The 55,449-nt window shown below is 35.1% G+C and carries 77 protein-coding genes and 1 pseudogene (1 of these 78 only partly in view); 16 read left to right on the top strand and 62 right to left on the bottom strand.

Features of this window, described 5'->3' with window-relative positions; all coding sequences use genetic code 11:
• The 8 genes from COO03_RS01500 to COO03_RS01465 all read right to left on the bottom strand — a co-directional run.
• Positions 1–485: the 5' portion of a glycosyltransferase family 32 protein gene (locus COO03_RS01500; RefSeq protein ID WP_373605231.1), read on the bottom strand. It extends 247 nt beyond the left edge of the window; only the first 485 of its 732 coding nucleotides appear in the window; it begins with the start codon at positions 483–485; its stop codon lies off the left edge, out of view.
• A gap of 152 nt (positions 486–637) precedes the next feature.
• Positions 638–1,699, bottom strand: coding sequence for an EpsG family protein (locus COO03_RS01495; protein ID WP_097894712.1), 1,062 nt, complete (start codon positions 1,697–1,699; stop codon positions 638–640).
• Between the two features lie 32 nt (positions 1,700–1,731).
• On the bottom strand, positions 1,732–2,625 hold the full coding sequence (locus COO03_RS01490; RefSeq protein WP_097894711.1) for a glycosyltransferase family 2 protein: 894 nt from the start codon (positions 2,623–2,625) through the stop codon (positions 1,732–1,734).
• A gap of 5 nt (positions 2,626–2,630) precedes the next feature.
• Positions 2,631–3,740, bottom strand: a complete 1,110-nt coding sequence (locus COO03_RS01485) for a glycosyltransferase family 1 protein (protein ID WP_097894710.1) — start codon at positions 3,738–3,740, stop codon at positions 2,631–2,633.
• Between the two features lie 221 nt (positions 3,741–3,961).
• Complete coding sequence (locus COO03_RS01480; protein ID WP_097894709.1) at positions 3,962–5,788, bottom strand: polysaccharide biosynthesis protein; 1,827 nt, start codon at positions 5,786–5,788, stop codon at positions 3,962–3,964.
• Positions 5,789–6,086: 298 nt separating this feature from the next.
• Positions 6,087–6,746 (bottom strand): CpsD/CapB family tyrosine-protein kinase, encoded by a 660-nt coding sequence (locus COO03_RS01475; protein ID WP_097894708.1) that lies wholly within the window; start codon positions 6,744–6,746, stop codon positions 6,087–6,089.
• Positions 6,695–7,435: a YveK family protein gene (locus COO03_RS01470; protein WP_097894707.1), complete on the bottom strand. Its 741-nt coding sequence runs from the start codon at positions 7,433–7,435 to the stop codon at positions 6,695–6,697. The genes COO03_RS01475 and COO03_RS01470 overlap by 52 nt, the downstream gene beginning before the upstream one ends.
• Positions 7,436–8,222: 787 nt before the next feature.
• Positions 8,223–9,290 carry a pyruvate kinase gene (locus COO03_RS01465; RefSeq protein ID WP_097894706.1) on the bottom strand — a complete coding sequence of 356 codons (1,068 nt, stop codon included), beginning with the start codon at positions 9,288–9,290 and terminating at the stop codon, positions 8,223–8,225.
• A gap of 713 nt (positions 9,291–10,003) precedes the next feature.
• Between COO03_RS01465 and COO03_RS01460 the strand changes: the two genes are divergently transcribed.
• The 3 genes from COO03_RS01460 (at position 10,004) to COO03_RS01450 (ending at position 12,010) form a co-directional block, all read left to right on the top strand.
• Positions 10,004–10,834, top strand: a complete 831-nt coding sequence (locus COO03_RS01460; RefSeq protein ID WP_097894705.1) for a cytosolic protein — start codon at positions 10,004–10,006, stop codon at positions 10,832–10,834.
• 241 nt (positions 10,835–11,075) lie between these two features.
• On the top strand, positions 11,076–11,552 hold the full coding sequence (locus tag COO03_RS01455) for a hypothetical protein (protein ID WP_097894704.1): 477 nt from the start codon (positions 11,076–11,078) through the stop codon (positions 11,550–11,552).
• Between the two features lie 2 nt (positions 11,553–11,554).
• Entirely contained in the window at positions 11,555–12,010 is a 456-nt protein-coding gene (locus COO03_RS01450) for a hypothetical protein (protein ID WP_097894703.1), read from the top strand.
• A gap of 74 nt (positions 12,011–12,084) precedes the next feature.
• On the opposite strand, the gene COO03_RS01445 is transcribed toward COO03_RS01450, so the two are convergent.
• Positions 12,085–12,447 (bottom strand): hypothetical protein, encoded by a 363-nt coding sequence (locus COO03_RS01445; protein ID WP_097894702.1) that lies wholly within the window; start codon positions 12,445–12,447, stop codon positions 12,085–12,087.
• A 173-nt stretch (positions 12,448–12,620) separates the two neighbouring features.
• Here COO03_RS01445 and COO03_RS01440 point away from each other — a divergent pair, with 173 nt between their 5' ends.
• The 3 genes from COO03_RS01440 to COO03_RS01430 all read left to right on the top strand — a co-directional run bounded on the left by COO03_RS01440 (position 12,621) and on the right by COO03_RS01430 (position 13,856).
• A complete protein-coding gene (locus tag COO03_RS01440; protein WP_097894701.1) occupies positions 12,621–12,845 on the top strand; it encodes a LexA family protein in 225 nt (74 codons plus the stop codon).
• Entirely contained in the window at positions 12,842–13,087 is a 246-nt protein-coding gene (locus tag COO03_RS01435; protein WP_097894700.1) for a hypothetical protein, read from the top strand. The genes COO03_RS01440 and COO03_RS01435 overlap by 4 nt, the downstream gene beginning before the upstream one ends.
• A gap of 112 nt (positions 13,088–13,199) precedes the next feature.
• Positions 13,200–13,856 carry an Ltp family lipoprotein gene (locus tag COO03_RS01430; RefSeq protein WP_097894699.1) on the top strand — a complete coding sequence of 219 codons (657 nt, stop codon included), beginning with the start codon at positions 13,200–13,202 and terminating at the stop codon, positions 13,854–13,856.
• 315 nt (positions 13,857–14,171) lie between these two features.
• Here COO03_RS01430 and COO03_RS01425 read toward each other — a convergent pair.
• The 29 genes and pseudogenes from COO03_RS01425 to COO03_RS26780 all read right to left on the bottom strand — a co-directional run.
• A pseudogene (locus COO03_RS01425) lies at positions 14,172–14,708 on the bottom strand (N-acetylmuramoyl-L-alanine amidase); the annotation flags it as partial.
• A complete protein-coding gene (locus COO03_RS01420; RefSeq protein WP_097894697.1) occupies positions 14,708–15,130 on the bottom strand; it encodes a phage holin family protein in 423 nt (140 codons plus the stop codon). The pseudogene COO03_RS01425 and the gene COO03_RS01420, both read right to left, overlap by 1 nt.
• Before the next feature lie 34 nt (positions 15,131–15,164).
• Positions 15,165–15,338, bottom strand: a complete 174-nt coding sequence (locus tag COO03_RS01415) for an XkdX family protein (RefSeq protein ID WP_097894696.1) — start codon at positions 15,336–15,338, stop codon at positions 15,165–15,167.
• The gene (locus COO03_RS01410) at positions 15,338–15,697 is read right to left on the bottom strand and encodes a hypothetical protein (protein WP_097894695.1); all 360 of its coding nucleotides are present in this window, start codon (positions 15,695–15,697) and stop codon (positions 15,338–15,340) included. Before COO03_RS01410 ends, COO03_RS01415 begins: the two co-directional genes overlap by 1 nt.
• The gene (locus COO03_RS01405; RefSeq protein WP_097894694.1) at positions 15,694–16,662 is read right to left on the bottom strand and encodes a hypothetical protein; all 969 of its coding nucleotides are present in this window, start codon (positions 16,660–16,662) and stop codon (positions 15,694–15,696) included. The genes COO03_RS01410 and COO03_RS01405 overlap by 4 nt, the downstream gene beginning before the upstream one ends.
• Positions 16,646–17,008 (bottom strand): hypothetical protein, encoded by a 363-nt coding sequence (locus COO03_RS01400; protein ID WP_097894693.1) that lies wholly within the window; start codon positions 17,006–17,008, stop codon positions 16,646–16,648. The genes COO03_RS01405 and COO03_RS01400 overlap by 17 nt, the downstream gene beginning before the upstream one ends.
• Entirely contained in the window at positions 17,005–17,823 is an 819-nt protein-coding gene (locus tag COO03_RS01395) for a putative phage tail protein (RefSeq protein WP_097894692.1), read from the bottom strand. The genes COO03_RS01400 and COO03_RS01395 overlap by 4 nt, the downstream gene beginning before the upstream one ends.
• Before the next feature lie 9 nt (positions 17,824–17,832).
• A complete protein-coding gene (locus tag COO03_RS01390; RefSeq protein ID WP_097894691.1) occupies positions 17,833–18,180 on the bottom strand; it encodes a phage tail fiber protein in 348 nt (115 codons plus the stop codon).
• A complete protein-coding gene (locus COO03_RS01385) occupies positions 18,177–19,217 on the bottom strand; it encodes a baseplate J/gp47 family protein (RefSeq protein WP_097894690.1) in 1,041 nt (346 codons plus the stop codon). The genes COO03_RS01390 and COO03_RS01385 overlap by 4 nt, the downstream gene beginning before the upstream one ends.
• Positions 19,218–19,661 carry a DUF2634 domain-containing protein gene (locus COO03_RS01380; protein WP_097894689.1) on the bottom strand — a complete coding sequence of 148 codons (444 nt, stop codon included), beginning with the start codon at positions 19,659–19,661 and terminating at the stop codon, positions 19,218–19,220.
• Positions 19,645–19,986 carry a DUF2577 family protein gene (locus COO03_RS01375; RefSeq protein WP_097894688.1) on the bottom strand — a complete coding sequence of 114 codons (342 nt, stop codon included), beginning with the start codon at positions 19,984–19,986 and terminating at the stop codon, positions 19,645–19,647. Before COO03_RS01375 ends, COO03_RS01380 begins: the two co-directional genes overlap by 17 nt.
• Positions 19,986–20,921: an XkdQ/YqbQ family protein gene (locus COO03_RS01370; RefSeq protein WP_097894687.1), complete on the bottom strand. Its 936-nt coding sequence runs from the start codon at positions 20,919–20,921 to the stop codon at positions 19,986–19,988. Before COO03_RS01370 ends, COO03_RS01375 begins: the two co-directional genes overlap by 1 nt.
• Positions 20,921–21,334 (bottom strand): phage portal protein, encoded by a 414-nt coding sequence (locus tag COO03_RS01365; protein ID WP_097894686.1) that lies wholly within the window; start codon positions 21,332–21,334, stop codon positions 20,921–20,923. Before COO03_RS01365 ends, COO03_RS01370 begins: the two co-directional genes overlap by 1 nt.
• Before the next feature lie 13 nt (positions 21,335–21,347).
• Complete coding sequence (locus COO03_RS01360; protein ID WP_097894685.1) at positions 21,348–23,417, bottom strand: hypothetical protein; 2,070 nt, start codon at positions 23,415–23,417, stop codon at positions 21,348–21,350.
• Positions 23,418–23,609: 192 nt separating this feature from the next.
• Entirely contained in the window at positions 23,610–24,002 is a 393-nt protein-coding gene (locus COO03_RS01355) for a phage tail assembly chaperone (protein WP_097894684.1), read from the bottom strand.
• A gap of 12 nt (positions 24,003–24,014) precedes the next feature.
• Positions 24,015–24,449: a phage tail tube protein gene (locus COO03_RS01350; protein ID WP_097894683.1), complete on the bottom strand. Its 435-nt coding sequence runs from the start codon at positions 24,447–24,449 to the stop codon at positions 24,015–24,017.
• A gap of 13 nt (positions 24,450–24,462) precedes the next feature.
• The gene (locus tag COO03_RS01345) at positions 24,463–25,521 is read right to left on the bottom strand and encodes a phage tail sheath C-terminal domain-containing protein (RefSeq protein WP_097894682.1); all 1,059 of its coding nucleotides are present in this window, start codon (positions 25,519–25,521) and stop codon (positions 24,463–24,465) included.
• Positions 25,522–25,525: 4 nt separating this feature from the next.
• A complete protein-coding gene (locus tag COO03_RS01340) occupies positions 25,526–25,975 on the bottom strand; it encodes a phage tail terminator family protein (protein ID WP_097894681.1) in 450 nt (149 codons plus the stop codon).
• Positions 25,972–26,391 carry an HK97 gp10 family phage protein gene (locus COO03_RS01335; RefSeq protein ID WP_097894680.1) on the bottom strand — a complete coding sequence of 140 codons (420 nt, stop codon included), beginning with the start codon at positions 26,389–26,391 and terminating at the stop codon, positions 25,972–25,974. Before COO03_RS01335 ends, COO03_RS01340 begins: the two co-directional genes overlap by 4 nt.
• Positions 26,391–26,717: a phage head closure protein gene (locus COO03_RS01330; RefSeq protein WP_097894679.1), complete on the bottom strand. Its 327-nt coding sequence runs from the start codon at positions 26,715–26,717 to the stop codon at positions 26,391–26,393. Before COO03_RS01330 ends, COO03_RS01335 begins: the two co-directional genes overlap by 1 nt.
• Positions 26,714–27,013, bottom strand: a complete 300-nt coding sequence (locus tag COO03_RS01325; RefSeq protein WP_218923010.1) for a head-tail connector protein — start codon at positions 27,011–27,013, stop codon at positions 26,714–26,716. The genes COO03_RS01330 and COO03_RS01325 overlap by 4 nt, the downstream gene beginning before the upstream one ends.
• Position 27,014: 1 nt before the next feature.
• Positions 27,015–27,278 carry a hypothetical protein gene (locus tag COO03_RS26260; RefSeq protein WP_142316229.1) on the bottom strand — a complete coding sequence of 88 codons (264 nt, stop codon included), beginning with the start codon at positions 27,276–27,278 and terminating at the stop codon, positions 27,015–27,017.
• Positions 27,279–27,293: 15 nt separating this feature from the next.
• Complete coding sequence (locus COO03_RS01315; protein WP_097894678.1) at positions 27,294–28,478, bottom strand: phage major capsid protein; 1,185 nt, start codon at positions 28,476–28,478, stop codon at positions 27,294–27,296.
• Positions 28,479–28,493: 15 nt separating this feature from the next.
• Positions 28,494–29,078 carry an HK97 family phage prohead protease gene (locus tag COO03_RS01310; protein WP_142316227.1) on the bottom strand — a complete coding sequence of 195 codons (585 nt, stop codon included), beginning with the start codon at positions 29,076–29,078 and terminating at the stop codon, positions 28,494–28,496.
• Positions 29,035–30,258, bottom strand: a complete 1,224-nt coding sequence (locus COO03_RS01305) for a phage portal protein (protein ID WP_097894676.1) — start codon at positions 30,256–30,258, stop codon at positions 29,035–29,037. Before COO03_RS01305 ends, COO03_RS01310 begins: the two co-directional genes overlap by 44 nt.
• Before the next feature lie 13 nt (positions 30,259–30,271).
• Entirely contained in the window at positions 30,272–31,972 is a 1,701-nt protein-coding gene (locus COO03_RS01300) for a terminase large subunit (RefSeq protein WP_097894675.1), read from the bottom strand.
• Positions 31,969–32,331: a hypothetical protein gene (locus COO03_RS01295; RefSeq protein WP_097894674.1), complete on the bottom strand. Its 363-nt coding sequence runs from the start codon at positions 32,329–32,331 to the stop codon at positions 31,969–31,971. Before COO03_RS01295 ends, COO03_RS01300 begins: the two co-directional genes overlap by 4 nt.
• 120 nt (positions 32,332–32,451) lie before the next feature.
• Entirely contained in the window at positions 32,452–32,784 is a 333-nt protein-coding gene (locus COO03_RS01290) for an HNH endonuclease (RefSeq protein ID WP_097894673.1), read from the bottom strand.
• A gap of 81 nt (positions 32,785–32,865) precedes the next feature.
• Entirely contained in the window at positions 32,866–33,012 is a 147-nt protein-coding gene (locus COO03_RS26780; RefSeq protein WP_179862999.1) for a hypothetical protein, read from the bottom strand.
• A 204-nt stretch (positions 33,013–33,216) separates the two neighbouring features.
• On the opposite strand from COO03_RS26780, the gene COO03_RS01285 reads away from it, so the two are divergent.
• The gene (locus COO03_RS01285; RefSeq protein ID WP_142316225.1) at positions 33,217–33,420 is read left to right on the top strand and encodes a type II toxin-antitoxin system HicA family toxin; all 204 of its coding nucleotides are present in this window, start codon (positions 33,217–33,219) and stop codon (positions 33,418–33,420) included.
• An 84-nt stretch (positions 33,421–33,504) separates the two neighbouring features.
• On the top strand, positions 33,505–34,035 hold the full coding sequence (locus COO03_RS01280; protein ID WP_097894672.1) for a type II toxin-antitoxin system HicB family antitoxin: 531 nt from the start codon (positions 33,505–33,507) through the stop codon (positions 34,033–34,035).
• A gap of 29 nt (positions 34,036–34,064) precedes the next feature.
• Here COO03_RS01280 and COO03_RS01275 read toward each other — a convergent pair whose 3' ends face one another.
• The 5 genes from COO03_RS01275 to COO03_RS26775 form a co-directional block, all read right to left on the bottom strand.
• Positions 34,065–34,538, bottom strand: a complete 474-nt coding sequence (locus COO03_RS01275) for a hypothetical protein (RefSeq protein WP_097894671.1) — start codon at positions 34,536–34,538, stop codon at positions 34,065–34,067.
• Positions 34,539–34,960: 422 nt separating this feature from the next.
• Positions 34,961–35,461, bottom strand: a complete 501-nt coding sequence (locus COO03_RS01270; RefSeq protein WP_097894670.1) for a sigma-70 family RNA polymerase sigma factor — start codon at positions 35,459–35,461, stop codon at positions 34,961–34,963.
• Between the two features lie 142 nt (positions 35,462–35,603).
• Complete coding sequence (locus COO03_RS01265; RefSeq protein WP_230322499.1) at positions 35,604–35,927, bottom strand: zinc-finger domain-containing protein; 324 nt, start codon at positions 35,925–35,927, stop codon at positions 35,604–35,606.
• A 14-nt stretch (positions 35,928–35,941) separates the two neighbouring features.
• Positions 35,942–36,472, bottom strand: a complete 531-nt coding sequence (locus COO03_RS01260; protein WP_097894668.1) for a Holliday junction resolvase RecU — start codon at positions 36,470–36,472, stop codon at positions 35,942–35,944.
• Positions 36,473–36,503: 31 nt separating this feature from the next.
• Complete coding sequence (locus COO03_RS26775; protein WP_154724637.1) at positions 36,504–36,671, bottom strand: hypothetical protein; 168 nt, start codon at positions 36,669–36,671, stop codon at positions 36,504–36,506.
• Between the two features lie 168 nt (positions 36,672–36,839).
• Between COO03_RS26775 and COO03_RS01255 the strand changes: the two genes are divergently transcribed.
• The gene (locus tag COO03_RS01255) at positions 36,840–37,514 is read left to right on the top strand and encodes a hypothetical protein (RefSeq protein ID WP_097894667.1); all 675 of its coding nucleotides are present in this window, start codon (positions 36,840–36,842) and stop codon (positions 37,512–37,514) included.
• A gap of 403 nt (positions 37,515–37,917) precedes the next feature.
• Here COO03_RS01255 and COO03_RS26770 read toward each other — a convergent pair whose 3' ends face one another.
• From COO03_RS26770 to COO03_RS01190, 14 genes are all read right to left on the bottom strand, one after another.
• Positions 37,918–38,067 carry a hypothetical protein gene (locus COO03_RS26770; protein ID WP_179862998.1) on the bottom strand — a complete coding sequence of 50 codons (150 nt, stop codon included), beginning with the start codon at positions 38,065–38,067 and terminating at the stop codon, positions 37,918–37,920.
• 1 nt (position 38,068) lies between these two features.
• The gene (locus tag COO03_RS01250) at positions 38,069–38,773 is read right to left on the bottom strand and encodes a dUTP diphosphatase (RefSeq protein ID WP_097894666.1); all 705 of its coding nucleotides are present in this window, start codon (positions 38,771–38,773) and stop codon (positions 38,069–38,071) included.
• Between the two features lie 107 nt (positions 38,774–38,880).
• Entirely contained in the window at positions 38,881–39,315 is a 435-nt protein-coding gene (locus COO03_RS01245) for a hypothetical protein (RefSeq protein WP_097894665.1), read from the bottom strand.
• A 13-nt stretch (positions 39,316–39,328) separates the two neighbouring features.
• On the bottom strand, positions 39,329–39,556 hold the full coding sequence (locus COO03_RS01240) for a hypothetical protein (protein ID WP_097894664.1): 228 nt from the start codon (positions 39,554–39,556) through the stop codon (positions 39,329–39,331).
• Positions 39,549–40,019, bottom strand: coding sequence for a hypothetical protein (locus tag COO03_RS01235; protein ID WP_097894663.1), 471 nt, complete (start codon positions 40,017–40,019; stop codon positions 39,549–39,551). The genes COO03_RS01240 and COO03_RS01235 overlap by 8 nt, the downstream gene beginning before the upstream one ends.
• A gap of 11 nt (positions 40,020–40,030) precedes the next feature.
• Positions 40,031–40,933, bottom strand: a complete 903-nt coding sequence (locus COO03_RS01230) for a DnaD domain-containing protein (protein WP_097894662.1) — start codon at positions 40,931–40,933, stop codon at positions 40,031–40,033.
• A 93-nt stretch (positions 40,934–41,026) separates the two neighbouring features.
• Positions 41,027–41,365 (bottom strand): hypothetical protein, encoded by a 339-nt coding sequence (locus COO03_RS01225; RefSeq protein WP_097894661.1) that lies wholly within the window; start codon positions 41,363–41,365, stop codon positions 41,027–41,029.
• Positions 41,298–41,513, bottom strand: a complete 216-nt coding sequence (locus COO03_RS01220) for a hypothetical protein (protein WP_097894660.1) — start codon at positions 41,511–41,513, stop codon at positions 41,298–41,300. The genes COO03_RS01225 and COO03_RS01220 overlap by 68 nt, the downstream gene beginning before the upstream one ends.
• On the bottom strand, positions 41,513–42,226 hold the full coding sequence (locus COO03_RS01215) for a hypothetical protein (protein WP_097894659.1): 714 nt from the start codon (positions 42,224–42,226) through the stop codon (positions 41,513–41,515). The genes COO03_RS01220 and COO03_RS01215 overlap by 1 nt, the downstream gene beginning before the upstream one ends.
• Before the next feature lie 19 nt (positions 42,227–42,245).
• Positions 42,246–42,680, bottom strand: coding sequence for a replication terminator protein (locus COO03_RS01210; RefSeq protein ID WP_097894658.1), 435 nt, complete (start codon positions 42,678–42,680; stop codon positions 42,246–42,248).
• A 29-nt stretch (positions 42,681–42,709) separates the two neighbouring features.
• Positions 42,710–42,898 (bottom strand): hypothetical protein, encoded by a 189-nt coding sequence (locus COO03_RS01205; RefSeq protein ID WP_097894657.1) that lies wholly within the window; start codon positions 42,896–42,898, stop codon positions 42,710–42,712.
• 11 nt (positions 42,899–42,909) lie between these two features.
• Positions 42,910–43,746 carry an ORF6C domain-containing protein gene (locus tag COO03_RS01200; RefSeq protein WP_097894656.1) on the bottom strand — a complete coding sequence of 279 codons (837 nt, stop codon included), beginning with the start codon at positions 43,744–43,746 and terminating at the stop codon, positions 42,910–42,912.
• Positions 43,747–43,844: 98 nt separating this feature from the next.
• Entirely contained in the window at positions 43,845–44,114 is a 270-nt protein-coding gene (locus COO03_RS01195) for a hypothetical protein (protein ID WP_097894655.1), read from the bottom strand.
• Between the two features lie 75 nt (positions 44,115–44,189).
• Complete coding sequence (locus COO03_RS01190; protein ID WP_097894654.1) at positions 44,190–44,435, bottom strand: helix-turn-helix domain-containing protein; 246 nt, start codon at positions 44,433–44,435, stop codon at positions 44,190–44,192.
• 160 nt (positions 44,436–44,595) lie between these two features.
• Between COO03_RS01190 and COO03_RS01185 the strand changes: the two genes are divergently transcribed.
• Positions 44,596–45,225: a LexA family protein gene (locus COO03_RS01185; protein ID WP_097894653.1), complete on the top strand. Its 630-nt coding sequence runs from the start codon at positions 44,596–44,598 to the stop codon at positions 45,223–45,225.
• 81 nt (positions 45,226–45,306) lie between these two features.
• A complete protein-coding gene (locus tag COO03_RS01180; RefSeq protein WP_097894652.1) occupies positions 45,307–46,464 on the top strand; it encodes a tyrosine-type recombinase/integrase in 1,158 nt (385 codons plus the stop codon).
• Positions 46,465–46,579: 115 nt separating this feature from the next.
• Here the strand turns inward: COO03_RS01180 and glnA are convergent, their stop codons facing one another.
• The 4 genes from glnA to hflX form a co-directional block, all read right to left on the bottom strand.
• The gene (glnA, locus tag COO03_RS01175; RefSeq protein ID WP_097894651.1) at positions 46,580–47,914 is read right to left on the bottom strand and encodes a type I glutamate--ammonia ligase; all 1,335 of its coding nucleotides are present in this window, start codon (positions 47,912–47,914) and stop codon (positions 46,580–46,582) included.
• Between the two features lie 48 nt (positions 47,915–47,962).
• Positions 47,963–48,352: a transcriptional repressor GlnR gene (gene glnR, locus COO03_RS01170; protein WP_097894650.1), complete on the bottom strand. Its 390-nt coding sequence runs from the start codon at positions 48,350–48,352 to the stop codon at positions 47,963–47,965.
• 174 nt (positions 48,353–48,526) lie between these two features.
• Positions 48,527–49,798, bottom strand: a complete 1,272-nt coding sequence (locus COO03_RS01165; protein ID WP_097894649.1) for a methionine gamma-lyase family protein — start codon at positions 49,796–49,798, stop codon at positions 48,527–48,529.
• Positions 49,791–51,068: a GTPase HflX gene (gene hflX / locus COO03_RS01160; protein WP_141523265.1), complete on the bottom strand. Its 1,278-nt coding sequence runs from the start codon at positions 51,066–51,068 to the stop codon at positions 49,791–49,793. Before hflX ends, COO03_RS01165 begins: the two co-directional genes overlap by 8 nt.
• Positions 51,069–51,160: 92 nt before the next feature.
• Here hflX and COO03_RS01155 point away from each other — a divergent pair, with 92 nt between their 5' ends.
• The 3 genes from COO03_RS01155 (at position 51,161) to COO03_RS27365 (ending at position 52,167) form a co-directional block, all read left to right on the top strand.
• A complete protein-coding gene (locus tag COO03_RS01155) occupies positions 51,161–51,784 on the top strand; it encodes a trimeric intracellular cation channel family protein (RefSeq protein WP_097894647.1) in 624 nt (207 codons plus the stop codon).
• Positions 51,785–51,882: 98 nt separating this feature from the next.
• Positions 51,883–52,020 (top strand): hypothetical protein, encoded by a 138-nt coding sequence (locus COO03_RS26765; protein WP_170958169.1) that lies wholly within the window; start codon positions 51,883–51,885, stop codon positions 52,018–52,020.
• Between the two features lie 12 nt (positions 52,021–52,032).
• Entirely contained in the window at positions 52,033–52,167 is a 135-nt protein-coding gene (locus tag COO03_RS27365; protein ID WP_255257320.1) for a hypothetical protein, read from the top strand.
• A gap of 50 nt (positions 52,168–52,217) precedes the next feature.
• Here the strand turns inward: COO03_RS27365 and spoVK are convergent, their stop codons facing one another.
• On the bottom strand, positions 52,218–53,174 hold the full coding sequence (gene spoVK / locus COO03_RS01150; protein ID WP_097894646.1) for a stage V sporulation protein K: 957 nt from the start codon (positions 53,172–53,174) through the stop codon (positions 52,218–52,220).
• Between the two features lie 120 nt (positions 53,175–53,294).
• On the opposite strand from spoVK, the gene COO03_RS01145 reads away from it, so the two are divergent.
• Positions 53,295–54,260, top strand: a complete 966-nt coding sequence (locus tag COO03_RS01145) for a tyrosine-type recombinase/integrase (protein WP_097894645.1) — start codon at positions 53,295–53,297, stop codon at positions 54,258–54,260.
• Between the two features lie 111 nt (positions 54,261–54,371).
• Positions 54,372–55,449, top strand: a 1,078-nt coding sequence (locus tag COO03_RS01140) for a collagen-like repeat preface domain-containing protein (RefSeq protein ID WP_142316223.1), incomplete at its 3' end; no start/stop codon positions are given.

Below are 55,449 nucleotides of genomic sequence, written 5' to 3'. Positions count from 1 at the left end.
AAACCTATATCTTTTAATATTTCTGTTATGATAGCTACATTGGTCAAATCATCGTAGCTTCCATCCTCTTTCATGAAACTCTTCTTTTCATACGAGTCTAAAAATGTTTTTATAAGATCATTTCCTTTAACTGCTCCCATTGTACTCGTAGCTATATAGTTCTCTTGTTCAAATCCCCAAAACGAATTATGATACAGTAAGTCATCGAAGGGCTTAAACACTTCAACATCAGTATCCAAGTATATTCCACCAAAGTTATATAAAGCATGTACCCGTACATAATCACTTACAAACGCAAACTTTTTCGATTCATAAGCTTCTCTTACGTATGGATTACAATCTATATCAAAGTTATCTTCATTCCATTCTCTTATTTCATATTCTGATAAAAATTTATTCCAGCTATCTATACATCTTTTAACTATTTCAGGTTTTTCTTTTCCTCCAAACCAGCAGTAATGTACTATACGCGGAATACTTTCCATGTCTCTCAACACAATTCTCCTTTCATTTGTTGTTTAATTTTATAAAGATAAAAGGTTCATCACTAAAAGACGGGGGTGACATATNNCCGTGTATGAAAAATGATTCATTTTCAAAAAATCAATCCCATGTTACGGTGATGAACCAGATAAAATCATAAAAAGTTGCTCTTATAGATGATTCCCAAAGTAATTACATGTTCATATACAAAATAAACAAAGTAACATACTAAAATTGCATAATAGACAAACTTCTGATCCTTTTCAGTAAACAGCTTTACAACCCAAGGTATCAATATTAATTGATATAATCCAAAATAAATAGAAAACCTTGCAAAAATCCAATTTTGCGTTGAAATAATCATAAAAACACAACCTAGTAATGCCATATTCACAATGTAATCACTCTTCGGAAAGAGTTCTCTAAGTTTTTCCCTGCCGAGATAAGCAAGTATAAGCGGTGCAGCATCAACAGCAACCCTAAGAATATTGGCACCACCTTCATGAAAATCTTTGTAATGACCATACTGAGTATCCCCTATCGCTGCAAAGAAAACTTCAGAAAATTGATTAAATCCTATCACGATAAGCACCGCTAAGAAAAGAAGGATAAACGTTGTTGCTGACCAAGCCTTTCTTCGAATTAAAAAATATATTGGTATAAGAACGAGCGCACTTTGATGAAATGTTGATGCAAACAGAATAATGATAGTATATTTTTTCCAGTTACCATCAAGAATATATGTTGTGGCAGCGAAAATAATAGCTGCAGCTAAATATTGTCTAATCCCATTCATTGATGTTAGATACATGCCAGATGTGATATAGACATACAAACTTAAATCAATTAACCTTGAATACTTATATAAAATGAATACGATCAATATATTTGTTATAAGCGCTGTAATAAAAATCATAACCTGGGGATCATCCGTATACTCTTGTAAAATCATTTGAAAAATATTAAATCCCATGTCTTTGTTATTTTGAATATATTCCCAATTAAAATCAGTAACAGTATACGCATGCATATAAAAGTACGTATCTCCAATATTATCCCGAAGACCAGCTACCAATACAAGAGTTAGAGCGGCTATCAAAACCAGTAACTGATTTGGCTTTATCAATGTAGGCCCCGTATTCACAGGCATAGCAAAATACCTTGCAAAAAAGGAGAGTATAAATACTATAGCAAGATTCATCCAAAGTATATTCATCTGTTACTTCCTTTCAACTTGATACTAAAATCCTATGTTACTTCTCTAATTCTTGTTTTTGTTGTGATGTAACAATACAGCATAATTCCAAACGGAATAGCGAAAAATGTAAGAGTTTTACACGGTGTCTCACTCATAAACCTTCTATTTTTTGATATAAGACTGCTAGATACATAATGAATAGCCTGTCTATATTTAAACGATTGGCTTACAGATGGCAACTTCATAAGCTCCTTCCGATAAAAAGCAAAGCCTTTTGGGTTTCTGCGATATTGATTTAGCATATTCATGGATGAACCATCAGGCAGATATTCAACACAGCAAAGGACTTCATTCATCAGTAACATCTCATACTGCCGATCGAGCATATAATACTTATATGCTAATCCTACATACTTTTCATTCTTAAAAACTGGGTACGGATACTTCTTCGTCAGTTCCGTGCGATATACAAGCTTCTTATCACCCGTCACACCATACTTGTTGTAGAGATTAAAAAGTGTAGAGCGTTTCATATTCTCTGGTAACTTCGAACCAATAATTTGTCCATCTGTGTGCGAATCAAGTCCAATTATGCCACTGACTTCATCACTTCCATATCTTTCCCAAAAAGAAATGATTTTTTCTACGGCATCGTCAGGCATGTAATCATCGGAATCAATACATACATTTAATTCCGTGTCCATCATCTCATATGCTGTATTATGGGCACCATGCATACCTTGATTTTGTTGCCAATGATAGCTTATTTCTATACGATTTTCAGCAATCCAACTACTCACCAACTCTTTTGTATGATCACTAGAACCATCATCTATAATTAACCATATAAAATCCTTGCATGTTTGATGCTTCAGGCTCTCATAACAATGGTGAAGACAGTATGCTCTGTTATAAGTGGCGGTAAAAACCGTTAACTTTTTCAACTGACTCACCTCAATATGTCGAAATAAAAATCTTGAGTTAATTCTGCAGTATGTTTTATATCATATCCTTTTTGTGAGAATATTTGATCTGATATATTCCTCGTTGAATTCCTGATTGCTATATTTTTTATTTTTTCTATCCATATCGTTGTATCAGTCAAAGGGAAATGTTCAACTAAATTCATCCCCAAATCAACTTCCTTCGTAATAGCATCCGATATGACACACGGTAATCCAGCTCCTTGTGCCTCTACAAGAGTAACTGGCAATCCCTCGTGAATAGATGGAAATACAAACACATCGAATGCTTGAAGCAACCTTTCTATATCACTCCGTATCCCAAGAAGTCTTACATTTCTTTCTAAATTCAACTCTACTACTTTCTTTTCAATCTCTGATCGAAGCAGCCCATCTCCTACTAATAGAAGAATAGAGTCCGGCTTCAACTTGATTAATTCGGCAAATACGTCTATAAGAAAAGAGTGGTTTTTTGGATGTGCAAATCTTCCGACATGTCCAACTACAAAGGTATCCTGATGAAGTTGTAATTCTTTCCTTACTTCTTTTCTAATTTTCGTAGAAAATGCAAATTTATCACATTCAATACCATTTTTTAAGACTTTAGTCGTATCTGCTTTAGTTGCGAACAACCATTGAGCAGCGGCATTCGAACATGCTAGCAAATGTGTAGCGCATGGCAAAATAAATTTCCCAGCGTACCATTTATACATTTTTGCTGCAACGCCGCCCTCACTGCTCGTGCTATGACTGTGGGCAATTCGAATTGGTACACCTGCTTTTTTAGCTGAGCGCAGTACAAACCCACTCATTTTATCCATGTGTGAGTGGACAATCCTATATTCTTGATGGGATGCAAAAAAAGTATCTAAAGCTTTCAGATATCTTACATGACCAATATCAGTAATATATGGAATTCTATGAACTTTCCCACCTAGTTTTACTATTTCTTCGTCAAACACTCCCTCTTTGCAGGTTAAAAAATCAAATTGGACTTTGGATCGATCCAAGTTTCGATATAAGTTCATAATTAGAGTTTCAGCCCCGCCTCGGTTCATATTTACAACTACATGCAATACCCTTAATGGATTGCTCACTATAACTCCTCCGTTTCATTCGTGAACATCTCATAAATGCCTTTCTTTTCTTCTAACACTTCATTGATGGCATATTTATTTTCAAACAGCTAAGCCATTACTCTCCCATTCCTGCTCTGTAAATCGTTAATACTTTGAAATGGTAGTCTACAGTTGCACAAAACAGTACTGCCACACACTTATCTCATTATATTTTCATTAAGATACCTTTTTTTAAAATTCTAACCTGATACTGGTATTAACATTTTTGAAGTTTTATGGTGATTAACCAAATATAATAACTGATCTCGTAACTCTTCTTTATTCAAAACAGAGTATGTAGAAATCAGCTTTTCTATCTCTTCGATATAAATGTTCGTTTCTTTACCTATATAAATTCTCGGATGAATTTGTTGTTCATTAACCTCATCCTCTTTTAGCAATTCTTCAAAAAGTTTTTCTCCTGGTCTTACTCCAGTAAATGCTATTCCAATCTCATCAACAGAGTTTCCTGATAATTGAATTAGATTTTTTGCAAGGTCGACAATTTTTACTGGTTCTCCCATATCTAATACAAAAATTTCTCCACCTTTCGCTAAAGCCCCAGCTTGTATCACGAGTCTTGATGCTTCTGGAATCGTCATAAAATATCGAACCATGTCTGGATGGGTAACTGTAACTGGACCACCGTTTTGAATTTGCTTTTTAAATAGCGGTATTACACTCCCACGGCTTCCTAATACATTTCCAAAACGAACAGTAACAAATTTTGTATGACTTGCTTTATCTTTATGTTGAATCATCATTTCAGCTAACCTTTTCGTCGCTCCCATGACACTTGTTGGATTCACTGCTTTATCAGATGAAACCATTACAAATGTTCCTACACCATGTGTTCTTGCCGCTTCTGCTATATGCATTGTCCCAATCAAATTGTTTTTTATAGCTTCCTCAGGATTATGCTCCATTAATGGTACATGTTTATGTGCAGCAGCATGATAGACAACATTCGGAAGATATTTGCTCATCACTGACATCATCTTCTTATCATCTTGTATATCTGCAATTTCTGGAATAAAAGTGACCTGCGTATCACCGTATAACTCCCTCAATTCCATTTCAATGGAATAAATACTATTTTCACCATGCCCTAATAAAATTAATTGCTTCGGATTAAATTTTGCGACTTGTCTACAAATTTCCGAACCAATTGAGCCACCAGCACCAGTAACTAAAATGATTTTGTCAGTTATATATTCTGAAATAGTTTCCATATCTAATTCAACTTGATCCCGTCCCAATAAATCTTCTACCTGAACATCGCGAAATTCATTAACCGAAACCTTACCTGTTACTAAATCTTCTAACATCGGAAGAATTTGAGTTTTCGCTTTTGTTTTTAAACATTCTTTTGAAATGATATTACGTCCTTTTTTACTAAGAGAGGGAATCGCTATGATAATACTTTCAATATTTAATTTTTGAACAGCCCATTCAATTCGATTAACGCCTCCAATTACTGGAATCCCCCAAATATCAAGATTATGTTTTTTGATATTATCATCAATAAATGCAACTGGTAATAATTCTGTGTCATTATTTTTGAGCAATTGTCTCGCCACCATTGTCCCTGCAGAACCAGCACCGATAATTAAAGTTCTTTTTTTAGTTTCATCCTTTTTATAATATGCATCTCTGAACATCCTCCAAAGAAATCGCGATCCACCTATTAATAAAATATGCATCATCCAAGTTACAGCTAACAACCGAAAATAGATTTCTTGCATAATTAATTGCTGCACGATAGCTGTTGTAACAATAGAAAATGTAACAGCCTTGCATATAATTAATAATTCTCCTACACTTGCATATTCCCAAACCCTTTTATATAACTTATAAATAAAAGCAAAAAAATGATGACTAAACAGTAAAGTGATAGAGCTAATTACTGATGACAAGGTGATAACACTGAAACTAGCGTTTACAAAAAAATAGCTAAAAAATATTGCACTTAATACAATTAATGAATCCATTAAAAGTAATAACGATATCCTCCGCCGATACGTCATAATACTTCCCCCCTTTAATCAATTCCTTACATAACTCTCCATACCTATTTCAAAAAATTAAAGTTTCTAACTATAATCTCTTTACTAAAAACTCATAGTTAAAAACTTTAATAAAACATGGGCATCTAACCCTCCCTCACATTACACTTTTGATGACTGGCATCTAAGGTTGGCTTCACAACCCACAGCATAACCGAGTGCCTCCATTGATAATGGTAAGGAGACATCACCACAAAAAACGCCAAGTTCTTTATAAAGAACAAAACAGTAAGATTTTTTAAGGAATTGTAGAAATACCTTATACCTTGCTATTTAAAACAGCTCCAACTAACCTACCTTTTGTGAAACTTAAGGCTCTTTTTGCTTCAAGTGCATCCTCATTTGAAGTATGACTATAACGCAATACTAATAGTATCCCATCACATTTATCAGCTAAAACACTGGTATCTGTTACCTCCAAAACAGGTGGTGAATCGAATAATACAACGTCATACTGCTCTGTTACCTTTTGAATTAACATTTCCATTGCTACTGATCCAAGTAATTCAGCAGGATTAAATGGAACTGGACCGCTCGTTAATGTATAAAGCCTCCCAATTTCCGTTTGCCGTATCGCTTCTTCCAATGTTGCTTTCCCATTTAACACACTAGTCAATCCAATTGTATTTTCAACCTGTAGTATTTCATGCATCGTTGGCCGACGTAAATCAGCATCGATTATTAATACTTTTTCACCTTGTTGTGCTATAGAAACTGCTAAATTAGCTGTAGTAACTGACTTCCCTTCTCCAAACCTCGGTGAAGTAATAACTATGGTTTTATTTTTATGAGCAGAAGAAAATTGAAGATTTGTCCGAATCGTACGATACTGTTCAGAAATTTTAGAGTTTGGAGCAATATAAGTAATTAAGCTTTCTCTTTTAATTTTGCTGGTCTTTCGTCTATCTTTGTAGGCCAATGAGCTCCCTCCCTTAATAGTACAGTCTCTCTTTTACTATACTTATCTACTTTATTTCTCTTATTCATTTTAGAAACTCCACCTAAAACAGGAATATCTAATAACTTTTCAATATTCCGCTCAGATTTAATTGTTTCATCTAAAGAATCTAGTAAAAAAATAAGGCCAATGCTCAGCACCAAACCGACAAAGAAAGCAATCATTATCGTATTGATATGATTTATATTTATCGGTGCGGAATATTTCGAATCTTTCGCCTTAGGTAAGATACTAACATTATTAAAATTCAATATATTAGCAACCTCCTGCTTATACACAGTTGCTGTCGTATTCGCAATTTTTGATGCAAGTACAGGATCTGTATCCACCACATTAATTTTCAATATTTGAGAGCCCTGTACACTTTCAGCACTTATTTGACTACTTAATGCATTTCCTGATTTATTAATATTCAATTCCGCTGCTACTTTCTCCAACACAGCTGGTTCATTCACCATTACCTTAAGCGTATTTATAGTTTCCGTATTGGCTTGGATGATGACTCTTGCAGAAGATGCGTATAATGGTGTCTTCAAAAAAATACTATACACCGCACCTCCTAAAGTGGCCATTACTGTAAACACAACAAGCACCAAAATTCTTCTTCTTATAACACTAAATAAATTCTTTAGGTTTATTTCCTTTTCCATAGCTTCCTCCCCGCATTTTTAAGACAGCTCAATTCAACATAAGATATAAATTACCTTCTTGAGAAATAATTTTCTGACATTTCAATTTTATATTCTGTACATTTTTGAGACATTAAAATCAAATCAGTTTGTAAAAACCAATTTAAATTCTATTTAATGTCAATTTTAGTTCTTTATATAGAACGAGTCAATACAAAATATTCCATAAATTCTTTATTTCGTCCGTAATATTATAAATTCTCTGTTATATTTCCGAAAAATCTACTACATATTTTCTCATTAATATTTAATGCCCTCGGTATATCCCATATTTTTTATCAAGTAATTATTTATGTTTTTTATATCAAGAAGTTTTAGTGGATAAAAAAATAATGGTAACACTTCATTACCTTGCGGATGATTATAGCATAGCCTAAATACAAAAAGATTGTTTTAAAAACATTCCTTAAAATTGATCGATCCGATGACAATTCATCACTAGCTAAATTAATAAGATTAGCCCTTTATATCTTTGTACGAATTCATTGTACTAACGGCAAATTCGGAAGGAATCATCCCTACATATCGGAACCAGTTAAAAAAATAAACATTATATAATTCTTAACACGTATTTCACTTACACATTCATTCTAGCTCCCTACATATATAAGAACACCGTTCAAAATATTCGAACGGTGTTAACAAGTTTATTTCCCCTCTTCAAACAGGAATCTAACATGGTTTTTCATTGATTTTCCGATTTATCTCATATTAATAAGCAGTAGAAAATAGGAAAACTCCCTACTAATTAACACTTTACTTGAGAAAGAGACTTATGTAATAATTTCAGCATATCTCCCATATTAAAAGGCGCATCTTTTCTTACATACTCAGCAAATTCAGAAACTATGCGCAATGTTTCAATACTTTCAATCGGATGATCCCCGGCTGCACTTTCAGCAGAAAGCATGACAGCATTTGTCCCATCAAGTACAGCTTGAAATACATCAGTCACTTCAGCCCTTGTAGGAATAGAGTTCTCCACCATAGATTGTAGCATTTGGGTTGCCGTAATTACATATGTATTTGTATGATTACACTCTTGAATCATTATTTTTTGTAGAAGCGGGATAAATTGATACGGTAATTCCACCCCTAAATCTCCTCTTGCAATCATAATTCCCTCTGCTTCTTTACATATAGATTGAAAATTTTCGATAGCTTCCATTGTTTCAATTTTAGCAATTAAGTTGGGAGGAGTTTCTTTTTTTAGGTGTATAAATTCCCGAATTTCCTTTATATGAGAAGCTTGTCGAACAAATGAACACGCAATAAACTCTACGTCCTCTCCCAAAAGAAACTGAATATCTTTTTGATCCTTCTCTGTAATAGCTGGTAAATTAACAATTGTACCAGGTAAATTCACCCCTTTATGAGAGGCGATATCACCGCCTACCTTTACTTTCGTCTCTATTTTTTCCGCACTTATCTCTTCAACAATCAATTCAACTTCTCCATCATTAATTAGAATTCTACTTCCGACCTTTACATCATTAACAATTCCAGCATAATCAACGCTTACTCCCTCGTTACTTCCTGAAACTGAATGCATATATAAAGTAAAAGTAGCTCCTGTTTGAAGAGTAATGCGCTCTCCCTCAATCGAACCCAATCTGATCTTAGGACCTTGTAGATCACCTAGAATTTTGATGGAATCATCTAAAGATCTTACTAAACGAATTACTTCCCTATGACTTTCATGCGAACCATGTGATAAATTTAACCTAACGATGTTCATACCATTTTTTATTAACTGAGATAATGTATCTTTATTATTACTAACCGGTCCAATTGTACAAATTCGATCAATTGTCATATTTCGCACCATCCTTTTTATTTATGATTCCCGATAAAAAGGAAAAAAATGATACTTTACAGACATTAATCGCAGGCAGTTATGATACATAAAAAAATCTATCTTTTACTTCAAATTTGCCGACTCCCTCAGGGCTCTTTTTTTGTTCTTAAAATTGTCAAAACGTCCGCAAATCCATGCAATCAGCGCGTGATATCATAACAAGGTCATGTGTTCCCTTAACCGAAAAACCTTTGTAATGCCCTGTACCCTTCACAGGGCATTTTATAGCACTCGCAAAATCACAATAAAAAAGACCCCGATACCGTAGTATCAAGGCCTCGAACTCTTAGTAAAGAGACATATATTGATCGCGTTCCCATTGGTGAACTTGCGTTCTGAACATATTTCCGGCCTTAAAAATAAATCGAAATCATTACAAAACATTAATTTATCAACGTTTTGTGGTTTTGATAAATCAAAACCAATCAAAATATACTATGTAAAATCGGGCATCTTTCGGGCAATTACCGGGCATTTTTTTATCAAAAACAAAGAGCACAGCGTGTATATACAGTGCGTCAACACTATATATACCGTCCGCCTACTCACGATAGGCAAACACCTGCTGTACTCTTACGAACTATTCTACAGTACGTAAGGGCTCCTAGCAACAGTTTGCTTACAATCGGGCATTCTGTTGCTTTTTTGTTTCTACAAAGGGGCCTATGGTAATGAAAAGACGCATTGATGTTATAGCAAGTAAAGAATCCTTCCACAATTTATCATCATTCACAGATATAGAAGAACTAAATAAAACTATTCGTACATACAGAGACATGATCCGTATGTCTATTAATCGTACCGATGTACAATCTAAACTCATTACATTACTTGAAATTTTAAAACGCCACAGCTGCAAATATGTAGGTGTTAGTTTCTTATGCAAAAATACGATTGCGGACAAGTTAGATGTATCTTATAAAACTGTTCAACGTTTAATGAAGAAACTTGTTGACCTGGGCATGATCCGCCAGGTAGCCATGAAGCGTAAATCTGATATGCTGCAAACTGCTAATGCAATTATCATTCAACCTATTGTGGAAGAAGTGTCCGACAAGGCACCAGAGAAAAGTCTTGCAAAGTGTCCGACCAATAAAACATCACCTTCTTTCTTAAAACAAAATATAAAAGATATAAACAAACGTAATAGTAATGCTAATAGCACTACATCTGAGGAAAACATTAAACAAGCTGATTTTGTTGCTCATTGGGTACCAGAACGTTTTGTTTCTTTAGTTCGCTCTTTTTATTCTGAATCAAAAACAATTCAAGAATTTTGGAAGGTCGTAAGACAGTCCAATAGAGTTATTAACCACACAACAGGTGATACAGCATTTGATAAAGACCAAGAGCTTACAATTGGCTTAAAAGCTATTAAAGAGTTTGTTATGAAAGTTAAGTCTGATGCGAAAATGAATAATGGTAAATTTGCTTATTTCAACGGGATTGTAAATAACCTAATGGACAAGTTTTACTTTGATAAAGATTTTATGGGAATGTAATATTTACAGTTGCTGCATGAAATTGGTATGATTTAGGTATTACTTTAAGGAGGTATTTCATAAGTTATGAAACTGTCGCATCATTACAACATATGCAACAATTACAACAAGCTAAAAGTTTAGAGTGGACAGAAGAGACTTTAAGCAATATAAAAAGGAATTTAAATCTAAAAAAAGGAAATTTGAAGCATACTGTAATATAAATAATTATCTTTAAAATATAAAAAGGAGGTATTTGCAAATGAGTTCGAGTAATTTTTTCCCAGCAATAACTTCTATTCACTTATCTACAAAAAAAGGGTCATCAGAATTAAAGTTATATAACGAAAAAGGAATAAATAATTCTCTTCATGTTTCATGTACAATTGGTGGGCTAACTCAAAGAACAATCCCTCACATTCATGAAGAAATTGATTATACAGCGATATACTTTACGTTATTTCATCAATTTGGAGGAAAAGAGACAACAATTGTTAGAAGATATATGATTGAATATGATCCAAAACAAGAAGACATCGATTTCGATGAGGATCATATCCAATTCGAAATTCCTATAGATGATAATTTTTCTAACTTAGATTTTGTTAATAATTATTACTTTTTACAAATTAGTTTTACTAATAAACAACCTGGTGTCATGGGTCTATCCCAATCCATTTATAACAATGAAATATTCAAATCAAAAATTCCATTTATTGTATCGGAAAAGGTGGTATAGTTATGGGACGACCAGTAGAAGTTCATTCAGATAGGCATGTAAAAGTAGTTGATATAAATAGGGGTGGTGATGGTGAAATGAATGACTATGCTACATTAAAAGATTTAGAACACCTTGATGAGAAAATGAGTTCCAAATTAGAACGTCTTGATGAGAAAATGAGCTCCAAATTAGAACGTCTTGATGAGAAAACAAGCTCCAAATTAGAACGCCTTGATGAGAAAACAAGCTCCAAATTAGAACGCCTTGATGAGAAAACAACCTCTCAGTTAGAACGCCTTGAAGAGAAAATGATTTCAAAGTTAGAGCTAACTGAAAAGAATATAGAATTAATGTTTTCGAAAGAACGTGAATATCACAGAAAAAATAAGAGTGACTCAACAAAATGGATTGTAGGAACAGGAATTGGGGTAACTGGCTTGATTCTTACATTTATAAAATTCTTTGTTATATCCTAACATACTTGCAAGCAAACTCATGTACTAATAGAATAAACTTCAAAAGAAATCAAGCCCTTCTCACATGAGAGGGCTTAATGATTTAAATGTGCAATATAGTTGTCTTCTAAATATCGAAGTGCCAGAGTTTGTTCTATTGTCATCGGCCTTACATACGCCACTTCTTGATTCCCCTTTGCTTCTACCAATATCCACCCTGATGAACCACCATATCGTACCATGTGCCTTTTATCTTCTTTTATTAATCTAAACTTGTTTACTCCACGTTCGATTGCTGCAACTGGTAACATACTTAGAAGCCTGTTCTTCTCATCAACAAAATTAACTTGAAGAAACTCGTTGTTTTTGTACAAACGGAAATGGTATTTATTTTCATAGTGAGAAACTTCTACTGCGATGACGGTTACCTCTTGTTCGGATAGTACTGTCAATTCCACTAGATTCATCTCCTTTAATTAGCTTCATGTAAAATTTTAGCAAAAAATTATTAATAGAAAGTAATCTGTTTGTAAATTTATCTCAAACAAGATACGAACGGATGTTTGATTTATTTCTACATTCCTGGTATTATATGGTTAGATATTTTCTATACAAAGTGAGGGTATACATAATGAAATCATTAACTCCTAGACAAGCTCAAATTCTAACTTTCATCCAGGAACAAGTCATAGAAAACGGATATCCTCCAACTGTCAGAGAAATTTGCAAAGCGACTGGTCTTGCTTCTAGTTCTACAGCACATAGACATTTATTACATCTAGAAGAGAAAGGTTTTATTCATCGCGATCCATCTAAACCAAGAACAATCAAAATTTTAAAAGGAGGAATTATATGATATCGAACCAGATAGCACATGACAAAAGTCTATTAGGAGAGAAAATTAATAAAACATTTGAAGAGGTTACTTCTTTATTAAGTCAACTTAGCCCAGATAAAACCATGTATATTATGTCTGATTGGCATGCCTTTAAAGTCTTCTGGGCAAAGAACGCTGACCTAACAAAAGTTTCTTTAGAGGAAACGAAAGAAAGGCATCAACAAGTAATAGATTTACTTGAAAAAGCCAAGCAATTATAATGGATTTCTTACAACCATACTTCCACAAAGGTAAAATTATGTAAAATTTCCTTTTGAAATTTGTTATACTAAATATCGGAATCAGTACATATTTTGCTAGGAGGATATTTAGATGAAAATTTTTAAATTTGGATGTTTAGGAGTTATCGCACTAGTTGTAATTATCTTTGTCGCTGCTCTTATTGATGGAAGTAATGATCCAAAAGAAAAAGCTTCTACTGAGCCAAAACAAGAAACTAAAAAAGAAACACCAAAGCAAGATGCAAAAAAGGAAGAACCTAAAAAGGAAGAAACAAAGGCACAGGATAACGTTCCTGTAGAATATAAGTCCGCTTTGAAAAAAGCTGAATCGTATGCAAAAACAATGAACATGTCAAAACAGAAGGTTTATGACCAGCTTGTTTCTGAACATGGTGAAAAGTTTTCCGCAGAATCTGCTAATTATGCAATGAATAATTTTGAATTTGATTGGAAAGCAAACGCTTTGAAAAAGGCTGAATCGTATGCAAAAACAATGAACATGTCAAAACAGAAGGTTTATGACCAGCTTGTTTCTGAACATGGTGAAAAATTTGCTGAAGATGAAGCACAGTACGCAATTGACAATATGAAAGCCAATTTTAATGAAAATGCCTTGAAAAAAGCAAAAAGTTATCAGAAAACAATGAGTATGTCACCAGAAGCGATAAGGGACCAACTGACTTCTGAAAACGGTGAAAAATTCACACAAGAAGAAGCCGATTACGCTATTAATAATTTAGGTAAATAAAACGTAAAAAACACCCTCATCCTATTCTTTGATTGAGGGTGTTTTTTAATGATTATTAAATCAAAAAACGAGCCGACTCATAGGAGCCGGCCCTTTTCATTAGTTGTATTCCCAGTACCAATTTTTCGCATCAAGCCATGCTGTAAAGTCATCCAACTTTGGATTAGCTAGTTTCTCAGTTAATACATAAGGTGCTTCACCTTCGAATAGGATAGCCCCTTTAATTTGTTTACTACATAGCACTTCGGATACTTCTTTTACCGCATCGTATCCTAAACCGCCTGTTTTGATTTTTCTTCTTCCATCATCACCAGATGGTTGTAATTTTCCTCCACTACTTACCGCTTGTCCTGTCAAAGCGTAAACGATTGAATTAGCGATTTTATCAACATCCCATTTAGCCATGTCTGCATCGTTATCGATGAACCCTAATTCGATTAAGATAGCTGGTGCTTTAGTTCCTTTCAATACTGCTAAATCTGTACGCTGTTTTGCACCACGATCACGCCATCCGATATCCTTAGCTAATTGAGCTGAAACTTTAGTTGCTAAATCACATTGGTCATAATAAAGAACTTCCACACCATGACCATTACCATCACTTGCATTTAGATGATAAGAGATTACTAAATCGACTTCATGTGAATTACAATTAGCAACAATATTGTTTAAGTTTTGGGCTTGAGTTCTGCCTACATCGTCAGTGTCATCATAGACAGTATGTCCTAAAGCTCTTAACTTAGCTGTGACAGCATCCTTTACTTGTCTGTCCATGATGTGTTCTTTTCGATTACCATAATTAGCACCTTGTACAAATTCATTATGTCCACCGTGATTACTATAACGAGTCATTACTGAACATCCCCTTTTTTATCTTGTTTTTGTTTACTACCTAAAATCTCAACAGCGTTTGTAAGTGCCGAAGGTAACTTAATGCCCATACGTCCGGCATTTTCTAAGATTGATAGCAACTCATTACCCATGAAAAAGAAAATTGTTGCTTCACGAATAGCACTATTACTTCCAAACGCTAGATCTAGCTGCGCGGCAACTCCAACCAATAAAAAAAGCACTACCTTTTTGGCAATGCCTCGAAATCCGATTTTGCTTTTTAATTGTCCAAGTGTAGTTGCTGCAATCATTCCAGTAATGTAGTCAATAACAGCCATTGTGACTAAAATTTTCAGTGACAAATCCCAACCTCCTAAAAAATAGCCACAAAAGCCACCGAAAGCAGCTATAAATGATTTTGTTAATACATCGATACGATCCATTTCTTCACTCCTTTGACCAAAATAAAAAAGCCTACTATTGTACGCTTGGGTATTCTAACTTAGTTAATTCTTTGTATTCTTCTTCTGTTATCTGCTCCAATTCCACTACCATGCAAAGTTGCTGATTTGTGCACCAATTCTTTTCATATCGTACTTTCCATTTTGCAAAAGCTAGACTTTGAGTTGCATTTTCAGTTGTGTTTGCCATTATTTTGTACCCCCAGTTTGAAATTTTAATACTTCAATTTCTAAATCTGTTACCGTCTTACCTAGCAATTCGACATCTTTATCTCTTTGTAAAAGTTGAATCTCTAACCCACTTACTTGTTGACCAAGTTGTACATTTTCACTTTCTAAGTGTTTCATTTTTTCTTCTACGGTTAATGGCTTTTCTTCATATTCATACCAAATTTTCTTATCATCTTTATCAATACATAAAATAGGAATAAATCCTACTTTATTTTCAGGTTTTGGAATAGATTCAATAACCCAAGCATTTTCTAATTCATCTTCTGTTAAATAGTTTTTATCATAAACAATGCTATGATTGTTAATAATATAAATCATAAAAAGTCGCCCCCAAAATCTTTTATTTCAATATACATACCTTTTAAATTAGCATCATTTTGCCCAGAGAAAAAAGTTGGCGCTGAATTTTTCTTTGTATAGTCACCAACCACTTTCATATCACTTATAATTCTTACATTGCGCAAAACATTTCCACTTAGCTCATCTACACAAGCTAAAGCATATTGTGTACCAGTATTAATTACATTTTCTGTTCGCTTCGTATAATAACAGCCCTTAGAAACATATAACACAGGATCAGATATTCGAGTCATTTCTTTTAATGATTTATCCAGTCTATAAGTGGTCCCAGGCACTCCGCTAAGTAAATATGAAACAACATAAATATAGTTATCAGTAGCAAATACCCACTTTGAATAATCAGGTAGATTACTATACGACGAAACTAAAGACAAGTTTGACTTTAAATACTTTCTAATTTCTTTAGTGTTATTTGGTGCGAGCATGTAAAGAAAATCTTTATCCACAAATGGGTTTGCTGAATTTGCAATGCCATATTCTCCTGTAGTGGATGCAACCAATGTAAAACTAGGCAATAAATACTTCAGTATTCTATTATTACTGCCACCGTGAGTACCTTTTTGAATGTAGCAATAGTTATCTTCAAATATCACTTGATTAAAATATTGTCCATTACCGCTTTCTTGAACTAGTTTATTTAAGTTTTCATCATAAATAAGTATTGATTCTTGGGCAGAGGAATTGTGAGAAATTATCGCAAAGTATTTTGAGTTTCCAGCGATATAATACGCGCCGCCATTTAAAGGTTCTGTAGTTATTTTTTTTACAAGTTGATATGTTTCTTTATCATATGATGTAATTTCTGTAGTACCGTTTATAAAAATAATTTTTGTATCAGTGAAAAGCACACCATTTATAACTCCTACAGAAGTACCAGCTACCATACCGGTACTATTACCTAATAAGTCAAACCCACTTGCCACCAGTATAACCTTTAAATTTAGGAATAGAGCCTGATTTATCAAGAACAATTTGTCCTTCTACTCCAACTGATGGCAAGGAACTCTTCACCTCCACTCTAAGAGGTTTTGTTGCATCCTCTCTAATATTACCTTCTGCTTTACTATTCCATATCGCCCGCTCTTCTGCTGTTATATGCTTCTCACTATCAGCAACATGCGTTTCTAAATTTTGTTCTAAAACATCGATTTTGTCTGTGTTCTTCTTGATTTCACCATCCACAATATCCATATTGTCATTAAGATCAGCGACATTTACATAATCCTCTAAGTCAGGTTTCTTTAAATTATAATTCAATGTATTTTTCATTCTTTCGCCTCATCCCATACTCTTAAATTGTTCCAAGTCTTATCTTTAACTTCACCCCATGTGCTTCTTCTCCACATATCCCAAGGATTAAATACGAATGTATATATCAATCCAAGATGAGCTGGCATAACAATATCCAACGCTTGCTTTAAACCATCTAAATTGTTCGGGATTCCTATGGTACCTATAAATTTAATTTCATAGATACCTGGGGTATCTGTTTTATTTACTTCTACTTCGCCATTACTATAGGCCTTTGCTACTGATTTAATTGTTTCTTCAGTGGTTTGGTCAAAACTTGCTCGATACCTTGAAGAAATTTGTTCACGGCGCTGATCATAGCGTAATGTTTTAACTGGCTTTATCCCCAAATCGCGTTCAAAAATAGGCAATGTTTCAATCGCAGTATCCAAGAATATGTTTCTATCGACTACTTCCAGACTTTGCTCTAAGTTCCTAAGCTCCCTATCATACGAGGTCATGATACCTTTAAAAACAGCTGATTTCCGCTCGTATAAAGGTAAATATTTAAGCAGGTCCGTTTTATAGTCTCTCTTCGAAACTACTATACTTGTAATCATTTCAGTAATGGTTTGCATAATAGCAGGTGAATGTTCTACTCGAATCCCTTGTGTTTGCATTTCAGTAGACAATTCATTTACAGCGCCCGATTGAACTACTTTTACACCTTGCACAGTTAAGTCCGTTTCGGACTCCATTAATGCCATTCTGAAGCATTCCCACTGATGAGCGTTTAATTCTTTCCAAGTGCGAACTTTTACTTGTCCCCACTGTTGTTCTTGTATAGCGTGCATTTACACCACCTACTTCAACCGAACAATTAAGTAGTTTTTCGGTATTTTATACTGACTTGAAACATCAATATTTTTAACGAACTCTGCAGGAGACTTAAAAAGCAAGTTGCCACTTGTCGCACTATCAAAAATACCAATGTGTGTAATATCTCCCCATACTTCAGCAGCAATAGGAAAAAGAACATCGGCATTGTTTGACGTTTGTCCATCTGTTGGTTCCACAAATGTTATAGCTTGCCTTGTATAACTTGCTTTTGAAACTTCCACATCTGAATTGAATAAAGCTACATACACTAGGTTTGTTCTTAAGTTATCCGTCAGTACTTTATTCTTTAAATACACACTCATATGATTCATTCGTTGACACCTCCCATAATCGCTACTTCTTCATTACCAATTGGAATATTGGTCGCTCCACCATTTACTAATAGGTTTTGATAATCCAACACACCTTCACTTGCGATAATGAGTGCGCCAATTTTGGCATAGCTAACAAAACTTGTTTTAAAAGCAATTTGTTGAAGGTACTCTATTCCATTTGTTTTAATATGAGCCTTCACCGTTTCTTCTGTATAACCATCAGCCAATGTTAAAGATACTGATAGATTTATAGGGACAGCAGCTGCCGTAGATACTCGCAATTCTTCCACACCAAATGGCATTTCATTTTCGATGTGTTCACGGACGTTTTGTATTAACTCTTTAGATGCTGGTTGTTTGTTTGCATCAATAATCACTACTTTCATTGTAAGTGGACCATTAAAACGCGGTACCACCCTTGCATCTCCAACACCTGTAACTTCTTTTGCCCATTCAAGATAGTGATATTTATTGCCTGCCTTACCTGGCTTTTGGAGTTTGTCATAATATCGTTGTCTTAGATCAGTATCTGACTCAGCCTCATACCCATTTGTGAAAGGTCTTGGGTTATATACATTAATTAACCCTGGAAGGGTTACTGGAAACTTAGTAATGCTACTGGCTGGCACATTGCCAATTTTCCCAGGCTTTTCACACTCGACTAACACATGCATTAAGCCAGACTCATTAATTACCTTATCTTCCAGTGATACAAAGTTAATGGTATCTGTCCCGACCAATTCACCTTTACTGATAGAAGACCCCTGTGAACCGGAAATAATAACTTCTTCTGTTGCCTTTGTAGCTCGTTTTCTTTCAATACCGGTTCTTTGATAGATAAACCGCTCCAACTCTTTATCCGTCAATTTTTCTATATCCAATTTATCTTGAACAGCTGCAATCTCTTTGTTTTTGGTTTCAAACTCAATTGCAGCTGGTTTTGTTGCATCATATATAAATGAACCGGTGCTTTTATCATGTTCCTCACCTATCTTACTTAACATCCGATTTTGAATGTCTTGTTCAGTCTCCAATTAGATCACCACCTCAAAGTTAAATGCGCCATCGATTAATTCCACAGTAAAATGAATAGAAGTACGGCCACCTTTATATTCAAATCCCCAATCTTCAAGGCTTTGTATCTCACTGTGTGTGAGTATCGATGCTGTAACTTCACGTTTTATTTCAGATTCTATAAATGCACGAGGTAGTGGTGAACTGAATAAATCTTCAATCGTAACACCATACTGATCATCACTGGTTGCTTCATATATCCTGAATCTAAATTTTTCTGTACGAATGATTTTTTCAATCCAAACTTTCAACGCCTCAGTACCTATAACTTCTACAAGTTTGCCATTTTGCGTAACAAAGTCACCCTTTTTGAAGTCATAAAGAAAAGACTTGCCAGTATGACGAGCCTTTTGAGATTCCTTTTCTTCATTTGGTATGTTTGATTCATCAATTACCGGAAACATTAAATGTCACCGCCTTATCTATGACAATGTACGATTGGCCATTTTGCGACGGAACTAAAATGACTCTATCACCTTTTTTAATGGTATCAGTCCATTTTATTTTTCCCGTAGTAACACTAAACTCGTCAACTATTTCATACTCGCGTGTATAGTTACTTAGAAGGTGTGCTGCGAATACTAAATGTGATACATCCAAATGAATGTTATCGTCAATTTTAATTTTCACATCTGGAAAGTCAGCCATGACTTCCCCTATTACATAACCTTCATACGGTTCGTTTTCTCTGTCTTTAAATAACTTAGCTAATTCCACAATTCCATTCATTATGTCACCCCTAACGACAATGACATTTTGTGAATACCATTATTTACAGTATGCTTACAGCTGGTAATTAAATATTTACCACTCATCCCTGTGATTGGCTCATTTACTTTTAAAATCCTACCAGCTCTGACATCATCATTACCTAGTAATTCAATACTGTTATCTTCTTTGATTCGGTTTAAATCATTTAATACATTGTGAGCTATGTTTTGCGCTTGGGCCATTTCCTCCTCATTTACATTTCGTATCTCTTGCAGTAAACCATATTTCCTGATACTGTTACTATCCTTTGCGGTTGCAACAATACTTGTTTCCTGGTCTTTATCTGAAATGATTATAATACTATTCTTCATTTCTTCAATTGATCGTTTACGAGATGGGTTACTAATCAAATCCACCATAGCTGATACAACCAAGTCAGTCTGTTTTTCAATAAACAGGGCCCAGCCGCGCATTTCCATTCTGTACTTCACACCTAATTCATTAGTAGCTTGCTCTAAAATATCCTTGATAATATCACTTACAACTTTGTCCTTATAGATAGTGTTTATTTGAGTAGAAATATCCGTTACATTGTGCGGCACATTAAACTCTATCAATACTTTTCGAATTGCATCATCTGCCGTGTGGCCATTAAATTGAATGATTGTTTTACTTTTGTTTAGATAAAAAGCAAAATCAAAACACGTATATGACCTTGGTGATCTACCAGAAGCACTTTCAGATACTACAATCCCTCTAAAAATCTCTTTATTCCCATTCCTTAAGGTGACGATATCACCAATAGAAACAACGTTTCTCGGAAAACCTTTCACATCGGAATAAGCCAAGTTGAAATCAAGCTTAACACCAAGCGTATCAACATTACTTTCCCATCCCAGGTTTCCAACTAACTGTGTGATATTTGACGTGTTTACATATACTTGATGTGCCATTATGTTACCCTCACAGGGATATACTCTTTTAAATCAAGCTTATATGGAATATCTCCAGCTCTGTCTATTCCATACGTGAAGTTCTCAATGGAAACAAGAATATTTAACAATTCCAGGTTTGTTTTACTAATGATGATAATTCTTATAGGTTCACGTCTTTCTTTCCACTTCTTAAAAAAAGCAATACACTCTTCTCCTTTTGTATTGCTTTTAGCAAATGAATAGTCTTTCATAGGAAAAAAAGAAGAGATATTTAAAGTGGTCAATCCTTTTAGACCAATTAAATTAATCTCTCCTTTTTGAATGGTATCGAATGTTTCATTTTTTTGTGGTGCATCCCATTGTTGATTTTCTGGAACAATGGGAAGTTGCAACATCTCTTCCCTATTATTAGCAAAGAATATAATATCCACTATTACACCACCCCTACATATTTGCTAATGCTAATTCCAATTGAGGTACGAGCTCATTTATTACCTCTTTTGCCGTTGTTCCTTGAGGATAAATATTTACTACAACATTATTTTTGTTGGTTGTATTGTTAGTGCTGCTTGTATTACTTGAATCCGTATTAGTAGTGACAGCACTTCTACCTTGTGCATTTTCATCCGAAGAATTGAAACTAAGTGTAGGAGTACCATTAGCATTTTCTTTTAACATGCCAGCATCACGTAATGCACTCGACTGACTAGCCGTAAGAACCGCTTCACCTTTATGCAAGACAGCTTTATAACCATCAAATGGTACATTTGCCAAGCCTGTAGCATGAGAGCCATCGGCTCCACCGCCACCCCCTAACCATGATGGTAAGGATGGGAAACTGAACGATGGCATTTTAAAGCTCGTTATTTTACCAACAAAACCATCCCACGCACCTTTTGCACTATCGATAAAATTTAAAAGTGGACTAAAAAAATCGCTTATCGCAGCACCTGCACTGCTCATCGCGTCACTGATCGCTGTTTTTATACCATCCCAGGTTTCTTGCGTTGATTGTTTCACAGAATTCCACTTTTCAACAATACTGTTCCATATGGACTCAGCCGTACTAACTACACTATCCCATGCCCCCTGAATCGCTGAAGAGATATATTCTTTTGTTGCGTTCCAAGCTTCGGACGTTGCTGATTTTATGCCTTCCCATTTTTCAACTAACCAGGACCATAATTCCCCTGCTTTTGCTTTCACAGTGTCCCAGTTTAAATAAAGAAGTACACCTATTGCTATAAGTGCCGCTATCGCAGCTGCAACCCATGTAAGTGGATTTGCTAACATAGCACTATTCAATAACAATTGTGCCGTAGTTTGCATTAATGTTCCTGAGTGCCAAGCCATCATCAGTGTATTAACTATTCCTATGATTTCCATACCTGCCATTGCTATTTTAAAAGCCGCTACTCCGGCCGTTAAACTGATAAGAATATCAGATATCGGGCCCCAGTTATCAATGATAGATATACCAATATCGGAAAGTGTTTGGAAGAACTCTTTCACTCCTTCTGAATCTGCAAGAAAGTTGGTGATATTTTGAAACACTCCCAATAGTTTTTCACCTAATGGCGCTAATGCCACACCTACATCCACAATTACATCAAAAACATTCCCTAAAATGTCCATTATTACTGGACCATTTGTTTTAGCATAATCGATAAAATCTTTGAATCCTTGGGATTCTCCTACACTTGCAGCCCAGTTTTTAAACTTTTCGGTCAAACTTAAAAGCCCCTCTTCCATACTGGCACCTAAAGGGGCAAATGCTTGAAGTAATGAGAATATCCCTGCAAAGGTGTTTCCGAAAATATGAGCAAAGCTATAAAGTGCCTCAGCTGCATTTGTTTCTAGCCATTCAAAGAATGGTTTTAAACCTCCAGCTTCTATAGCATTTGTCGCTTCACCCATCAATTCAACAAAAACATCTGCAACACTTGATATTGTGGGAGCCATTTCCTTTAGTATTGCTTGAGTGAGTTTTAACCCCTGGCCAAATAGTGCAAATACAGGTTCTTCAAACTGTTTTGTGAATTCTCCCCAGAAACTTTTAAATTCCTGTAAGTTTTTAATAGCTTCTTTTTGCTTATTTCCCATATCTTCGTATACTGCCGCAAGTTCTTTTTGTGCTGCTAGCTTCTCTTTAGCCGTGTCAGCATCCGCAATTTTCTCTTCAATTTTCCCTACTTCTTCTGCCTTACTGAATACATCACCTAACACAGAAACTGAGACCGCACCGAAGGCAGCGGCACCAATTCCAGCTGCAGCAAAAGAAGCACCTAACGCACCAATTCCAGCCACCGCTGGTGCTGTAGCTGCACTTATAGTTGCTACCCCTGCGCCTACAGCTGCAAACTTAGCAACTGCTACCGTTGCTAAACTGCTTGTCTGAGATTCAACACGTTTTAATCTATTTCTAAAATCATCTGCATTATCAGCTGCTCTTCGCATTTGATCGGAAAAGCGATCCCTCAATTCCAGTACCGCTGAAATAACTCTACTGGCCAAATATTTCACCTCTTTTCAATAAAAAAAGAAAAAGCTATTTCATAGAGAACTTAGCTTTTTCTTCTTCCAAATGTAGATTCATACTAGCTGCCATAAAGAGCTTTTCATCTATCCGTAAATTTAATAAATAATCTAGCTTGAATCCTTTTTGCAAATAGTGATGAAGAAAATAAAAGTCTTCATCACTTTTAATTAGTTTTTTAAGTCCTTAACCTTCTTTAACGCCTTAGTGTATCCCACTAACTCTAATGCAAGTTTAGCGATATTTCCGATTTCCCCAGGCTCAAAGATTTTATCAACAATATCAGTTGGCTCTACACACCCAAATTCTTTTTGTAATTGTTTATCTTTTAAATTCGGTTCTACAAGAACATTGTAAACAATAAATGCATCTGATTTACCAACCAGGTTGGGATCCTGTGCCATTTGCATACCTTCAATACATAAAGACTTCTCAGGTTTTCTAATCGTTACACTTGCACCTAAACGATCAATATATACTTCTTCAGTTACATTCTCTTTTACTTGATATTGCTCTTTATTCTTCATTAAATCCGTTACTGTTAATTTCTTAATCTCTTTCATTTTTATCTCTCCTTATGCTGAAATTAAATCGATTGGATCATAGTCCGCAAAGTTAAACGATAATTCTTCTGTACCAAGTGTTTTTTGCTCAAATTGAAGCAACATAAACTCATTGAAGGTAACATCATTGATGGCCACACGTTCAGCGCCAAATGCGTCTGGATCCGCCAGTTTCCCAACAATCCCAACCTCTGGTACTATTCCTTCTTTCACAGACTTTGCTAATAGATTAGCTCCACGGGAATACACTTTTTTCACAGTCATGGAACCTTCACCCGTCCATCCAATCATTTTCTTGTGGGTAGCTAAGTCTTCCGCCATATTTACATCTTCATAATCAATCGTTACTTTTGCTTCAAAACTTTCAACATCTAACCACTTTTCACCATTTACCCAAACCGAACCGAAGGTACCATTTATTTGCTTATTTCCTTTTAATTTACCCATCTATTGAACCTCCCTACATAGCAATCTGGAAATCTAAATCTTCCATTGTATCGACTATTTTAATAGTTCCAGCTAGGAAAACATTGCGTTTAAATACCATTTCCTTAACCTTTTGGTCATCCCAATCCGACGTATCTACTCCAGCACCTTCCCAAGCTTTCCGCTGAAGAGTTACGTTAATCCAGGATTTATTATCCGATTTATCATCCAAAATGGATTCATTACTTAATCCAGTAAAATATGCATTAAGAGCTGTGATAAATAATACCTGGTTATCGTACACATTGTTTACTTTCCCTACATATTGCTCATTGAAAGTGTTGTAAATATCGTCACGGACCATGTCCATAGTTTCCATAACTCGAATACTCTTGAAGTCGTCATTTTTCGTATCAGTAGTAGTCTTTAGGCTGTTCACACCACGACCAATTTTAATGTGCTCACCATCATTAATTAAAATCAATTCCCCATTGTCTACCGCTTCATCTGGGTCTTCAATTTCAGTAATAGAACTAACTTCAGGCAACACATAATAAGTAGCTGAACGAGTAAACGGTAAGCCGGCTAAAATACCAGCAACACGTGCTGTATATTCTGCTGTTGTGTAATCTTTTTCACCAACTTTAATTCCGCTAGTTGTGAAATTAATAATCCCTTCATGATCGGCTGCACTATTTGGCAATACAGCTTTGAAGGTTTTCTTTTCTTTTTCACGTTTTGTTTTTATCCATGTTACAATCGATGCCGTTTCTGTATCCTTAATCTGTGGAATAGCCAGGTAATTAAATTTTTTATTCTTCAAGCGCAATAATACTTCATCATAAGTGGTTACTGATGTAGCAACACGCTCACAAATCACTTTGCTAGGATTACCTTCAAATGCTTGCTGAATATAATCAAAATTATCAGCACTCCAATCCGCTGTTTTCACTTCATCAGTATTTTTATATACAGTGGAAATAGCATCGTTTGTATCATCTTTCAAAATTAATAAAACAATCCCTAATTTACTTCGATCCAATGCTGTTTTTGCCTTACCAGCAAAAGTAATATTTATCTGTGGTAAACCCATAAAATCACTCCTTCGCTTTTTCAAAATCTAATTCTTCCATTGGTTCCACTGGGTAATCCACACCAGTGGTGTTGTATTCAAATTCTCGACCTTCGTAAAATGCGATATCGAATGAGAAGCTTAAAACACCGTCAGTTGTTGTTGCACTTGTGTTATCGATGTTAAAAAATCGATCAAGAACTTTTAATTTCAAATCAAATAGATTCTCTAATTGTTCTTGTACTTCCATTACTTCGATTGAGTAATTATGACGATCAGAAGGGAAGTAATAAATTTGAACAGTTAATGATTTGTACACCTGGCTTTCATTACCCGAACGATTACTGTTCTCAAATTGCACGAAAAAAGAAGGCCTAGCAAAGCCTTCTTTGACATCATTACTGTTTATATCGATAGCAAACTCTTTTGTTAATAAGCTATTAATTGCCTTTTTAATATCCTTGTAAGTAATCATAATCGACCACTATCCAATAAATCATCCAACCATACTGAAAGCATCGCATCCATTTTTCCACTTGCTTCAAATTCTAACATCCCTCTATCAAGAACCTTTTTCCCTGGGACAAATCCAGCTTCTTGACCGCTTTTTGTAACTTGACGGTGGCCATTTTCAATTAAGTGGGCATGCGGACTGGAATTAATAACTCGAACAACTAAACCACCGCCACGACCTTTAAAAACCTTGCCACGTTTCCATTTTTTATGGTAATTACCAGTGATTTTTTTTATATCCATTCTTGCTTTTCTTGCAACTTGAGTTCTTGCTTTACTACCAATTTTACGCATGATTTTTTTACTTTCTTTTGGAAACTTAACTTCAGCAACCGCTAGTAAATCTCTCTGGAATTCTGTTAGCCCATGAATCTCCATTATTCCATCAACTCCTGACAGAAAATTTCTAGCGTTTCATTTTTAAAATAAGGGTTGAGAATATATTTAATTTCAAACTGGTTACCATTAAATTTAATCTTCATATCTTTGGTAATATCTTTACCAGATTCATAACGAACTATAATTTTATGAGTAACATGTGTCAAAATCGTCTCAGCTACTTGTTTTTGAAGATGTCCAGTTTGTGGAATAATAGCTGCCCAAACTGATTTAATCTTGATCCATTCACAATCTTTTTCATTTAGCTCATTGGTTACCTTTATATTGGAGTAAATGTCAATACGATGACGCATATCCAAACTCATACTGTGTCCTCCGCCGTATAAGACTGCAACAATGATAACAATTTCTTCATTTCTTCAAATGACCAAGCGAACCGTTCACCATCTTTTGCATCTGTACCAAACTCCGCCTTACAGTAAGTGATAACTGCTTTTCGTATAAGTGGATCAGTATCGGTGATTTTTTTTTCCAAAACACCTACTTCTTTCAATAGGGCTTTTGCTGTATCGATTAACCCTTGTAGCTCATCATCATGGTCCGTACCATCAACCCGCATCGCATTTTTGACTCGTTCGAGTAAAGTCATTTCAACCACCATTTTAATCACCTGCTTTTTCAATTGCTTCTATCGCTTGTATTAATTCATCTTTTTCCATTTTCGTGTAACCTTTAACCTTAAGGGTCTTTGCTTTTATTTTAAGATTGGTTAAGCTAACTTCATCTGATGGTGTAGATTCAGAAATATATCCTTCTTTATTTAAAAAGGCAATACGCTCTGAATCAGTTGACTCGTACATATCGCCCTGTGAATATCCAACTTTTGTTTCTTTATCAATGAAAGCATTCAAGACTAAATGATTCATTGTATCACTCCTTTATCAAGCTGCTGGAGCTTTTTTTAAAACAACTAAAGAGTTTTTATCTACAACTTTACCATCCACAATCATAATTCCTTTTGTAACAAGATCATCAGTCTCGTTATCTTCATATTTCTTAACACCCATCTGATAGTTCGTATTAAGAACATAATCTTTGTAATTAAATAAGAAAGCAAATGGAGTTCCTTCAGTAGCTGTTGCAAAACTTTCAACGTAATTGCATACAACAACTGGACGTCCTAGTAAAATACGTTCAGGCTTTCCAGAAATACCGTAGTTTACTCGTGCAATTGGTTGACCATTATCATCCGTCATTGCTGCAAATTGCATAAATGTCTTTTTAGTCATTGTCCAAACAGCGCTTGCTTCATATTCAAGTGGTAAAGCTGCTTCTGCATCTGTTAAAGTTTTGTAATTGATTTTCGCAACATCTAACGCTTGTCCCTCAATAGATGTTTCTGCTAGAATTCCTTTTGGTTTTCCAGATCCATCACCGCTAACAATGGCCTGTTCAATAGCTTTTGTCATAGCTTCCACAATGTTATTAATTAATGTTGTTTCAAACACTGCTAGAGACATTGTATCTACTTCAAGAGAAACTGCTACAGCACAACGTAATTTATGATAGTTAAAAGTAATACTTCCTGTAGTTTTCTTTTGTTTATCACTTCCAGAACCTTCAGCGACCCATGTTGCAATTGGTTTAACTGCTGAAGTTGGTACTGTCACGCCACCTTTAATAGCTGTACGAGTAATTAAAGGTAGAATCATTCCTACAGCTTCAATCTTTTCAATAATTTTATCTAATACCGTTTGTGGGATAACAGAACCAATATCACTTGTTTTCGTGACAGCATTTGCACGTAGTTCAGCTGGAATTGTTTCACCACGTAATACGTAATTCATAAAAGCATTACGATATTCAACTGAATTCGTACCAAGTTCACGTTGCTCATTTGATGGATCAGTATTAAATGTTTCAATTTTATTAGTGCCAGCTGCATTTCCTTCATTAATAGAGCGTGCTTCATTTAAAAGCTGTTCACGTTTTTCAATTGCAGCCAACTGCTCATTAATGTCTCGTAACTCTTTTTCAATCGCATCAAGGTTATCAATAGAACGAGTTTCATCACTTAATAATTCACCAATTTCAGATTTACGTTTTAATAATTGTTCTTTATTCATGTTAATGACCACCTTTTATAATAATGTTTGTAAATATAGTCTTTTACGTTTTTCCGAGCGCTTCTTTTCTTCTGCAAAATGTTTATAAGGATCATATCCCCTAGCACTTACTTCTGAATCTGGGTATGCTGGAAAAGCTACTGCACTAACTTCTAATAATTTCGCTTTTGTAACAGTTCGTAGCATAAGATCATCATCTGGCTCTTGGATTTCTTCACTTATCATGCTAAATCCAAATGAAACACCATCTACATCACCACGTTTGATAGATTCGTAAGTGTCATTCCCTAAAGTTGTATTCGGTAAATCTAATTCAAAGCGTAAACCTACAGCATCCTCACTTAAACGTAAAGTATTATTCTTTGTTCTTCCTAACACTTTAGAGGTATCGTGAGACCATAAGAAACGTTGGTCATCGTTTTGCAACGTTTCTGTAAACGCTCCATTTTTGAATTGCTCACGAAATTTACGGTAATATCCCATGACTACAGATTTCTTTTCCCACTTTACTGCATATCCTATAAGTGTCCGATTTCCGTTGTCATCTTCTCTAATTTCAATCTTCTGCGACACTATTTCCCTTGTTTCCGTCTTGTCCATTGTCCCCACCTCCTTTATCAGTTACCTTTCCATCTTTAACTAACGCTGTATCTAGTCTTCGAATTGGTTTATCTCCGCCTTCAATCGGGCCCAATGAAAGAATGGAACGCCATTCATTTGGTGTCATTGCTCCTCTATCAACCATTTGAACTAAATTCATTTTTGTTGACATAGAAGCGTATTGAAGGCTTGCCGCTTCAAAAATAATTTTGTTACCAAAACCACGTTCGCGACGTGAAAAAAGCTTCCTGGTAAATTCTCCAGCAAGCTGCATTGCTAATGGCTCGATTTCAGATTCATAGTAAGCATTCCATTCATCCTCTGTATACTTACTTTGTATAATTTTTTCGTTTATATTAAAGAAGTTATAAATCCTTTGTGTTGTTTCTTGCATTTGTTTGGAATCTGGAACAAACGCTTCTGGTTTAACCTGTTCTAAATCATAACGCGGATCAGATGAAGCTGCGCCACCGTTAACATTATCAATACTCAAGTAATTTTTAATAAAATTTTGAACCTGTGTATCAATGTCCTCTTGCTTTAAAACAGATTTAAATTTTAATATCCATTTCACCACTGCACTATTTTTAATTGCTTTTACAATTCCTTGATCAGTAGTTGTAACAATGTCCATTAATGAAGATAATGCTTTGCCTGGATGTTCACCAAAAAAATCGTCTTCATTGAAATCTTTTCTAAGATGGATAATATCGACATATGGAACAGTCATTCTCTTACCATTTTTAAAATAAAAAGTTAGAAAAATATCGCCTTGTATTCCTTCTACAACTTCTACAGTTACACATGGTATAGGATAAATTTCAGTTGGAAAACCGAGTTCATCACGCTTAATATAAGCGAATGCGTTATGATTCAACTCTAATTGCACGGTCATTTTTTCTTGAAATATTTGACCTGTCATTAATGGGTTCGGCTCTTCTAAAATAAATCTGATATATGGCTCAGGATTCACTTTAAATTCATTTGCATTATCCCTTATATGTTTAGCGACTAATTTTCCAACAGCCTTTGCTTTCGGACGTATACAAGCTCTGATAATATCACTCTGATAGATATCTCCATTCCACGAAAAAAAGCCCCCTCCATTATCGTTTATCATTTCAAAACGAGTTGTAGTAGGTGGTTGTTTCTTACCGAATATCTTGTTAAATAACCCCAATTTCTCACCTCCCTCAAATCATATTTAAGTAATCATTACGTTTCTCTTGAAGTACCACATATGCATTTAAAAGAGCTGCGGTTCCGTCAATCCTTCTACGTTGATTATTCGTTTTGTTAGGCTGTATATTAAGGTTTTTATCAATATCAATGGCTGTATTAGAAAGACACCACTTATCAATACTATTATTATTGTAATTCACTAATTTCGACTCTAAGTCTGCTCCTAATAACTTCATAGGACTAGAAAGCGTTTGTTTACCTTGTGCAATTGGAATCATTGCTTCTTTACCAAAGTATCCTTCCATTTCTTCGACCCAATATTTTGCCGACCACCTATCATATCCAATCCATGGAAGATAGATACCATATTTATCTCTTATCTCTAAGAACCATTCAGTAACAAATTTGTAGTGAACAGAATTACCAGGTGTAGTTCTCAGTAATTCTTGTTGATACCATAAGTCATAAGGGATTTTATCTTCTTTACTTCTCTGCTCAAGTAAATCTTCAGGAAGCCAATACATTTGTTTAACGTATATATGCGGGTCATCTGGAACCATAAAAATAACCTTCGCTGCGGTTAAATCAGTTGTTGCTGATAAATCACAACCACCAATACCGTATGAAGGCTTTAATTCTTCAATATTAAATTTCTCTGGATTATTTAATTGTTCAAAAGTCAACCATGCTTCCGTTGATGTTTCCCGAATATTAAAATCTTTCGTTAACAAGTTTTTCACTAATAATGGATTTGCTTTTGCCTTATTAACTTTTGTCTCTAATTGATCTGTCTTTTTTATAGTTCCCAGCCCAGGGTTTGCTTTTTTCCACTTTGATGGGTCAATCCACTCTTCTCGTTTATCTAATTCATAGATAATTGGTAAAAAGCGGTCATCTTTATAACCTTCCGGATCATCAATACCGTTAAGTATCATCTCTGCTTCTTCATATTTCATGTCATATACAGATTCACGAATTGTTCCAGCTGTAGTAATCATGAAAATCATTGGCTGTTCGCGTGATGATGTACCGTCCACAATAACATCGTACAAATTTTTATCTTTCCAAGCGTGAATTTCATCCATCATTGCACCGTGTACGTTTAGACCATCCAATGTTTCAGAATCGCTTCCCAATGGTTTGAATGTACTGTCATTAAAATCTGCATTCAATTCACGGACAAGTGGCTTAATCCGTTTTAATAATACTGGTGATTTCTTCACCATTCTTTTAGCATCAAGCCAAACCAACTTAGCTTGATCTAACTTTGTTGCTACAGCATATACTTCCGCACCTGGTTCTCCATCAGCAACTTGTAAGTACAAACCAATACCCGATGCTATGGTAGATTTCCCGTTTTTACGTGCAACAATTAAAAGGATTTCCCTATGTTTTCTTGTCCCATCAATTTTGTGCACAAAACCGAACGCTGCCGCTAAAAAAGCCTTTTGCCAAATTTCCAATTCAATAGGTTTACCGCCCCATTTACCTTTTGAATGTTTGCAAAAGTTCTCAATAAATTCAATAATATGATTGGCCTTTTTAGCATCATATTCATACTCTGAAGACGTATCATGAATATCCTCAACAAGTTTCTTATAAATCCGCCTAACCTTATTAGATACAATTTCCTCGCCAGATTCAATCTTATTGTAATATTCAATGATGGGATTATAAGTTAAAGGATATTGTTTTCTTTCCCTTTTACTCATTTGCTATTCACAAATTCTTCGAACCCATCACTTTCCGAATTAGGCGGTTCTTTTGGTAATAAATCTGTTAGTTGTTTCATAACTTGAACATGATTTTTAATCATGGTGTTATATACTTCTACTGCCGATGATTTCTTAATCCCAAACTGATTTGCTCCATTTTGATATTGTTCCGTAACACCTTTCTCATTAATTTCCTCTTGTAAATCTTCTAAAGTGATGGCCATAAAAGCAGCGTTCTTTATGAGGGAAGATACCGCTCTTTTTTTCTTAGGTTCTAAATTCCTCAATAGGCTATTTAATCTTGTCATTTCGCGCTTTATTCTTTTTTCTTTTTCTATATCTTGACTATCGCTCATAAATAATCACTCCTTTCATGACCACACCCCCCACGCGTGCGACCCATGTGTTTTTTGAATGGGGGCATACGGTCTACCGAAATTTTATTTTTAATTTTTTTCAGGGGGGGATTGGATTTTTTAAAAAATATTTAAAAAACATTTTTTATTTTCTCTAATATTTATTTGAATCAAATTCCCATCATCATCAAACCTTAATCCCTCACGAAGCGGTGAATACTTCTCGAAGTGTTCCTTGTTATGACAGTCTTGACATAGTAGTTCGAGGTTATCATGATTCAGTGTGATGTCTGGATTATTAATGTTAGATGGCGTGATGTATTCCTTATGATGTACTATTTTCCCCGGACTCTCACAACGTTCACACAAACCAAAGACAGACTGCACGTATGCCGCTCTACACTTCTGCCATACCTTAGACCTATAAAACTTCTTTGCATATTCCTTTGCCATTATTTCACCACTAATCCAACGAGATATCTTCTAAACAAGTCTAATACTCAATACCCGATACAGTCTTTCGAATTTCAGTAATCATTTCTGGTCACTCTCCTTTAACAAACTATTTTCCTTTGCCCATTCTTTTAATTCCCCATCTTTTAACTCTGATTCTTTAAATTGAAATCCGTTGTACGACTTATTGAATAATAGTATCGCTTTGTTAAAATTCAATTTAGTCATCTTACACCACCTATATAATTTTTACATAATAAAAAGCACCCAAATGGATGCTTGATAATATCCTTATTAAATTAAAAAAACGTACAAAAAAATACGTATGAATTACACATGTTATATTGCACGTATAAAAAATACGTGTTATAATAAGATATACCGTTAAGGAGGTGAACACGAAACGGAATACATAAGAAAGGAGAAAAGAAATTGCCGTCATACAGTTCTAAACAATTAATAAAAATGGCTGAAGAACACCATTGGGAACGTCAGCCAAGTAAAAAGCGCGGTAAAGGTGACCATGTAATCTTCACCAAACCAGAAGCACCGTATCACATTTCGATACCTCATCCCGTCAAAGATGTTGCAACTGGAACCGCTCATAAAATTGTAAAGCAGATAAAGGGGTTTTAACCCCTCTGCTTTTCTAAAAACTGTATGATACTAATATAACCAAAAATCAATTAAAAATAAACAAATTAAAAAGGTGGTTACATTATGAAAAACAATTACAAAGACTTTTACAGTTTCACGGCGATCTTAGAGCAATATCCAGATGAAACTTCATGGAGCGTTTCATTTCCCGATATACTAGGTTGCCATACACAAGGAGATACTTTCCAAGAAGCTTTAAAAAATGCAAAAGAGATTTTAGGAACGATTCTACATTTTAAAGAGTTGGACAATATGGAAATACCAGAAGCCACTTCACCAGAACAAATTGTTTTAGATAAAGAATTATATGAAGATATCTCTAAAAAAGTAATGGTACAAATTGAAGTCCATATGCCTTTATATAGAAAAGCTATAAATAATAAAGCTATAAAGAAAACATTAACTATACCTCAATGGTTAAATGAAGCAGCTGTACAAAAAAATATAAACTTTTCACAAGTCTTGCAAGATGCATTAAGAGAACAGTTAAATATAAAATTACCTTATGATAAAGACTATGAAACAAAAGCAAATAATAATGACCATAAAGGTGAATATGCTGAATACTATAGATATCTTAAGGATAATGATTAAGGACGCCATGAGCGTCCTCTTTTTATTGATTATAAATTTCGATATTTAACCAACTCTGTTTCACGCTTATCGATTATACCTTGATATTTTTTATGCAATGCTCCAGTATATGAAACTACTGAAAGAAGACTTTCCATAACTGTATTAAATTCAACTTCCTTAAGTAATTTATCATAACTAATTATTGTTTCTCGTTCTGTATCCAGATTCAAAATAATTGGTCCCTCATTCTCTATTGAAAATATATATAGCGAATTTTTACTATCATTATACTTCAAAATCGGACCTTTTCTTGTTACCCAACGCTCATCTTGTGATATAAAATTAAACATATTAGATTGTATCTTACGCATTACAGGTAAAAGTGTTGTTGCAGTTTCTCTGACTTTATTTTCTTGTTGTTCTAAAAGTCCTTCTACCGTTTTAATATACGTTTTTATAACTCGAAAATCTGTATCAATTTCTTTTAATAAATCTTCAACCACAGTATTTAATTTGTCCAAAATTATCATCTCCTTCTATCTCCATTATCCGACAAAAAGAGCGCGAATACCTTATCAATCGTTCGTCATATATCGACATAATAAAAGAGCAACCATGCATCAGTTGCCCTTTCGTCAAAAGAATATTTTCCTACACTTCTTTGAACCGACACTTAATATAGGTAGGCATGTATCAGTTCAAAGAAGAGCAGAAAGCCCTTCCGTTTAGACCGTTTGAATTAATGAGAATTTAAAATGTACTAGACATGAAAGGCAACAAGGTTCGCAACATCTTATCACCTTACTAGTATTAAAAAACGACTGTCGAGTAATGAACAACGAAGTTCGCTCATCATAAACCAACAGGAAATAAAAAGTTTCGGTAACCTTTCATATATAGGTGGCAATCGTACGACAAAAATAGTGTCTTTAAAATAAAAGTCTCATCCGACCATGCAGAAGAGACTTTCATTGATTTGTATTTTGATTTTTTCATCCGCTCTTTCTATAGTAGTTTGAACAGTACTTTTAGTGACTTTTAACCTTTTAGCAATTTCCTCCATAGAATAACAGTTTCCCTTTGACATCATATATATTTCTTTTTCTCGCTCTGTTAAAGTCGATAAAGCGTCTTCTAATTTAATACGATCCCAATGAGATATAACACTTTCTTTTGGTTTATCATCCCATTCATACAAAGTTTCTGTACTTCGAAAATATTTTTGCATTAAAAGTGGATCTACAGGTTTCTCATTTTGGTATGCTGCTCTACGTTCAATGGGCCTACGTAACTCTGGTTGTTTCGCTGTACGCATCCATTCAAGCGCATATTTTATATCACTAATCATTCTTTTAATTACTTTTTCATCTGCTTCTATAGCATTCTTCTTCGCCTTCTCTAATTGCTTTAATGTCTTTCTATATTGCTTCATTAATTCTTTCATGGTCTATTTCCTCCTTTAAACAAAAAGAGGACGCTGAATTATAAATAGGAGAATTGCATTCCTATATACAATCAACGCCCTCTAACGGACTATTAACTTCATTGTTTTATATTTATCCTTACAATATGGTATGTGAAATTTTTTATTTTAGGTTTCTTTTCTTTAGTTGCTTAATTAAATCGTATCCTTTGTTTATTCCTAGTCTTCTTGCAATTTCTGCATATGTTAAACCTTGTTGTTCTCTCATTGCTAGAGCAATTATACATAATTTATCCCAATCAGCTTTTGTTCGTCGTTTTGGAGCATCTGCTACGTATTTACCACCTATATTGCTTCCTAGCCTGTTAATTTGCATTCCTATCTCGCAACGTGTCAAACAGTGCTTAGCATTATCACGCTGTCTACAATTTGAACAATATTTATCCTGCAGGTCCAGAATTTTTATACGAATAGCTTTCTTATTCATTTTGCTTTTCCCCATTAACTACAAATTGACCATTCTAATTTATCAACATGCAGCAGGTAATCGACTAGGGCACGATTTGTTGGTTTTACTAAGTAAGCTCTTTCATCAAACACACTACGTGGAATAGATTTACGCCCACCTGCATTAGCTGCAGTAACATACTCCATAATTAACGAAAATGGTACAAAAAATATTGAATGCTCTGTACTAAATTCTATTAAGAAGAAACAAATTGCTCCCATCCTTTCCGCTTGCTCTAAATAATCAATTTGATGTGGCGCAATATTATCTAATGCAAAGCTAGTTTTCTTTATAGTTGCTTTTGCTTCGAATGCGATTGCCCTTCCTTTGTATACCCCGTCATAATCGACTGTAGACTTCTGTGCAAAATAACCTGCTGTCACTTTCCCTAATTTATTCTTTCTCGTAACAACTACTGGTGTAGCACGCTTATTAATAAGTGCAATCCCTTTCTGTTTATACATATCATTAGAAACGTTAATTATATTCTCAAATGCCGCACCGTGAGCACCTGCATAAGCCATAACTTTCACTCTCTCTTTCTTTTAAAAAGTTTCACTTTGAATTATGTTGCTGAAGAATTTCAATGGCATGCTTTAATTGCTCAACTTTTTTCTCAAATCGTTTATATCTAATAGAATTACAGCTAAGCTGACTTATTCTCTCTTCATACTCATGCTTTTCAATTGTTAGTGTTTCGATTGCGTATGATAAATCTCTCAAATCCTTCCCCTCCGTTCGAAGTACTTTCTGTTAAAAGGATTATTTTTTTAAAATTATCCTTGATATTTTTGGGATAGCTCAGCCATTGTCATATTTCCGTCTTTTCAGAAACTTAGAAACGTTTTAAAATATTGATAAAGATAACAATTTACATTGGAGGCAAAATCTGTGACTTTATACAATGCACTATTAAAAGATTCTCGTAAAAAAGTAAACTTAGAAACTTACACAACAAAGTACAAAGGTGAACCTATTATTTGCCCAATCTGTGGGGCTGATATACGTGTTGATGCGGAACAATCCCTTATTAAAAGCGCATATTTTATACATCCAAAAAAATCAATTTGTCCATCAATGAAGAAAACACGTGTTAATTACTCTGATTCTTTAGGCTCTCAAATTGACAATGAAAACGGAAAAGATATTATACAATTTGTAAAAAATCATACTTTTGATATTTATAGTAAATGTGCCGCTTTAGCAGATGGGTTAACAGTTTCTGAATTTAGGGATTTAATTAAAGTTGCTAATGAAAAAGATTTTTGGTACCAGAAAGGATTAACGCCATTGTATGTGCCCTATGTTCTTTTAACATTTAAGGATAAATTTATAGAATCTGAAGGAGGTAAAACACGAAATGATGATTTTTATTTTGTCTTAGAACCTTCAGTTCAAACAATAGATCAACTATGGGGTAGACCAACAAAAATAAAACAAAAGATTTGGAAAGTATATGCATCTGAAAAAAATGATTTACAGGAATACATAATTCAAGAAGGCTTAATCCCACCTGGCTGGTTTTCCAACACTCAATCTTATATTGATAAATTATTAAAAAGCTAACCAATATAAAACGTTATCTACTGATACAGGAGTTTATAACGTTTTGTGCTATAGTTCCTTCTATGTACTATTTCATATAATTAATAATAAGTTGTTAGCTCTAACTTATATGAATAACTATTTTTAGTAATATACATACTATTTTTGAGTCGACTTCCCACGGCTTCACGCTTTCAAATCGGAGCTCGCTCCTCCGTGTAGTTTAAAAACATGGCGGGTAACTTAGTCAATTACCTGCCGTTTTTACGTATAATCGTAAAAATCCTTGTCCATACTGCTTAGAGAAAACATCTTAAGCCGTTTGATGCAAACTCCAGCACAGGCTATTTGTACAGCCGTTCCGATAAAAGGAGCGGTCTTATTTATCTCCGCATTACTTTTTATATAAAATTCAAATTTGGTCTTACTTTGGTTTAGCACCGCACACTATTGCAGCGCGCGGTAGAAAATTTCTAACGATATATAATGCTTCATGCTTGTCTTTTGCATTAATATCTACATCTAACTTGCCAATCATCGGAGGAATTTCATAAGTAACCACAAATGGATACATATTAATAACCGCTCGCCTGACGAATAAAATTCTCTTTATTCTTTTCTTTATAAGCACGTACAATGTCTTTGTATGTAAAATCATATAAATAGCAAATTCGGAAGAAAACACCGAACATAATTCGTAATTCTGCTACTGGGAATATACGATACGCCACCCATTTCTTTTTTGCTTTTAATACTGTTGTACTCCACATTTCAAATAACCGGTTAACGCTGTATATATGTCTGCTGTGTATCTTCGCATAATTAAAACAGCCGATAAAATTATGATTACTTCTTGTAGAAGTATTAATGTCTAATACAATACTTAAAAGAAAATGTAATCCGTCTATTAATTCCTCTAAAAGTTTATCTGTATCTGGTTCTTTAAACCTCTTGCTCCAAAATTTGAATGACATAGTTTCATTCCATGCTTCATTTACTTCTACATGTAAAGAATAGAATTTCAATTCAATGCGATCCTCATCACGGTAATCAATCCTTTTATCTAATTCCTTTTGCATGGCAAATAATTCACGTAAATTAAATTTTGTTTCCAACTCTTTATCAGTAATTCTATGTAATTTCATCATTTCTTTTCTCCTCTCCTCTAATAATCTTTGAAGTTCTTGGGTAGACAACTCATATAATTGTCTACCATCCTTCATTTTGTAGATTTTAAACTTGCAAATTAGTTCTTCTATAATGATTTGTTGCTTATCCATTAATCCTCCGTTTTGTTATTTTTATCCTTGTAATACAATTTATTTACCGTCCGAAAAACAATCATAATCGATAATGTACCGAATATTAAAAATATAAACTTTATCATTTATCCCGCCATATCTTCCTTGAAAAATAATGGTTCTAAATTTTCTGCAGCTACTTCATACGTTTGATTAGAATTAATAATTCCTACTGTTACAATATTTCCGGTTTGATGCATAACTGTTAGTGCATACACATCATCAGATACCCAATCTCCTGTTTTAAATTGCCCTGGAATTCTTCCTTTACGTCTGAAGACTTCACGCCAACCTTCATCATCAATTTCTACTGCAGTAGCAAAACGACACTTTTCAATGTGATTGCATCCCCAATCCCCTTTAATAGATCCTTTACTTTGCCAATGCCCCCATAACTCTACCTTATTGTTAATCGTATCTTTAATTACTTTTTCAACTTGTGTAATTTGCGGGCCATCTTCCATTTCGCATACAATCCATTGACCAGGTGTTACTTTTTTATTGCCAATTTGTAAATTCATTTGCTCTCTCTCCTTAATCTAGTTCTTCGATTTCTTTTAACGATCTATTAGAAACTTCAATACCACGAATTCGAAAATTATAATCTTTACGGAAACGTTCACGAATTGTAAGTGCTGCTTCTTCTTTTGTTTCCGCTTCACAGAATTCCAATCTAAAACCATTACTTGTAACAATGTCCACCATATAGGTATCGATTTGTTCATAAACAACAGCATCTTCCATTGTTAATTGTTCAAGCATTCTCTTGCCCTTCTTTTACTAATGTAATAGTCATTTGTCTATCTAAAACACTTCCTATTACAGCATTCATCCAAAGGTTTGGGTTGATCTTCCTTTTTAAAAATTTAATTATGATAATCAATTCACCAGTAGATAGTGACACAAATTCTCCTAAACGCTCCTGGTTAAACTTGCCGCCACGCTTCTCTATGTTTAATGACACATTGTTATTTGTCACAAATCGCTCTGCGGTGATTAAATCGAATTCACGCACTTTTTTTATGCCAAATTGTTTTGTTAATTCTCTTAGCACATCATGAATTACATGTACACTTAAAACTTTTAATCTCTTCTCAGCTTGTCTGCTACACTTCTTACAAAGTGTTTTTTCGCATCCTTCAATGTACATGATTCTTTCATCAGAAGGTGGTATACTATCACCGCAAATATCACACCAATTTCCTACATCAAAGATATCTAGCATGTAAACATCTCCTATGATTTATATTTTTGTAATACAGCTTGTAATCTCTTACGCTCTTCATCTATCAAATTAGCACTTTTTTGCTTTTGTTCAGTTTCCGTTTCAGATTGCTGTTGCCTTAACCAATCTGGTACCACTTCTTTTCTAGTTCCGTAATTTGTACCAGATCGCTTTTTATTCTTACTAAGTTCAAACTGTGCATCCAATACAGCAATATCATTCAGTGTTTTTACTTTTCTCTTTTTCCAGTTATCCAAAATGCCACGAACATATCTCCACTTTGGCACATTTTCATCAATAGCCTTGTTAGCTGCATGTATGATCAGTTCACTGCCTAATGTGTCACAAAACCCACCTAATTCCGTAATTGCAATTTCACTTAATGCAATGCCATTTTTCAGCAAGAAGTTGTAACTTATTTTAAATTCTTCATCAATCAATTTTTGTGATGAATTATTATTATCATGATGATGATTAGTATTTTGTATATCAGTATTTAGTTCTTCAGTACTTTGTATATTAGTATTTAGTAGCAGTGGATTTTCCACCGGAGGAATTTCCACTGGTGGTTTTTCCATCTGTGGATTCTCCATTGGTGGTTTTTCCGCCAATGGCTCATTCTGTGGAATTTCATGTATTACAGTTTCCCATCTTACAATTCTGTTTTGTTCATCCCTTATTGGGAACCGTTTTAGGTATCCATACTCTTTTAGTTCTTTCATCCCAGCTTTCAAACTATCAATACCATCTTTAGCATGACTTGATAGTTCTTCTCTATAAAATACCCAATCATCTGGAAGAGTAAGAATATATGCCAAAATACCTTTTGCCTTCCATGAAAGTCTTTCATCTTTTAAACCGGTATTATTTATGACAGAATAATTATTATCCTTTTTAACTCGAAAAATCCCCATAATACCTACCTCTCAAGTTCTCAAATCCACGAACCAATGTTATACTTATCGAGAAATATTTTTGTTTTAGGACCCGTTGCAGCGGGTTCTTTTTTATGCATTCTTTCTAATCCTCTCTACAACTTCTTTTCTGCCACCCACTTCTTCTAAACGATTGGCTACATCCAAAACATTTTTTCTTTCTTTAGAACAATCGCTTTTTATCTTTTTAAAGTACATAGCTGACAATTCTTTTGATATTTCTAAATCTCTTCTTATTTGTTTTTGATACAAATCATGAAGCTCAAAGTAAGCACTTTTATCGCCATTTCTATTTGCTTGCTCCATTTGCTTATATAACAATTGTTGGTTTTGCACACATTCTCTACGCTCGCTTTCTAATTTCATTGCTGCTTTTAAATGTTTCGGCAGAACCCTTTGTTCTATCCCCATTCTTTTCTCCCTCTCTTTCTAGACGATCACTCTCATCAAACTTTTGTTCAATGAAAGTTCCGCCTTTATACAATCCGTACATAAGTACAGCAAACCCTAAACCGAAGATACAAACATTCGTTGTACTTTCTACTGTCGTGATATCCATTAGGCTAAAATAAACACCTTTTTAGATTCGATTTCTTTTGCTAATGCTTTTGTTAAGTAATCTTTAATGTTGTTCATTGCTTCCAACTTCCAAGCGCCGCCATCAGCTTCAAATAAGCCGCTACGTGCCCCATCTCGCATTCTGAAAACGAATTTACTTTCTGGTTGTTTTACTTCAACAAATGTTCTATATGGCATTAATTCCACTGGATTGGGTACTTTTACAAGCGCTCTGTTTGCAACCCCGTTTTTTGCTGTTACACCTTGCGATACACCATCGTCACTGATTTCTTTTACCGCTTCTTCGACTACAGTACCTACAACTTTTAAAATAATGTCGCGATCTTTATTTGGAACAAATCCTGATTGTAAAGCAATATTAAATTCTTCTCTGTCATAGAAATTGCCAAAACTAAAACGTGGAATAGATGCCTCCGCTCTAACAAATGTACTTCTGTTTTGATCTCCATTAACTTCTGTAAAACAACTTACAGTTTTAGGATTTTCAATATGAATCATTAAAGGTTGGACCGTATCAAACTCTGATTTCACATAATCTACTAAACCCGATAGGCTACGCACTACAATTTCTGCAGGTGTTGGTTCTTTTACAAGGTATAAAGGCTGCGTTGAGAATGTTTGCGAACCAATTTCATGCGTTTCTACTGTCCCAATTTCTAATACTTTTTCAATTGCATCTTTTGTCATTGTCATTTTTCATATCCTCTTTTCTTTAGTTTGTTTTTCTTTGTAAATCCACAACAACCATTTGTTTCTCCGGTTCCTCTTGTACTGGTTCTACTGGCTCTATTGTTTCAACTTCTTCTACTGCTTTACCAGTATCTGTTTTAACCTCACCCTCTAAATCCATATAGAACTGCCCTTTAACTCCTGATGCTAACTCATGTCCTACTAAATTACCGTTCTGGTCCATATCTAATAGAATCTTAGACTCTACCGCTTCTGTTGGTGCTAATTTTGAAGTTGCTTGCACCTGACAATTCCATACTTCACGCTTTTGATCACCTGCAAATGAAAGTGTTAAAACAATTTTTCTCGCCTTTTTAGGATCAGTATTTAAATCATGCATATTTTCCATTACACGTTCGAATTCTTGATGGAATCTTTCAGCAAGCGCTCCATCAGCAAATGTATTTAAATCAATCATGTTTGTTTCCTCCTAAACCTTTCTAGTTACTAAAATTCAACATCCACTTGAATTTCAATATTCATAGGAATTTCTTGTGTTACGCGAATTGCATTTGGACTTATTCCTTTTTTAATCATCTTTTTAACTTGTTCTTTCGCATCATCTTTTGACTTGAATTCACTGATAGTTGGTAAACCTACTAAATTGCTAGTAATAACTAAAATCTTTTGTTGCATGTTGCTTCCTCCTACTGGACTTCTGCCATGTTTATTTGTGCATTTGTAGCTGTAATTTCCTCATCTAAAACCGTTGGAATTGAATATTCTTCATTAATGATTTGAATAGCTCTATCTAAATGGTGACGTTTAATAGCTTTATAACTATTCACACCAAATTCACGATGTAATTGACTATAAATATCGCTATACAGTTTTCTTCTAAGACTGATATCTTGATAAGCGTTACAATTTTTCCCACCTAATAATAGAACTCCCAACCTTCTTACAGCTTTTGCTATCTCATCACATTCAATGGCAAATAACGGCGCATTATCTCTTAAATCTTTTACATCTTCTCTAATATCTTGCATTTCCTGTTTCTGTTCTTCTAAAGCTTCGAATGTAAGTCTCAAAATACCAATTGGATCTGTAGGAAGCTGTTGTTGCTGTCTCATATTGAAATAACCATCTACAAATTGATCGTATAATTCCCATGCTGTATCGTCTTCAAGGATTTTTAATAGTTTTGCGTATCCACGTTCGGAAAGGATGTAAATATTTTTTGCGTTTCCAATTTGAGACTGCATAAGAATTCCTTGTATTTTCAAACTTTCTAAAACGTATCCGTTAAACGGAGGTGTTTTTAAATCAATAATGTCGATACCATCTTGAAATCTTTTTCGATTATCATTAATTCGCTCGTTAATTTTCCAAGTTTCTCGGTTATGAATCTCAGCAATTTCCTTAACTAGCATTGCTTTTTTTCCTTCACCAAATCCGCCCTCGATTCCAGTGAATTCATAACCAGCAACGTTTTGTTTTCCTAAAATATGTAGTTCGTTTACTACAGTTAATTGATCTGTCATTCTCACGCCTCCTTACCTTCTTCTAATGTTTTTTCGATAAATAACGACTTCATTTTTCGACATTTGAAAGCCAAAAAAATAAGGCCCTTATTTATCCTTCAATAGCTTGGCTGTTCCTGTATCCACATAAGTAAAAAATTTTCTGCTTCTACAGCCGGAAAATACCACTTTCCACCAATTTTGTACTTTGCAAAACGTTCATCATAGAAGAATTTCTCCTTTATGGTGTTTTCACTCATACTCGTTTGTTTACACAACTCTTTCATATCCCATAAAGTTTTTCTTCGTTCGATTTGATCTAATCGTTTTTTTAATTCTTCTAAAAAACGCTGTTCAATTATTCCGTTATCTAGTTGGATATTAAGCATGATGTCACCCTCTTTCTTAAATTTACACTCTAAAAAAGTAAGGATTACTCCTCGTGTTTCTCAATCGATATACCTTTAAACGGTAGTGTCCATTAAAAAAAAATCATCATCGTACTTACCATCATTTATAATGGGTAATCGAATGTAATCAGACGGAATTTTGTATAAAATAGAAGCTTTTTGTAAAACATGACCAGGAATAGCAGTAACGCCTTGTTCATAATTTCGAAGGGTTTTTTCTGATACTTCAAGCATATTTGCTGCTATTTCTTGTTTTAATCCAGCGTTTACTCTAGCAGCTTTTAACGTTATCTGAAACATCGCTTTATCTCCTTTCGTTAATTTCTACACCTAATATACTACCTTTAAACGGTATAGTCAATACATAAAAGTACAAAAAATACTTTTAAACGGTATTTTAAACCTTTACACAACTACCGAAAAACGGTAAAATGATAATAGAAAGTGAGGTGAAATCCAAATGGATGCACAGAAAATGAAAGAAATTTTTGCGAGTAACTTAAAAAAATATTTAGATCGTAATGGAATCAATCAAACTTATCTAGCTAATGACATAAATGTACCTGAAACAACTGTATCAAACTGGATTAAAGCTAATACTTATCCAAGACCAGATAAACTACAAATGCTAGCTGATTATTTTAGGATTAATCGATCTGACTTAACTGAAGAGAAGCCTTCTAATCTATACGATGCTTCGATTCATCCAGTAAAGATACCGATATTAGGAAAAATAGCATGTGGCTTACCTATATGTGCCGAAGAAAATTTTGAAGGATTCCGTTATGAAATGTCCGATATTTTACCACAAGGGGAATTATATTATTTGGAAGCCAAAGGTAATTCAATGGAACCAACTATTCCTAATGGATCTTTTGTGTTAATTCGAAAACAAACCGATGTGGAAAATGGAGAAATAGCAGCTGTTCTGATTAACGGTGATACTGAAGCAACTTTAAAAAGGGTTAAAAAGCAAGGTGACGTTGTAATCTTAATGCCTGACAATTCTTCATATGAACCGATAGTTCTTACATCAAATGTACCAGCCCGAATAATTGGGAAAGCAATTCGCTTTACAAGAGATCTATAAATTTCTAGCGCTAGTAATTTAACATCGAAGAGTAGACGACGGTCTACTCTTTTTAAACAAAAGAAGAAAGGAGTTTTTAGTATGGCAACCTTCCATAAGTATAAAAAGAAAGGATCCAATAAAGACTTTTGGGAATACCGCATCTATTATCAGGATCCAATCACACGAAGAACTAGAGAAAAGTCAAAAAAGGGATTTACAAATAAAGCCGAAGCAAAATTAGCAGCCGAAGCAGTAGAAAAGCAACTACGTGAAGGCTATCATCCAACTGATGAATCTTTGAAGTCATATCTTGAAACATGGTTAAATGAATATAAAAAAGGAACTGTGGCAAAGAATACATTTTCACTACACCAAAATAGTGTTAAAAACCACATCATTCCTTATTTTAAAAACATCCTTTTAAAAGATGTTAAACCTGTTCTATACCAAAAATTTATTAATTATTTAACTGAAAAAGGATACAGTAGACGGACTGTTGAAATTGTTCATGGAACTATGTATAACGCTATGGAGAAGGCAATAATTTTAGAAAAAGTTACAAAGAATCCTTGTATTGGAGTAGAAATAAAAATTAAAAAAAGGGATCCAGAAATACAGTTTATAGAATCAGAACGCATTTCTGATTTTTTACGAGAAGCCTATAAATATGATTATATTTACTGGATATTCTATAAAACATTAATTGAGACTGGAATGCGTAAAGGAGAAGCTGCTGCATTACAATGGACTGATGTGAACTTAAAAGAAAAAACTATCAATATTAATAAGTCGTTAGATTTCCGTGAAGCAACTAAGAATCCAAATATGATGTTTGGGGCCACAAAAAATTATAATTCAAAACGAATTATTACAATTAGTCAAGGTCTTGCAAATGACTTACATTTTCATCAAAAATACCAAAACCAAAATAAGCTAGCTTTAAATGACAATTATCACTTTGATCTAAATTTAGTTCTCTGCAGAAATGATGGTAACTATATGCCAAAGTCGAGCCTTTTTAATTCATTCTCTAGAATTTTAAAGAAAGCAAATCTGCCACCTTTGCCAATTCATTCATTAAGACATACACACGCAGTACTTCAACTTGAAGCTGGTGTCAGCATGAAATATTTACAAGAACGTCTTGGACATGGTAGTATGCAAATTACATCTGATGTTTATTCACACATCAGTAAAAAATTAGATAAAGAAGCAATGGATAAATTCGAGGAGCACATGAGAAATGTCCTTGAATAATTTTTTAAAATAAACCCGGGCAGTTATCGGGCAGTTGATAAAATAAACAACCGTCCAATAAGATTGCCCGAAAGAAAAAAGACCCCGATACCAGTAGTATCAAGGCATCGAACTCTTAGTAAAGAGACATATATTGATCGCGTTCCCATTGGTGAACTTGCGTTCTGAACATATCCCACTCAATTTCTTTAGCTTCGATGAAATGCTCAAGTAAATGCTCACCTAATGCACCGCATATAATTTCGTTAGATTGTAATGTAACTAATGCTTGCGCTAATGTTGCTGGTAAATCAACGATACCTGCTTCTTCACGCTCTTCTTTTGTCATAACATAGATGTTACGATCTACTGCAGCTGGCGGAGTTAATTTATTTTTAATTCCGTCAAGACCTGCAGCTAATAATGTTGCCATTACTAAATATGGGTTTGCAGCTGGGTCAACACTACGTACTTCTACACGTGTACTTACACCACGAGATGCTGGAATACGTACTAATGGACTACGGTTTTGTGCAGACCATGCTACGTAACATGGTGCCTCATAACCAGGTACTAAACGTTTGTAAGAGTTTACAGTTGGGTTTGCTACCGCTGTAAATGCTGGTGCGTGTTTTAAAATACCTGCGATGAAATGACGCGCATCATCACTTAACTGTAAATCACCGTTTTGATCATAGAATACGTTTTCTCCATTTTTGAATAGTGATAAGTTACAGTGCATACCTGAACCGTTCACTCCAAATAATGGTTTTGGCATAAATGTTGCGTGTAAACCGTGTTTACGAGCGATTGTTTTTACAACAAGTTTGAATGTTTGAATGTCATCACATGAACGAATTGCGTTTGCATATTTAAAGTCAATTTCGTGTTGACCTGGTGCAACCTCATGGTGAGACGCTTCAATTTCAAAGCCCATTTCTTCAAGTTCAAGAACGATATCACGACGACAGTTTTCTCCTAGATCCATTGGCGCAAGGTCGAAGTATCCGCCGTTATCATTTAGCTCTAATGTTGGATTTCCTTTTTCATCAACTTTGAATAGGAAGAACTCTGGTTCTGGTCCAAGGTTGAATTCAGTAAATCCTAGTGCTTCCATTTCTTTCAACATACGTTTTAAGTTGTTACGTGGATCACCTTCAAATGGAGTACCATCAGCGTTGTAGATATCGCAAATCAGGCGAGCTACTTTACCTTTTTCAGCAGTCCAAGGGAATATTACCCAAGTGTCTAAATCCGGATATAAGTACATATCAGACTCTTCAATACGTACGAATCCCTCAATAGAAGATCCATCAAACATCATTTTGTTATCTAGTGCTTTCGTTAACTGACTAACTGGAATCTCTACGTTTTTAATACTTCCTAAAAGATCCGTAAATTGTAAACGGATATACTTTACATTCTCTTCTTTCGCTAAACGGAAAATATCTTCTCTAGTGTACTTAACCATTATAAATTCCTCCTTAGTCCCTCTAAACACCTTCAGAATCAGTAATCTTTAGTGAAAAAACCTTGAAATATCACCTTGTCGTAATGATGTTCGATTAAATCTGCCTGTATGCTGCAGTTCATCACGAAGAATTTTACGAAGCTCGGCCTTTGAAATTTCTTTCGTTTCCTCTTTTACTTTCACTGCTTCTGTTTGATTTTCTTTCATTTGTAAAACTTGTTTAATACCAGCCATATTTAAGCCTTGATCTAACAAATCTTTAATTTCTAACAACTTATCTACATCGTTAAATGAAAACAATCTACGATTTCCCTTTGTACGAGTTGGGAAAATTAAATTGTGCTCTTCATAGTAGCGAATTTGACGAGCAGATAATTGTGTTAAATCCATTACAATACCAATAGGAAACAGCGGGGCAGAACGTCTATCTTCTTTCATTGTTTCAGTTCCTCCTTCGCCTTAACTGCTTCTCATTCTATACCATGTTATGTTTAGTGTCAATAGATGTTAGCTTTTCTTACATCGTTTTTTATAAATTTTTTATTCTTTTTTAGAAATGTCACAAATACCTGCTTCTATGCAAAAAAGCTGTCGAGATCGACAGCTTTTTCCTTACGAAATTGTTAATAGATTTTTTTCAATCAACGCATCAATTGCAGAGCAAATCGCAATCTTCACGTGAGAATAAGTTAATCCACCTTGTACATAAGCAACATAAGGCGCACGAATCGGACCGTCTGCTGATAATTCAATGCTTGCACCTTGAATAAACGTACCTGCAGCCATAATAACATCATCTTCATAACCTGGCATATAGTTCGGGTACGGTGTAAAGTGTGAATTGATTGGAGATGCGTATTGAATCGCCTGACAAAATGCAACCATACGCTCTTTATCATCAAATTGAACAGACTGAATCAAATCCGTTCTTACAGCATTCCAAGTTGGTGATGTATTCATTCCTAGCTTTTCTAAAAATGCCGCTGTAAAAATCGCTCCTTTTAGCGCTTGTCCTGCTACATGAGGCGCTAAGAAGAAACCTTGATACATTTCCTGCAAACTATATAAAGAAGCACCTGCTTCCGCTCCAATCCCCGGAGACGTTAAACGATACGCACAAGCTTCTACATATTGCTCTTTCCCAACAATGTAACCACCTGTTTTTACAATTCCGCCACCTGGGTTTTTAATAAGAGATCCCGCCATTAAGTCCGCACCAACATGACATGGCTCTAACTCCTCCACGAACTCTCCATAACAGTTGTCTACAAACACAATAACATCTGGCTTGATTTTCTTTACAAATGAAATCATCTCTTTAATTTCCGCAACAGTAAATGAAGGACGATTCGCATAGCCTTTTGAACGCTGAATTCCAATCATTTTTGTCTTATCATGGATGGCAGCTTGTACAGCTTTAAAATCAACACGTCCTTCATCTGTTAACGGAACCGCATTGTAACCAATATTATATTCTTTGAAAGAACCAACACCCTTACCACGTACGCCAACAATTTCTTCTAACGTATCATATGGTTTCCCTGTTATATATAATAACTCGTCATTCGGACGCAATATACCAAATAAAGCTGTTGAAATTGCATGTGTACCTGAAATAATTTGCGGACGAACAAGACCTGCCTCCGCTCCAAATACATCAGCATACACTTTTTCTAACGTGTCACGGCCGATGTCATCATAACCATACCCCGTTGTTGGGATAAAGTGCGAATCACTAATTTTATGTTTACGAAAACTTTCTAATACGCGAAATTGATTACTCTCAATCACTTCATCTACACGTTTATGTATATCTACAATTTGACTTTCCACTTCTTTTACAATCGGAGCGATTCTTGCTCCATTTTCCAAACGATCAAACATTGTTATTCTCTTCTCCTTTTTCCACTAAAAATCTCTTTAATTGTCCATTCAGCGGGGAATGAGCAAATATATACCCTGTACACTCATACACAAATTCATCTTCTTTGAATTCCATCCCGGTTAATACCGTTTCTGTTTTTACAAGCGTTAATAATCTACCTTCACTTGGAGGAATCATAGCCTTATACGGTTCCATCGTTTCCATCATCTTCGTTTCTACTGATCCTTTTAACCTTAATAAATCTACTTCCTCGAAAGCACTGGTCATAAGAAAATCACTTTTTGGAAACGGAATAAAATTCTGATGTAATTTATCCTTTTTGTTGTAAACTGTAATAATTGGAATATGATCAATTTCAAGATCTTGTAATAATTGTTTTACCGTCTGCTCATGCCCTGCATAGTTTGGATCTGCCGAATCAACAACATGTAAAATCACATCCGCTTCTCCGGCTTCTTCCAATGTAGAGCGAAACGCCGCAACCAATGACGTAGGTAAATCTTGAATAAACCCTACCGTATCAGTTAATAGTACGGTGTAACCACAAGGCAATTGCATTTTTCTCGTTGTTGGATCTAGCGTTGCAAACAGTAAATTTTCTTCAAACGTATCAGCTTCTGTTAACCTGTTAAACAGCGTCGATTTTCCAGCATTTGTATAACCTATTAATGCCACTTGAAATACTTGATTATTTTTTCGGCGCTCACGATATCTTTTCCGGTGTTCCACAACAACCGCGAGTTGTTTCTTAATTTCATCAATACGCGAACGAATATGACGACGATCTGTTTCTAGCTTCGTTTCACCTGGGCCTCGCGTACCAATTCCACCCCCGAGACGCGATAAGGCTACTCCTTGTCCCATAAGGCGTGGCATCATATATTGCAACTGAGCGAGCTCCACTTGAAGCTTCCCTTCTCTTGATTTCGCACGCTGAGCAAAAATATCCAATATCAGTTGCGTTCGATCAATTACTCTTGCATCTAATACAGAAGATAAATTACGAATTTGACTTGATGTTAACTCATTATTAAATATAATAACAGCCGGTTCTAATTCTTCAGTCAGTGCAGCAAGTTCCTCTAATTTCCCTTTTCCTATATAAGTAGCAGGATGAAATTTCGGACGTTTTTGCGTTGTAGATACCAAAACTTCTGCACGCGCCGTCTTTGCGAGTGACGTAAGCTCTGTCATAGAATGCATAAACCGCTCATCATCATCTTGCGGCAATTGACAGCCAACTAATATGACTTTTTCTTTTTCTTCCATCAAATATGCTCACTCATCCTTTTCGAAAATTAAACCTTCTAATATAATAGCAGAGGAAGCACATTTCATCTAGTTAGCGGGGGAGAAAATTCATGGCATGGGAGATTTTTAGCATCATCGGTACAATCGCCTTCGCACTAAGCGGAGCGATTGTCGCAATGGAAGAAGATTACGATATTTTTGGAGTATATATTTTAGGAATGGCAACTGCATTTGGAGGAGGTGCTCTTCGTAATTTATTAATCGGTTATCCAATCAACGCTTTTTGGCAACAAGACATGTTATTTCAAATTGCACTCTTATCAATGACAATTATCTTTCTATTTCCAAATAAATTAATCACACATTGGAAACGATGGGAGAACATTACGGATGCCATTGGCTTATCGGCATTCGCTGTACAAGGAGCACTTTACGCACAAAAGCTCAACTTACCTATTAGCGCTACAATTGTCGCAGCTGTTTTAACAGGAATTGGCGGCGGAATCATTCGTGATTTATTAGCACGCCGCCAACCTCTCGTCCTTCGTGCAGAAGTATATGCATTTTGGACGATTCTAGCAGGATTTTTAATCGGCGCCAAGATTATTGTCAGTGACTGGGCTCTATACACCTTATTTATTTTGATTGTTTGCCTACGCATGATTTCCATTCATTACAAATGGCATTTACCGCACAGACGCTTAGAAAATAAAGAGCGTTCCTTACATAAATAGTAATTCCACCTCTTTACATGACGTAAAGAGGTTTTTCTTTTCCAACGTTTTTTTCTGTTCAGAGTGTCCATACTAAACTTTAAAGTGAGGTGAATATAATGACAAACCACGTAAACAAAGGGGCCCAAAAAAGTTCTGTCAATCAATTTGGCCATGATCCTAATTCTGCACACGAAAAAAGCGAGAAAATGGAGCGATATCATAAAGCATATCAACAAAAAGCAAAAGAACAATAGAGGTGATATTAGATGGCAAAAGGAAATAACAACCGTAATCGCGGACAAAGTAGTAGTGTAAATCCACAAGGACTTGCTTCAGACGTAGCCGATCAAAGTCCAAAAACCAAATTAGAACAACGAGCAAAAACAAAAAACACGAAATAGAATGCAAAACCTTATATCGCATTTCCTTCTATATAAAACAAACGCACAGTTTATGAACTGTGCGTATCTTCTTCAAGCGTTAAATCACTACTAGATATCCCAATCAAATCATACTTATCATACACATCCTCTTGCAATAAACGCATGGCCTGTGTACGAATGGATTTCTCGACAATATTCCGTACATAGCGCCCATTACTAAATGATGTAATTTGGGATGAATATTTTACCGCATGTAAATGATCACGAAATTTCCACTCCGCCTCTTTTGATAATTGATATTCTCGTTCATCATACATTCTTTTTCCAATCTCCAATAACTGATTCACCGTATAATCCGCAAACTCAATAATAAACGGAAAACGCGATTGTAAGCCTGGATTTAATGAAAGAAAATGATTCATCTCACTTGAATATCCAGCTAAAATTAAAACAAATCCATGTTGCTTATCTTCCATGTGCTTTACAAGTGTATCAATCGCTTCTTTCCCAAAGTCCTTTTCACCGCCACGCGCTAATGAATACGCCTCATCAATAAACAATATACCTCCCATAGCTTTCTTTATCAGATCCCGCGTCTTTTGTGCTGTATGCCCAATATATTCTCCCACAAGATCTGCACGTTCCGCTTCGACTAAATGCCCTTTCGATAAAATATTCATCTCAAATAATAATTTCCCAATCATCCTTGCAACAGTCGTTTTTCCTGTTCCCGGATTGCCTTTAAACAACATATGAAGCACTTGCTTCTCCGATTTCAAACCGACTTCTTGTCGTTTTTTATTCACATAAATCCAAGCATAGATTTCTTTTATTATTTTTTTTATATCATCCATTCCAACCAGTTTCCCCATCTCTTCTTCAATCCTCTGCAACATCTCATGTTTCGTAGCTGTTTCATTTGAAATAACCGCTTTATTTTCTGAAGCAGGTACTGAAATTTTTTTTCGGTGATTTAGCACAATATTAATTTGATTATTATTTTTCTTTCGCATTGACTGTTCCATACAATCACCTCTTTTTATCGACTAATCAAAATATTATTATTAATATTTCCATTCCCCTTATAAATGACTATTTTCAGAAAAGTTTGCTATAATATAAGAAATAATTAGGGTGGTGGGACTATGGAAACAACGGAGCTTCACGATACAGTACAAGCCTTTTCTACTTTTTTATTAAATAAAGGTAGGAAACCTTCAACCATTAAAAGATACGTTTATGACATTGAAGATTTCGGGCATTGGTTAGAAAAAAATAAAAAACTGCCCTCTAGTAATATATGGGCAACACTTTGTACAAAAGACTATGAAGATTATTTTTTCGACTTAAAAAAGAAACGACATTACTCTGAAAAAACAATGCACCGTGTATTTATCGTTTTAAATAGATTGTATCAATTTTTAAACCTACCAAATCCATTGAAGGATATGGAACTTGTCATCCAACCCGATCGAGCACTACGAAATGAAGATTTTATTTCACCAGAAGAAGAAAAACGCTTAAAACATATCCTTACTTCATTAGAAGGATTATCAGAGAAACAACGCCCTGTTCGTCCATTATTAATGGATCGTAACATCTCTATTGTGAACCTACTCATTGACTATGGTTTGTCCTTACAAGAGCTCGTATCATTAAATATGCATCATGTTCATTTTGAAGCAAATACACTTTCTATCCCATCAGTTTCCGGAATTCAAAGAACCATCATTTTGACCGAGGAAGATAAAAAGCAATTATATACTTATTACAAAAATATCCCTGAACCCGTTCGCCCAAAATATCATAGTGATGATCCACTTTTTGTTGCATTCGATTTTAACCGCGGCACCTATCGCTGGGTGTACGAAAACGACGCTCCAAAAGCACTAACAGAAATTGCAATCCAAAAAATGATTCGCCTTGAAGTAGCAAGAGCGAACTTACGTAAAGGTATTTCTGGCCAGCATTTCCGAAACACCTTTATTTTGCGACTGATTGAGCAACACACTCCAGAACAAGAAATCATTAACCGCATCGGTTTCAAATCAAAGATTTCATTAAAAAGATATTATCATTATGCAAAACAAAAAGAAAACGCCTCAAAATAGGCGTTTTCTTTTTGTTTATAAAAATGACTAGTCTCACCATTCACATTTATCTATAATTTGCATTTACTATGATGAATCGTGTTCACACTTCAATTAGAAAGGAGAAAAAGAATGCCTCACTTTGAAGATCATCAAAACAACATTCCAGAACCCTACTTCCAAAGTGGTTCTGGACGTATCCCAACTACTACATCTATCCCTATTTCGAAATCTCAAATAAAAATTTTTCGTACAATTATAGCTAATTTAACAGAAATTATCCCAAGAGTCTTTCAAGATCCGTCTCCAAGTAATATCGAAGATTTTATAAATACATTAATTACATTCAAAAAGCTTATCCGTTCTTTAGATACTACATCCTTACTTAAAGCAATGGGACTTTCCATTATTAATAATTTAATAACCATATTAGAAAGCCCATCATTTGTTGCAAGTGCTGTATTTATTGAATTCCAAAATTTAATCAACTTTTTATTATATATTACAAAACTCTTCCGATTAAATACTAGCACTTTCAAAAATATTGTTGAACAGATAGAAGAACTACAACTTATCTTCATTCAATTTGCACCGTGTGAAACAAAAGGGCCTACTGGTGCTACTGGACCTCGTGGTGCCACCGGTGCTACTGGACCTCGTGGTGCTACTGGCGCTACTGGTGCTACTGGACCTCGTGGTGCTACTGGCGCTACTGGCGCTACCGGACCTCGTGGTGCCACTGGCGCTACCGGTGCTACTGGACCTCGTGGTGCTACTGGTGCTACTGGTGCTGCCGGTGCCACTGGCGCTACCGGCGCTACTGGTGCTACTGGTGCCACTGGTGCTGCCGGTGCCACTGGTGCCACTGGTGCTGCCGGTGCTACTGGTGCCACTGGCGCTACCGGTGCTACTGGTGCTACTGGTGCCACTGGTGCTGCCGGTGCTACTGGTGCCACTGGCGCTACCGGCGCTACTGGTGCTACTGGTGCTGCCGGTGCCACTGGTGCCACTGGTGCTGCCGGTGCTACTGGTGCCACTGGCGCTACCGGCGCTACTGGTGCTACTGGTGCCACTGGTGCTGCCGGTGCTACTGGTGCTGCCGGTGCTACTGGTGCTACTGGTGCCACTGGCGCTACCGGCGCTACTGGTGCCACTGGTGCTGACGGGGCTACTGGTGCTACCGGTGCCACTGGTGCTGCCGGTGCTACTG

Origin of the sequence: Bacillus sp. AFS098217 (assembly GCF_002551815.1) — a bacterium.
Classification (GTDB): domain Bacteria; phylum Bacillota; class Bacilli; order Bacillales; family Bacillaceae_G; genus Bacillus_A.
Note: the sequence above shows the minus strand (reverse complement) of the source record. Positions and strands in the feature narration are given on the sequence as shown.

What these genes read in the sequence shown, in the direction of transcription:
- COO03_RS01440 (WP_097894701.1), top strand. Translation starts at nt 12,621, where the DNA reads ATGAAATCATTAACTCCTAGACAAGCTCAAATTCTAACTTTCATCCAG.
- COO03_RS01495 (WP_097894712.1), bottom strand. Translation starts at nt 1,699, where the DNA reads ATGAATATACTTTGGATGAATCTTGCTATAGTATTTATACTCTCCTTT.
- COO03_RS01345 (WP_097894682.1), bottom strand. Translation starts at nt 25,521, where the DNA reads ATGGGTTTACCACAGATAAATATTACTTTTGCTGGTAAGGCAAAAACA.
- COO03_RS01280 (WP_097894672.1), top strand. Translation starts at nt 33,505, where the DNA reads ATGAAAAACAATTACAAAGACTTTTACAGTTTCACGGCGATCTTAGAG.
- COO03_RS01310 (WP_142316227.1), bottom strand. Translation starts at nt 29,078, where the DNA reads ATGGACAAGACGGAAACAAGGGAAATAGTGTCGCAGAAGATTGAAATT.
- COO03_RS26260 (WP_142316229.1), bottom strand. Translation starts at nt 27,278, where the DNA reads ATGAATCATTTAGTCTTGAATGCTTTCATTGATAAAGAAACAAAAGTT.
- COO03_RS01315 (WP_097894678.1), bottom strand. Translation starts at nt 28,478, where the DNA reads ATGAATAAAGAACAATTATTAAAACGTAAATCTGAAATTGGTGAATTA.
- COO03_RS26780 (WP_179862999.1), bottom strand. Translation starts at nt 33,012, where the DNA reads ATGACTAAATTGAATTTTAACAAAGCGATACTATTATTCAATAAGTCG.
- COO03_RS01165 (WP_097894649.1), bottom strand. Translation starts at nt 49,798, where the DNA reads ATGTTTGATCGTTTGGAAAATGGAGCAAGAATCGCTCCGATTGTAAAA.
- glnR (WP_097894650.1), bottom strand. Translation starts at nt 48,352, where the DNA reads ATGAAAGAAGATAGACGTTCTGCCCCGCTGTTTCCTATTGGTATTGTA.
- COO03_RS26765 (WP_170958169.1), top strand. Translation starts at nt 51,883, where the DNA reads ATGACAAACCACGTAAACAAAGGGGCCCAAAAAAGTTCTGTCAATCAA.
- COO03_RS01240 (WP_097894664.1), bottom strand. Translation starts at nt 39,556, where the DNA reads ATGCTTGAACAATTAACAATGGAAGATGCTGTTGTTTATGAACAAATC.
- COO03_RS01410 (WP_097894695.1), bottom strand. Translation starts at nt 15,697, where the DNA reads ATGATTTATATTATTAACAATCATAGCATTGTTTATGATAAAAACTAT.
- COO03_RS01290 (WP_097894673.1), bottom strand. Translation starts at nt 32,784, where the DNA reads ATGGCAAAGGAATATGCAAAGAAGTTTTATAGGTCTAAGGTATGGCAG.
- COO03_RS01185 (WP_097894653.1), top strand. Translation starts at nt 44,596, where the DNA reads ATGGATGCACAGAAAATGAAAGAAATTTTTGCGAGTAACTTAAAAAAA.
- COO03_RS01335 (WP_097894680.1), bottom strand. Translation starts at nt 26,391, where the DNA reads ATGGAGATTCATGGGCTAACAGAATTCCAGAGAGATTTACTAGCGGTT.
- COO03_RS01250 (WP_097894666.1), bottom strand. Translation starts at nt 38,773, where the DNA reads ATGGATAAGCAACAAATCATTATAGAAGAACTAATTTGCAAGTTTAAA.
- COO03_RS01205 (WP_097894657.1), bottom strand. Translation starts at nt 42,898, where the DNA reads ATGCAACAAAAGATTTTAGTTATTACTAGCAATTTAGTAGGTTTACCA.
- glnA (WP_097894651.1), bottom strand. Translation starts at nt 47,914, where the DNA reads ATGGTTAAGTACACTAGAGAAGATATTTTCCGTTTAGCGAAAGAAGAG.
- COO03_RS01395 (WP_097894692.1), bottom strand. Translation starts at nt 17,823, where the DNA reads ATGCACGCTATACAAGAACAACAGTGGGGACAAGTAAAAGTTCGCACT.
- COO03_RS01400 (WP_097894693.1), bottom strand. Translation starts at nt 17,008, where the DNA reads ATGAAAAATACATTGAATTATAATTTAAAGAAACCTGACTTAGAGGAT.
- COO03_RS01370 (WP_097894687.1), bottom strand. Translation starts at nt 20,921, where the DNA reads ATGGCACATCAAGTATATGTAAACACGTCAAATATCACACAGTTAGTT.
- COO03_RS01455 (WP_097894704.1), top strand. Translation starts at nt 11,076, where the DNA reads ATGAGTTCGAGTAATTTTTTCCCAGCAATAACTTCTATTCACTTATCT.
- COO03_RS01180 (WP_097894652.1), top strand. Translation starts at nt 45,307, where the DNA reads ATGGCAACCTTCCATAAGTATAAAAAGAAAGGATCCAATAAAGACTTT.
- COO03_RS01260 (WP_097894668.1), bottom strand. Translation starts at nt 36,472, where the DNA reads ATGGCTTATGCAGGTGCTCACGGTGCGGCATTTGAGAATATAATTAAC.
- COO03_RS01420 (WP_097894697.1), bottom strand. Translation starts at nt 15,130, where the DNA reads ATGGATCGTATCGATGTATTAACAAAATCATTTATAGCTGCTTTCGGT.
- COO03_RS01230 (WP_097894662.1), bottom strand. Translation starts at nt 40,933, where the DNA reads ATGGGGATTTTTCGAGTTAAAAAGGATAATAATTATTCTGTCATAAAT.
- COO03_RS01435 (WP_097894700.1), top strand. Translation starts at nt 12,842, where the DNA reads ATGATATCGAACCAGATAGCACATGACAAAAGTCTATTAGGAGAGAAA.
- COO03_RS01330 (WP_097894679.1), bottom strand. Translation starts at nt 26,717, where the DNA reads ATGAGTTTGGATATGCGTCATCGTATTGACATTTACTCCAATATAAAG.
- COO03_RS01355 (WP_097894684.1), bottom strand. Translation starts at nt 24,002, where the DNA reads ATGAAAGAGATTAAGAAATTAACAGTAACGGATTTAATGAAGAATAAA.
- COO03_RS01145 (WP_097894645.1), top strand. Translation starts at nt 53,295, where the DNA reads ATGGAAACAACGGAGCTTCACGATACAGTACAAGCCTTTTCTACTTTT.
- COO03_RS01195 (WP_097894655.1), bottom strand. Translation starts at nt 44,114, where the DNA reads ATGCTTAATATCCAACTAGATAACGGAATAATTGAACAGCGTTTTTTA.
- COO03_RS01270 (WP_097894670.1), bottom strand. Translation starts at nt 35,461, where the DNA reads ATGAAAGAATTAATGAAGCAATATAGAAAGACATTAAAGCAATTAGAG.
- COO03_RS01245 (WP_097894665.1), bottom strand. Translation starts at nt 39,315, where the DNA reads ATGAATTTACAAATTGGCAATAAAAAAGTAACACCTGGTCAATGGATT.
- spoVK (WP_097894646.1), bottom strand. Translation starts at nt 53,174, where the DNA reads ATGGAACAGTCAATGCGAAAGAAAAATAATAATCAAATTAATATTGTG.
- COO03_RS01225 (WP_097894661.1), bottom strand. Translation starts at nt 41,365, where the DNA reads ATGGGGATAGAACAAAGGGTTCTGCCGAAACATTTAAAAGCAGCAATG.
- COO03_RS01350 (WP_097894683.1), bottom strand. Translation starts at nt 24,449, where the DNA reads ATGGGTAAATTAAAAGGAAATAAGCAAATAAATGGTACCTTCGGTTCG.
- COO03_RS01295 (WP_097894674.1), bottom strand. Translation starts at nt 32,331, where the DNA reads ATGAGCGATAGTCAAGATATAGAAAAAGAAAAAAGAATAAAGCGCGAA.
- COO03_RS01465 (WP_097894706.1), bottom strand. Translation starts at nt 9,290, where the DNA reads ATGACAATTGATCGAATTTGTACAATTGGACCGGTTAGTAATAATAAA.
- COO03_RS01380 (WP_097894689.1), bottom strand. Translation starts at nt 19,661, where the DNA reads ATGTTTCCGGTAATTGATGAATCAAACATACCAAATGAAGAAAAGGAA.
- COO03_RS01470 (WP_097894707.1), bottom strand. Translation starts at nt 7,435, where the DNA reads ATGGAAAAGGAAATAAACCTAAAGAATTTATTTAGTGTTATAAGAAGA.
- COO03_RS01190 (WP_097894654.1), bottom strand. Translation starts at nt 44,435, where the DNA reads ATGTTTCAGATAACGTTAAAAGCTGCTAGAGTAAACGCTGGATTAAAA.
- hflX (WP_141523265.1), bottom strand. Translation starts at nt 51,068, where the DNA reads ATGGAAGAAAAAGAAAAAGTCATATTAGTTGGCTGTCAATTGCCGCAA.
- COO03_RS01215 (WP_097894659.1), bottom strand. Translation starts at nt 42,226, where the DNA reads ATGACAATGACAAAAGATGCAATTGAAAAAGTATTAGAAATTGGGACA.
- COO03_RS01265 (WP_230322499.1), bottom strand. Translation starts at nt 35,927, where the DNA reads ATGAATAAGAAAGCTATTCGTATAAAAATTCTGGACCTGCAGGATAAA.
- COO03_RS01325 (WP_218923010.1), bottom strand. Translation starts at nt 27,013, where the DNA reads ATGGTGGTTGAAATGACTTTACTCGAACGAGTCAAAAATGCGATGCGG.
- COO03_RS01480 (WP_097894709.1), bottom strand. Translation starts at nt 5,788, where the DNA reads ATGACGTATCGGCGGAGGATATCGTTATTACTTTTAATGGATTCATTA.
- COO03_RS26770 (WP_179862998.1), bottom strand. Translation starts at nt 38,067, where the DNA reads ATGTATCCATTTGTGGTTACTTATGAAATTCCTCCGATGATTGGCAAG.
- COO03_RS01375 (WP_097894688.1), bottom strand. Translation starts at nt 19,986, where the DNA reads ATGAATGGAATTGTGGAATTAGCTAAGTTATTTAAAGACAGAGAAAAC.
- COO03_RS01450 (WP_097894703.1), top strand. Translation starts at nt 11,555, where the DNA reads ATGGGACGACCAGTAGAAGTTCATTCAGATAGGCATGTAAAAGTAGTT.
- COO03_RS01300 (WP_097894675.1), bottom strand. Translation starts at nt 31,972, where the DNA reads ATGAGTAAAAGGGAAAGAAAACAATATCCTTTAACTTATAATCCCATC.
- COO03_RS01210 (WP_097894658.1), bottom strand. Translation starts at nt 42,680, where the DNA reads ATGATTGATTTAAATACATTTGCTGATGGAGCGCTTGCTGAAAGATTC.
- COO03_RS01340 (WP_097894681.1), bottom strand. Translation starts at nt 25,975, where the DNA reads ATGATTACTTACAAGGATATTAAAAAGGCAATTAATAGCTTATTAACA.
- COO03_RS01430 (WP_097894699.1), top strand. Translation starts at nt 13,200, where the DNA reads ATGAAAATTTTTAAATTTGGATGTTTAGGAGTTATCGCACTAGTTGTA.
- COO03_RS01220 (WP_097894660.1), bottom strand. Translation starts at nt 41,513, where the DNA reads ATGGATATCACGACAGTAGAAAGTACAACGAATGTTTGTATCTTCGGT.
- COO03_RS01390 (WP_097894691.1), bottom strand. Translation starts at nt 18,180, where the DNA reads ATGAATCATATGAGTGTGTATTTAAAGAATAAAGTACTGACGGATAAC.
- COO03_RS27365 (WP_255257320.1), top strand. Translation starts at nt 52,033, where the DNA reads ATGGCAAAAGGAAATAACAACCGTAATCGCGGACAAAGTAGTAGTGTA.
- COO03_RS01200 (WP_097894656.1), bottom strand. Translation starts at nt 43,746, where the DNA reads ATGACAGATCAATTAACTGTAGTAAACGAACTACATATTTTAGGAAAA.
- COO03_RS01235 (WP_097894663.1), bottom strand. Translation starts at nt 40,019, where the DNA reads ATGCTAGATATCTTTGATGTAGGAAATTGGTGTGATATTTGCGGTGAT.
- COO03_RS01460 (WP_097894705.1), top strand. Translation starts at nt 10,004, where the DNA reads ATGAAAAGACGCATTGATGTTATAGCAAGTAAAGAATCCTTCCACAAT.
- COO03_RS01155 (WP_097894647.1), top strand. Translation starts at nt 51,161, where the DNA reads ATGGCATGGGAGATTTTTAGCATCATCGGTACAATCGCCTTCGCACTA.
- COO03_RS01415 (WP_097894696.1), bottom strand. Translation starts at nt 15,338, where the DNA reads ATGGCAAACACAACTGAAAATGCAACTCAAAGTCTAGCTTTTGCAAAA.